At 63.3% G+C, this 57,099-nt stretch carries 49 protein-coding genes and 4 tRNA genes; 33 read left to right on the top strand and 20 right to left on the bottom strand.

Translation table 11 applies throughout. From position 1 onward, the window contains the following. Positions 1-537: 537 nt before the first annotated feature. From R2R70_RS15915 to R2R70_RS15940, 6 genes are all read left to right on the top strand, one after another. Positions 538-2,565: an NADPH-dependent 2,4-dienoyl-CoA reductase gene (locus tag R2R70_RS15915; RefSeq protein ID WP_131431204.1), complete on the top strand. Its 2,028-nt coding sequence runs from the start codon at positions 538-540 to the stop codon at positions 2,563-2,565. A gap of 203 nt (positions 2,566-2,768) precedes the next feature. Further along, positions 2,769-3,842, top strand: a complete 1,074-nt coding sequence (locus tag R2R70_RS15920; RefSeq protein WP_131431205.1) for a 1-aminocyclopropane-1-carboxylate deaminase/D-cysteine desulfhydrase — start codon at positions 2,769-2,771, stop codon at positions 3,840-3,842. Positions 3,843-4,041: 199 nt separating this feature from the next. Next, entirely contained in the window at positions 4,042-5,127 is a 1,086-nt protein-coding gene (locus tag R2R70_RS15925; RefSeq protein ID WP_131431206.1) for a threonine aldolase family protein, read from the top strand. 703 nt (positions 5,128-5,830) lie between these two features. Beyond that, entirely contained in the window at positions 5,831-7,753 is a 1,923-nt protein-coding gene (locus R2R70_RS15930) for a PrkA family serine protein kinase (RefSeq protein ID WP_107335620.1), read from the top strand. 97 nt (positions 7,754-7,850) lie between these two features. Further along, a complete protein-coding gene (locus tag R2R70_RS15935) occupies positions 7,851-9,134 on the top strand; it encodes a YeaH/YhbH family protein (protein ID WP_107335619.1) in 1,284 nt (427 codons plus the stop codon). A gap of 83 nt (positions 9,135-9,217) precedes the next feature. Further along, positions 9,218-10,783 carry a SpoVR family protein gene (locus tag R2R70_RS15940; RefSeq protein ID WP_410978514.1) on the top strand — a complete coding sequence of 522 codons (1,566 nt, stop codon included), beginning with the start codon at positions 9,218-9,220 and terminating at the stop codon, positions 10,781-10,783. Positions 10,784-10,967: 184 nt separating this feature from the next. Here R2R70_RS15940 and R2R70_RS15945 read toward each other — a convergent pair whose 3' ends face one another. Then, positions 10,968-11,285, bottom strand: a complete 318-nt coding sequence (locus R2R70_RS15945; RefSeq protein ID WP_107335618.1) for a high-potential iron-sulfur protein — start codon at positions 11,283-11,285, stop codon at positions 10,968-10,970. Positions 11,286-11,733: 448 nt separating this feature from the next. Here R2R70_RS15945 and R2R70_RS15950 point away from each other — a divergent pair, with 448 nt between their 5' ends. Next, entirely contained in the window at positions 11,734-12,600 is an 867-nt protein-coding gene (locus tag R2R70_RS15950) for a DNA/RNA non-specific endonuclease (RefSeq protein ID WP_234368053.1), read from the top strand. 284 nt (positions 12,601-12,884) lie between these two features. Here the strand turns inward: R2R70_RS15950 and R2R70_RS15955 are convergent. From R2R70_RS15955 to R2R70_RS15970, 4 genes are all read right to left on the bottom strand, one after another. Continuing rightward, positions 12,885-12,971: transfer RNA gene (locus tag R2R70_RS15955), tRNA-Leu, on the bottom strand. Between the two features lie 100 nt (positions 12,972-13,071). Then, positions 13,072-13,158: transfer RNA gene (locus R2R70_RS15960), tRNA-Leu, on the bottom strand. Between the two features lie 42 nt (positions 13,159-13,200). Then, positions 13,201-13,287, bottom strand: a tRNA-Leu gene (locus tag R2R70_RS15965). 123 nt (positions 13,288-13,410) lie between these two features. Continuing rightward, a tRNA-Leu gene (locus R2R70_RS15970) sits at positions 13,411-13,497 on the bottom strand. A gap of 351 nt (positions 13,498-13,848) precedes the next feature. Between R2R70_RS15970 and rnr the strand changes: the two genes are divergently transcribed. From rnr to R2R70_RS16020, 10 genes are all read left to right on the top strand, one after another. Further along, on the top strand, positions 13,849-16,563 hold the full coding sequence (gene rnr, locus R2R70_RS15975) for a ribonuclease R (RefSeq protein WP_410978480.1): 2,715 nt from the start codon (positions 13,849-13,851) through the stop codon (positions 16,561-16,563). 164 nt (positions 16,564-16,727) lie between these two features. Continuing rightward, positions 16,728-17,639, top strand: coding sequence for a 23S rRNA (guanosine(2251)-2'-O)-methyltransferase RlmB (gene rlmB, locus R2R70_RS15980; protein ID WP_107335616.1), 912 nt, complete (start codon positions 16,728-16,730; stop codon positions 17,637-17,639). A gap of 334 nt (positions 17,640-17,973) precedes the next feature. Then, positions 17,974-18,354 carry a 30S ribosomal protein S6 gene (gene rpsF, locus R2R70_RS15985; RefSeq protein ID WP_043334756.1) on the top strand — a complete coding sequence of 127 codons (381 nt, stop codon included), beginning with the start codon at positions 17,974-17,976 and terminating at the stop codon, positions 18,352-18,354. A 26-nt stretch (positions 18,355-18,380) separates the two neighbouring features. Beyond that, positions 18,381-18,608 (top strand): 30S ribosomal protein S18, encoded by a 228-nt coding sequence (rpsR, locus tag R2R70_RS15990; protein WP_024952281.1) that lies wholly within the window; start codon positions 18,381-18,383, stop codon positions 18,606-18,608. Positions 18,609-18,620: 12 nt separating this feature from the next. Further along, entirely contained in the window at positions 18,621-19,475 is an 855-nt protein-coding gene (locus tag R2R70_RS15995; protein WP_043334783.1) for a hypothetical protein, read from the top strand. A 12-nt stretch (positions 19,476-19,487) separates the two neighbouring features. Beyond that, on the top strand, positions 19,488-19,934 hold the full coding sequence (rplI, locus tag R2R70_RS16000) for a 50S ribosomal protein L9 (protein ID WP_043334754.1): 447 nt from the start codon (positions 19,488-19,490) through the stop codon (positions 19,932-19,934). 286 nt (positions 19,935-20,220) lie between these two features. Next, the gene (dnaB, locus tag R2R70_RS16005; protein ID WP_165873876.1) at positions 20,221-21,609 is read left to right on the top strand and encodes a replicative DNA helicase; all 1,389 of its coding nucleotides are present in this window, start codon (positions 20,221-20,223) and stop codon (positions 21,607-21,609) included. Between the two features lie 86 nt (positions 21,610-21,695). Next, positions 21,696-21,983: a hypothetical protein gene (locus R2R70_RS16010; protein WP_043334752.1), complete on the top strand. Its 288-nt coding sequence runs from the start codon at positions 21,696-21,698 to the stop codon at positions 21,981-21,983. A 196-nt stretch (positions 21,984-22,179) separates the two neighbouring features. Next, positions 22,180-24,048 carry a bifunctional diguanylate cyclase/phosphodiesterase gene (locus R2R70_RS16015; RefSeq protein ID WP_410978481.1) on the top strand — a complete coding sequence of 623 codons (1,869 nt, stop codon included), beginning with the start codon at positions 22,180-22,182 and terminating at the stop codon, positions 24,046-24,048. Positions 24,049-24,262: 214 nt separating this feature from the next. After that, complete coding sequence (locus R2R70_RS16020) at positions 24,263-24,619, top strand: DUF6482 family protein (protein WP_225347494.1); 357 nt, start codon at positions 24,263-24,265, stop codon at positions 24,617-24,619. Positions 24,620-24,635: 16 nt separating this feature from the next. Here the strand turns inward: R2R70_RS16020 and R2R70_RS16025 are convergent, their stop codons facing one another. Further along, positions 24,636-25,022, bottom strand: a complete 387-nt coding sequence (locus tag R2R70_RS16025; RefSeq protein WP_410978482.1) for a thiol-disulfide oxidoreductase DCC family protein — start codon at positions 25,020-25,022, stop codon at positions 24,636-24,638. Beyond that, the gene (locus tag R2R70_RS16030) at positions 25,019-26,701 is read right to left on the bottom strand and encodes a cryptochrome/photolyase family protein (RefSeq protein ID WP_410978483.1); all 1,683 of its coding nucleotides are present in this window, start codon (positions 26,699-26,701) and stop codon (positions 25,019-25,021) included. The genes R2R70_RS16025 and R2R70_RS16030 overlap by 4 nt, the downstream gene beginning before the upstream one ends. 193 nt (positions 26,702-26,894) lie before the next feature. Between R2R70_RS16030 and hemH the strand changes: the two genes are divergently transcribed. Then, entirely contained in the window at positions 26,895-27,884 is a 990-nt protein-coding gene (gene hemH, locus R2R70_RS16035) for a ferrochelatase (protein ID WP_054555275.1), read from the top strand. Positions 27,885-28,071: 187 nt separating this feature from the next. On the opposite strand, the gene R2R70_RS16040 is transcribed toward hemH, so the two are convergent. From R2R70_RS16040 to R2R70_RS16065, 6 genes are read right to left on the bottom strand one after another with little or no spacing between them, the layout of a single operon-like run. Then, complete coding sequence (locus R2R70_RS16040; protein ID WP_054555276.1) at positions 28,072-28,473, bottom strand: Na+/H+ antiporter subunit G; 402 nt, start codon at positions 28,471-28,473, stop codon at positions 28,072-28,074. An 18-nt stretch (positions 28,474-28,491) separates the two neighbouring features. Then, on the bottom strand, positions 28,492-28,761 hold the full coding sequence (locus tag R2R70_RS16045) for a K+/H+ antiporter subunit F (RefSeq protein WP_043334744.1): 270 nt from the start codon (positions 28,759-28,761) through the stop codon (positions 28,492-28,494). Continuing rightward, positions 28,755-29,255, bottom strand: coding sequence for a Na+/H+ antiporter subunit E (locus tag R2R70_RS16050; RefSeq protein WP_043334742.1), 501 nt, complete (start codon positions 29,253-29,255; stop codon positions 28,755-28,757). Before R2R70_RS16050 ends, R2R70_RS16045 begins: the two co-directional genes overlap by 7 nt. Next, positions 29,252-30,793, bottom strand: a complete 1,542-nt coding sequence (locus R2R70_RS16055) for a monovalent cation/H+ antiporter subunit D (protein ID WP_052384719.1) — start codon at positions 30,791-30,793, stop codon at positions 29,252-29,254. The genes R2R70_RS16050 and R2R70_RS16055 overlap by 4 nt, the downstream gene beginning before the upstream one ends. Further along, positions 30,793-31,149 carry a Na+/H+ antiporter subunit C gene (locus R2R70_RS16060; RefSeq protein WP_043334740.1) on the bottom strand — a complete coding sequence of 119 codons (357 nt, stop codon included), beginning with the start codon at positions 31,147-31,149 and terminating at the stop codon, positions 30,793-30,795. The genes R2R70_RS16055 and R2R70_RS16060 overlap by 1 nt, the downstream gene beginning before the upstream one ends. After that, positions 31,149-33,941 carry a monovalent cation/H+ antiporter subunit A gene (locus R2R70_RS16065; RefSeq protein WP_410978484.1) on the bottom strand — a complete coding sequence of 931 codons (2,793 nt, stop codon included), beginning with the start codon at positions 33,939-33,941 and terminating at the stop codon, positions 31,149-31,151. Before R2R70_RS16065 ends, R2R70_RS16060 begins: the two co-directional genes overlap by 1 nt. A 715-nt stretch (positions 33,942-34,656) precedes the next feature. On the opposite strand from R2R70_RS16065, the gene R2R70_RS16070 reads away from it, so the two are divergent. Beyond that, positions 34,657-36,363, top strand: a complete 1,707-nt coding sequence (locus tag R2R70_RS16070; RefSeq protein WP_410978485.1) for a deoxyribodipyrimidine photo-lyase — start codon at positions 34,657-34,659, stop codon at positions 36,361-36,363. 123 nt (positions 36,364-36,486) lie between these two features. Here the strand turns inward: R2R70_RS16070 and R2R70_RS16075 are convergent, their stop codons facing one another. Continuing rightward, on the bottom strand, positions 36,487-37,212 hold the full coding sequence (locus R2R70_RS16075) for a 16S rRNA (uracil(1498)-N(3))-methyltransferase (RefSeq protein WP_303595139.1): 726 nt from the start codon (positions 37,210-37,212) through the stop codon (positions 36,487-36,489). Between the two features lie 197 nt (positions 37,213-37,409). On the opposite strand from R2R70_RS16075, the gene phaR reads away from it, so the two are divergent. From phaR to R2R70_RS16105, 6 genes are all read left to right on the top strand, one after another. Further along, positions 37,410-37,916, top strand: coding sequence for a polyhydroxyalkanoate synthesis repressor PhaR (gene phaR / locus R2R70_RS16080; protein WP_410978486.1), 507 nt, complete (start codon positions 37,410-37,412; stop codon positions 37,914-37,916). Positions 37,917-38,081: 165 nt separating this feature from the next. Continuing rightward, positions 38,082-39,374, top strand: coding sequence for a phosphoribosylamine--glycine ligase (gene purD / locus R2R70_RS16085; protein WP_410978487.1), 1,293 nt, complete (start codon positions 38,082-38,084; stop codon positions 39,372-39,374). A 259-nt stretch (positions 39,375-39,633) separates the two neighbouring features. Next, on the top strand, positions 39,634-40,089 hold the full coding sequence (locus R2R70_RS16090) for an acyl-CoA thioesterase (RefSeq protein WP_192838638.1): 456 nt from the start codon (positions 39,634-39,636) through the stop codon (positions 40,087-40,089). Then, on the top strand, positions 40,089-40,961 hold the full coding sequence (locus R2R70_RS16095; RefSeq protein ID WP_043334728.1) for a phosphoribulokinase: 873 nt from the start codon (positions 40,089-40,091) through the stop codon (positions 40,959-40,961). Before R2R70_RS16090 ends, R2R70_RS16095 begins: the two co-directional genes overlap by 1 nt. 87 nt (positions 40,962-41,048) lie before the next feature. After that, complete coding sequence (locus tag R2R70_RS16100; protein WP_410978488.1) at positions 41,049-42,065, top strand: alpha/beta fold hydrolase; 1,017 nt, start codon at positions 41,049-41,051, stop codon at positions 42,063-42,065. 6 nt (positions 42,066-42,071) lie between these two features. Next, complete coding sequence (locus R2R70_RS16105) at positions 42,072-42,212, top strand: hypothetical protein (protein WP_410978489.1); 141 nt, start codon at positions 42,072-42,074, stop codon at positions 42,210-42,212. A gap of 34 nt (positions 42,213-42,246) precedes the next feature. Here R2R70_RS16105 and R2R70_RS16110 read toward each other — a convergent pair whose 3' ends face one another. Further along, positions 42,247-43,077 carry an RIO1 family regulatory kinase/ATPase gene (locus R2R70_RS16110; RefSeq protein WP_410978490.1) on the bottom strand — a complete coding sequence of 277 codons (831 nt, stop codon included), beginning with the start codon at positions 43,075-43,077 and terminating at the stop codon, positions 42,247-42,249. A gap of 221 nt (positions 43,078-43,298) precedes the next feature. Between R2R70_RS16110 and R2R70_RS16115 the strand changes: the two genes are divergently transcribed. Further along, complete coding sequence (locus R2R70_RS16115) at positions 43,299-43,640, top strand: histidine triad nucleotide-binding protein (protein WP_043334727.1); 342 nt, start codon at positions 43,299-43,301, stop codon at positions 43,638-43,640. Positions 43,641-43,900: 260 nt separating this feature from the next. Further along, the gene (gene coq7 / locus R2R70_RS16120) at positions 43,901-44,548 is read left to right on the top strand and encodes a 2-polyprenyl-3-methyl-6-methoxy-1,4-benzoquinone monooxygenase (RefSeq protein ID WP_107336680.1); all 648 of its coding nucleotides are present in this window, start codon (positions 43,901-43,903) and stop codon (positions 44,546-44,548) included. Positions 44,549-44,740: 192 nt separating this feature from the next. Here the strand turns inward: coq7 and R2R70_RS16125 are convergent, their stop codons facing one another. Next, entirely contained in the window at positions 44,741-45,094 is a 354-nt protein-coding gene (locus R2R70_RS16125; protein ID WP_410978491.1) for a hypothetical protein, read from the bottom strand. Positions 45,095-45,430: 336 nt separating this feature from the next. Beyond that, positions 45,431-46,261, bottom strand: a complete 831-nt coding sequence (locus R2R70_RS16130) for a hypothetical protein (protein ID WP_410978492.1) — start codon at positions 46,259-46,261, stop codon at positions 45,431-45,433. A 258-nt stretch (positions 46,262-46,519) separates the two neighbouring features. Here R2R70_RS16130 and R2R70_RS16135 point away from each other — a divergent pair, with 258 nt between their 5' ends. From R2R70_RS16135 to R2R70_RS16160, 6 genes are all read left to right on the top strand, one after another. After that, entirely contained in the window at positions 46,520-47,017 is a 498-nt protein-coding gene (locus R2R70_RS16135) for a PepSY domain-containing protein (protein ID WP_410978493.1), read from the top strand. 152 nt (positions 47,018-47,169) lie between these two features. Next, complete coding sequence (locus tag R2R70_RS16140) at positions 47,170-47,868, top strand: response regulator transcription factor (protein ID WP_043334723.1); 699 nt, start codon at positions 47,170-47,172, stop codon at positions 47,866-47,868. After that, complete coding sequence (locus R2R70_RS16145; protein WP_410978494.1) at positions 47,865-49,229, top strand: sensor histidine kinase; 1,365 nt, start codon at positions 47,865-47,867, stop codon at positions 49,227-49,229. Before R2R70_RS16140 ends, R2R70_RS16145 begins: the two co-directional genes overlap by 4 nt. Positions 49,230-49,570: 341 nt before the next feature. Continuing rightward, positions 49,571-50,236 (top strand): ankyrin repeat domain-containing protein, encoded by a 666-nt coding sequence (locus tag R2R70_RS16150; RefSeq protein WP_410978495.1) that lies wholly within the window; start codon positions 49,571-49,573, stop codon positions 50,234-50,236. Positions 50,237-50,262: 26 nt separating this feature from the next. Continuing rightward, positions 50,263-50,760, top strand: a complete 498-nt coding sequence (locus R2R70_RS16155; protein WP_248379892.1) for a hypothetical protein — start codon at positions 50,263-50,265, stop codon at positions 50,758-50,760. Further along, positions 50,757-51,299 carry a TIGR02281 family clan AA aspartic protease gene (locus tag R2R70_RS16160; protein WP_213113718.1) on the top strand — a complete coding sequence of 181 codons (543 nt, stop codon included), beginning with the start codon at positions 50,757-50,759 and terminating at the stop codon, positions 51,297-51,299. Before R2R70_RS16155 ends, R2R70_RS16160 begins: the two co-directional genes overlap by 4 nt. 149 nt (positions 51,300-51,448) lie before the next feature. Here R2R70_RS16160 and gnd read toward each other — a convergent pair whose 3' ends face one another. From gnd to R2R70_RS16175, 3 genes are all read right to left on the bottom strand, one after another. Beyond that, positions 51,449-52,432, bottom strand: a complete 984-nt coding sequence (gene gnd, locus R2R70_RS16165) for a phosphogluconate dehydrogenase (NAD(+)-dependent, decarboxylating) (RefSeq protein ID WP_410978496.1) — start codon at positions 52,430-52,432, stop codon at positions 51,449-51,451. Positions 52,433-52,600: 168 nt separating this feature from the next. Beyond that, positions 52,601-53,854 (bottom strand): ribonucleotide-diphosphate reductase subunit beta, encoded by a 1,254-nt coding sequence (locus tag R2R70_RS16170; protein WP_054555289.1) that lies wholly within the window; start codon positions 53,852-53,854, stop codon positions 52,601-52,603. A gap of 224 nt (positions 53,855-54,078) precedes the next feature. Beyond that, on the bottom strand, positions 54,079-56,979 hold the full coding sequence (locus R2R70_RS16175; RefSeq protein WP_410978497.1) for a ribonucleoside-diphosphate reductase subunit alpha: 2,901 nt from the start codon (positions 56,977-56,979) through the stop codon (positions 54,079-54,081). Positions 56,980-57,099 lie beyond the last annotated feature (120 nt).

The raw sequence follows: 57,099 nt of genomic DNA on the forward strand, positions 1-57,099 counted from the left end.
CCGGTAGTTCAGTTGGTTAGAATGCCGGCCTGTCACGCCGGAGGTCGCGGGTTCGAGTCCCGTCCGGTCCGCCATTCGATCTCATAGAATTCGTGAAACCCGAGCTTTCGAGCTCGGGTTTTTGCGTTTCTGGCTGTCGGAAAGTCTTCAGTACTGGCCCGGCCCGCTTGCCCCCTGTCCTTGCCTCTCTCCTTTTCTTTGACCTGATCATGTTCCGATCTCGTCGGCCTTCCTTGGGCACATCACGACACTTCGCTCTTTCCCCGTTGATGGGTGTCCTGCGCGGTTTTCTCCTCACTGGTGCCATCACTGGCGTCATTCGCAATGTGGCCTTTGGGAGTATTGAGCCCATGGCGCGATGCTCTACACTGGGATCACTCGTTTCATACGACCGTTTGCCATCTGTCATCAGTCATTGATGTCCTGACAACCTGTTACTGATGACCATGACTGAGTGAGTGTTGCTGATGAGAGTGGCGGCGGCGCGATATAACAATGATTGTCCGAGGTGCTCGAGACAGCCAAGGAGAGACCGCAATGACTGCCTATCCGAATATCTTCCGTCCGCTGACGTTGGGCCACATCACGCTCAAGAACCGTGTATTGATGGGCTCTATGCACACGGGGCTTGAGGAGACTCCCGATGGCTTCGCGCGCCTGGCGGCGTTCTATCGTGAGCGTGCGCGCCACGGGGTGGCGCTGATCGTCACGGGCGGTATCGCGCCGAATGCGGAAGGGGCTGTCATGCAGGGGGCCGCGAAGCTGACCACCCCGGAAGAGGCGGAGCACCATCGCGAGGTCACCGAGGCGGTGCACGCCGAGGATGGGCGCATCTGTCTGCAGATTCTGCATGCGGGGCGCTATGCCTACTCGCCGGATCAGGTCGCGCCCTCGGCGATTCAGGCGCCGATCAACCCCTTCACGCCACGCGCGCTGAGCACGTCAGAGGTCAAGGAGCAGATCGCCGACTACGTGCGCTGCGCCAGCCTGGCCCGCGAGGCCGGCTATGACGGCGTCGAGGTGATGGGCTCGGAAGGCTATTTCATCAACCAGTTCATCTGTCGGCGCACCAATCAGCGCGAGGATGAGTATGGTGGCAGCTTCGAGAATCGCATCCGCCTGGCGGTGGAGATCGTCGCCGGTATCCGTGCCGCGCTGGGCGAGGACTTCCTGATCATCTACCGCCTCTCGATGCTGGATCTGGTCGATGAGGGCAGCACCTGGGAGGAAGTGGTCGCGCTCGGCAAGGCCATCGAGGCGGCAGGGGCAAGCCTGATCAATACCGGCATCGGCTGGCATGAGGCGCGTGTGCCGACCATCGTCACCAGCGTGCCGCGCGCTGTCTTCACCGGGCTGACCCAGCGCATGAAGCAGGAACTCAGCCTGCCGCTGATCACCACCAATCGCATCAACATGCCCGAGGTTGCCGAGTCGGTGCTGGCCGAGGGCCATGCCGACATGGTGTCGATGGCGCGACCGTTCCTGGCGGACCCGCAATGGGTCAGCAAGGCCAGAGCGGACGATGCTGCCATCATCAATACCTGCATCGCCTGCAATCAGGCGTGTCTCGATCACACCTTCCAGATGAAGCTGACCTCGTGCCTGGTCAATCCGCGCGCCTGTCATGAAACCGAGATGGTGATCGAGCCCGCGCGACATGAGCGCCGCGTGGCAGTGGTGGGCGCAGGGCCGGCGGGACTGTCTGCCGCCGTGACGGCGGCCGAGCGTGGTCACGAGGTGGTGCTGTTCGAGGCGCAGTCCGAGGTGGGTGGCCAGTTCAATTTCGCGCGCCGCATTCCCGGCAAGGAAGAGTTCGACGAGACACTGCGCTACTTCAACGAGAAGCTGGTGCGTTGTGGGGTCGAGGTGCGCCTCAATACCCGTGCCACCGCCGAGATGCTGGCGGTATTCGATGCCGTGATTCTGGCCTCGGGCGTGAAGGCGCGGACGCCGGATATCGAGGGTGTCGAAGCCGGTATCGAGCGGGGGCAGGTGCTCAGCTATGCCGAGGCGATCAGTGCGCCGGAGCGGGTCGGGCGTCGCGTGGCGTTGATCGGGGCTGGCGGGATCGGCTTCGATGTCGCGGAGCTGATGACTCACGTCGAGCCGTCGCCCTCGCTGGATGGTGAGCTGTGGTGCGAGGAATGGGGGGTGGATCTCTCGGTCAGCACGCCTGGCGGCCTCAAGGCACCCGTGGTGCCGCAGGCGCCTCGTGAGGTGTGGCTGCTGCAGCGCAAGACTTCCAAGCCCGGCAAGGGGCTGGGCAAGACCACTGGCTGGGTGCATCGCGCGACCCTCAAGCAGCGTGGCGTCAAGATGGTCGCCGGCTGTGAGTATCGCTCGATCGACAGCGAAGGCCTGACCGTCAGCCTCAATGGCGAAGAGCAGCATCTGGCGCTGGACAGCATCGTGCTGTGCGCCGGGCAGGATTCGGTGCTGGAACTCAAGGCGCCTCTGGAGGCGGCGGGGGTGGAGCTGCATATCATCGGTGGCGCCGACAAGGCGGCAGAGCTGGATGCCAAGCGCGCGATCGCGCAGGGCACCATGGCGGCCGCTGCCCTTTGAGTTGACCGCGATCACGCATGGGGATATTCAGCGTTGAGCTGAGCCTGACCACTGCCTAGACTGATGGAAGCCACCGCGGACGCCGTGCCTTTGCTGCATGTGCCTTCGTGGTGGCTTTGTCGTCTTCAGAGTTTGCCTCGGGCGCCGCGCCAGCGGCTCGATGCGCTCTGATCTCTGCCTTGCCGCCACGATGGGATCTGCTCATGTCACCGCACGCTGCCGCCTCACGCCAAGCCACCGCTGAGGCTCTGATGCCGGACACCGAGGACAGTCCTTTGCCGCCACACAGGGAGGATGCTCGGGCTTCATCATCGCTGGCCGCCTCCCCGCCGGTAGCCGAGACACTGGACAGCCTGCTGGATCTGTTCACGCCGCCAGCGGTCGAGCGCCTGGCGTGGCCGCTGGCCGATGAGGCCGGTGTGATCGTCGAGTGCCTGCGCGCCGACACGCTGGACAGCGAGATTTCCGGCAACAAGGCCTGGAAGTTGCGCCTGCCGCTGGCCAGGGCGTTGAGCGAGAAGCGGGGCATCATCAGCTGTGGGGGTGGTTGGTCGAACCATCTGCATGCGCTGGCGGCGGCGGGTGCCAGATTGGGCATCAAGACACATGGCCTGGTGCGCGGGCATCCTGAAGCGCCGCTGACGCCCACGCTCGCCGATGCGCGCGACAATGGCATGCGCTTGAGTTTCGTCTCGCGAGCCGAGTACCGGCAGCGCGACCAGCCTGATTTTGCCAGGCGCCATGGTGAGGGAGTATGGATTCCCGAGGGTGGCGGTTGCGTGGAAGGCGTCGCCGGGCTGGCACCGTTGGCTCAGGCGCTGGCCGAGCCGGTGCCGGGCGAATCTGCGCCGCAGCTGGTGCTGCTGGCCTGTGGCAGCGGCACGACGCTTGCCGGAGTGCTGAGTGCGCTGGGCGAGCGCGATGGGCTGCGGGTCATCGGGGTGCCGACCATGAATCATGGCGATCAGCTCTATCATCGTGTGCGTCGCCTGCTGGCGGAGAGTGGCGGCAGCCAGCAGAAGACGCCGGAGTGGGGCCTGTGGCTGGGGGCGCAGGCCGGCGGCTTTGCCAAGGCGCCTGACTGGTTGATCCAGTTCATTCAGCGCTTCGAGGCCGAGACCGGCGTTGCGGTGGAGCCGGTCTACACCGCCAAGCTGTTCGCGGCGCTGGCGCATCATCTGGCCAATGGCCTGATCGCACGCGGTACGCGCATTCGCGTGCTGCACAGCGGTGGCTTGCAGGGGCGGCGAGGTTATCCGGCGTTGCAGGCCATCTGAGGGTGCTGGCGAGGCGAGTGTCATCTGGCTCGTCCCCTTCCGCGAGGCGCCATCCGGTGGCTTGCGTGCAGCCTTCACCTGCCACTGGCGGCGGCGTGCAGCGCTGTTATGATGGAGTTTCTGCAGCGGCTCCTGCCATCCGGGAGCCGTGTCTGTTTCACCGGACAGGGTGACCCCCTGTCCCGCTCTGGAAATTCCCATGACGACTGACGCCATTGCCCCGACCCCCGCTGCGACCTCTGCTGCCGATGAAGCGTGCACTTCACGCTTTCTGGCCAGTGACAACACGTCCGGTATCTGTCCCGAGGCGATGGCGTACATGATGCAGGCCAATCGTGATGACGATCTCGCCTACGGCAATGACCGCTGGACACAGCAGGTCACCGACAGCTTCCGTCAGTTGTTCGAGACCGAGTGCGAGGTGTTCTTCGTCTTCAATGGCACCGCCGCCAACTCCCTGTCGTTGGCCCACCTGTGCCAGTCCTACCACAGTGTCATCTGCCACGAACTGGCCCATATCGAGACCGATGAATGCGGTGGGCCGGAGTTCTTCTCCAACGGGTCCAAGTTGCTCAACGCGCCGGGCCCCGACGGCAAGCTGACGCCGGAAGGCATCGAGCAGCTGGTCACTAAGCGCAGTGATATCCACTATCCGCGTCCGCGCGTGATCTCCCTGACCCAGTGCACCGAGGTCGGCACCGTCTACAGCTTGGAAGAGCTGCAGGCGATTCGTGAAGTGGCGGACCGTCATGATCTGCAGATCCATATGGATGGCGCCCGTTTCGCCAATGCCTGCGCCGCGCTGAATGTCTCACCGGCTGAGCTGACCTGGAAGGCGGGCGTGGACGTGCTGTGCTTCTCCGGCACCAAGAATGGCCTGGCCATGGGGGAGGCGGTGATCTTCTTCGATCGCAAGCTGGCACGCGATTTCGATTACCGCTGCAAGCAGGCCGGTCAGCTGGCCTCCAAGATGCGCTTCATCGCGGCGCCCTGGATGGGGCTGCTGGAAAATGATGTCTGGCTGAACAACGCCCGCCATGCGAACGGCATGGCACAGTATCTGGCCGAGCGTCTCGAGGCGCTGGAGGGCATCGAGCTGCTGTTCCCCAGCGAGGCCAACAGCGTGTTCGCCAGCTTCCCCGAGCATGTGCTGGCGGCACTGCGTGAGCGTGGCTGGACCTTCTATACCTTCATCGGTGCGGGTGGCGCGCGGTTCGTCTGCTCCTGGAATACCACCACCGAGTTGCTCGACGCCTTGCTCAAGGATATTCGCGACGTGCTGTGAGTCTCTTGATTCAGGCAGTCCCGAAGGCGTGAGCGCCTCCCTCGAGATCCCCATCGCCCCGGCGGTGGGGATTTTTTTGTGGCCTGTTGCCCGGTCTTGTCAACGTCATGCGTGATTGAGGCAAGAGTCTGATCAGGTTGGTAGCCACTTCGTCGCCAGTCGTTGTTTTCATGGTCTTTGTGGTGAGCCAGGAGGCTGCGTGAAGCATGGCGGAGGTGGTCGGGTGTGGAGTGTGGGCGCGGCCATTCTTGCTTGGTGGGCTGGTGTGCAGCGTCGCCTGGGCGTGGGAGTGACTGGCGTCAACCGTCAGTCTGTTCCTATGCTCAAGGTGTGCTGCGGTGCAACATGGCATGAGTGAATCATCCGCGACAGCAGAAGCATTGGTCGAGTTTTCGCGTCTTTCGAAGCTTTCTTCAACGCGTTGTCAGGGGTGTTCAGGCGCCATCGTAGTGTCTGCTGACCCACTGGCTGCCGTAGATCCTGCGGTGCTTGGCAGAACTGGCTCCGCCGGCGGAAAGTTCGTTGAATGCATTCATTCACTGTATTGGACACCAGCACCCTATATCGACCTATGCTGATAAACACGCCGAGGCAGTCGTCCTGCGTACGCTATCCAGGCTGAGCGGACGAACGAATTTTGCGGTCTTACCTGAGTGGGCCCGGCGATGGTCCCAGCGACTGATGTCGCGACAAGGAGGCTTCCATGAGCATCTTCGATCACGTGCAGAGCCGCTACGAGCGGATTCAGCGAGAAGAGATGAGTCTCCAGGAGTACCTGGAGTTGTGCCGGCAGGACACTACTGCCTACGCCAGCGCTGCCGAGCGCATGCTGGCGGCCATCGGTGAACCGGAGGTCATCGATACCGCCAAGGACCCCAGTCTTTCCCGTATCTTTTCCAACAAGCTGATCCGCCGTTATCCAAGCTTTGCCGAGTTCTATGGCATGGAAGAGGCTATCGAGCAGATCGTTTCCTACTTCCGGCATGCGGCGCAGGGGCTGGAGGAGCGCAAGCAGATCCTGTATCTGCTCGGCCCGGTGGGCGGCGGCAAGTCGTCTCTGGCGGAGCGTCTCAAGCTGCTGATGGAGCAGATTCCCTTCTATGCCATCAAGGGCTCGCCGGTCTTCGAGTCTCCGCTGGGGCTATTTTCGCCGGAGGAAGATGGCGAGCTGATCGAGAAGGAGTACGGCATTCCACAGCGCTGCATGCGCAGTGCCATGTCACCGTGGGCCGCCAAGCGCCTCAAGGAATATGGCGGTGATATCAGCAAGTTCCGCGTGGTCAAGCTCTATCCCTCGCGCCTCAATCAGATCGGTATCTCCAAGACCGAGCCGGGCGATGACAACAACCAGGACATTTCCGCGCTGGTCGGCAAGGTCGATATCCGTCAGCTGGAGCTCTATGCCCAGGACGACCCGGATGCCTACAGCTTCTCCGGCGGGCTGTGCAAGGCCAACCAGGGGCTGATGGAATTCGTCGAGATGTTCAAGGCGCCGATCAAGGTGCTGCACCCGCTGCTGACCGCGACCCAGGAGGGCAATTACAACCCGACGGAAGGCATGGGTGCGATTCCCTTCGATGGTGTGGTGCTGGCGCACTCCAACGAAAGTGAGTGGCAGGCATTTCGCAACAACCGCAACAACGAGGCCTTCCTCGATCGCGTCTATATCGTCAAGGTGCCTTACTGCCTGCGCGCCTCCGAGGAGGTCAAGATCTACGCCAAGCTGCTGGAGCATTCGTCACTGAATCAGGCGCCCTGTGCCCCGGATACGCTGCGTATGCTGTCCCAGTTCATCGTGCTGTCGCGTCTGCGTGAGCCGGAGAATTCCAGCGTCTACTCGAAGATGCGCATCTATGATGGCGAGAACCTCAAGGATACCGATCCGCGCGCCAAGTCGATCCAGGAATACCGCGACAGCGCCGGTGTCGACGAGGGGATGGATGGGCTCTCGACGCGCTTTGCCTTCAAGATTCTCTCCAAGGTCTTCAACTTCGATGCCAGTGAGGTCGCGGCCAATCCGGTCCATCTGCTCTACGTGCTGGAGCAGCGCCTCGATCAGGAGCAGTTGCCCAAGGAAACCCACGAGCGCTACCTGCGCTATATCAAGGAATACCTGGCGCCCCGCTATGTCGATTTCATCGGCAAGGAGATCCAGACCGCCTACCTCGAGTCCTATTCCGAGTATGGGCAGAACATCTTCGATCGCTATGTGACCTATGCCGACTTCTGGATCCAGGAGCAGGAGTATCGCGATCCCGAGACCGGCGAACTGCTGGACCGTCAGTCACTCAACGAGGAACTGGAGAAGATCGAGAAGCCCGCGGGCATCTCCAACCCGAAGGATTTCCGTCATGAGGTGGTCAACTTCGTGCTGCGCGCACGGGCGCAGAACAACGGTACCAACCCGAGCTGGCAGTCCTACGAGAAGCTGCGTGCGGTGATCGAGAAGAAGATGTTCGCCAATACCGAAGAGCTGCTGCCGGTCATCTCCTTCAATGCCAAGGCCTCGGCATCCGACCAGCGCAAGCACGAGGACTTCGTGGCGCGCATGGTGGATCGCGGCTACACCGAGAAGCAGGTGCGCCTGTTGTCCGAATGGTATCTGCGCGTACGCAAGTCGCAGTAAGCCCTGCCGACTGACGACAGGCCTGCCGGCGGGCACGATTGCCGCCGGCACTTGCCATCCGGCCATCCGCTGAGGGCGGGGCCGGCAAGGAGGGCGAATGAGTTATTTCATTGATCGACGCAGCAATGCACGCAACAAGAGTGCAGTGAATCGACAGCGCTTCATTCGGCGCTATCGCAGTCATATCAAGCGGGCGGTGGAGGATGCCGTCAATCGGCGCTCCATCACCGACATGGAGCGCGGTGAGGAAGTCTCCATCCCGACGCGTGATATTTCCGAGCCGGTCTTCCAGCACGGACAGGGCGGCAAGCGGCGTGTGATCAATCCCGGCAACAAGGAGTTTGTCGAAGGGGACCGCATGCGCCGTCCCGGCGGCGGTGGTGGGGGAGGCGGCAGTGGCGAGGGCCAGGCCTCCAACCAGGGCGAGGGGGAAGATGACTTTGCCTTCACCCTGTCGCGTGAGGAATTTCTCGAGTTCGTCTTCGACGGGCTGGAATTGCCGCATCTGGAGCGCAAGCAGATCGCGGACATGGAAGAGGTGCGTCCGGTGCGCGCGGGGATCGCGCGTGACGGTACACCGGCACGTATCAACATCGTGCGCTCGATGCGCTCGGCGCAGGCGCGGCGCATTGCGATGCGTTCCCCGATCAAGCGGGCGCTGAAGGAGGCTGTCGAAGCGCTGGAGCAGGAGGAGCGCAAGGACCCGGTGCTGCGCAACAAGGTGCGCATCAGTGAGCTCAAGGCGGAAATCGAGCGGCTCGAGGCGCGCCTCAAGGCGGTGCCGTTCCTCGATACCTATGATCTGCGCTACAACCACCTCATCAATCAGCCGATGCCGTCCAACAAGGCGGTGATGTTCTGCGTGATGGATGTCTCGGGATCGATGACCCAGGCGCACAAGGACATCGGCAAGCGTTTCTTCCTGTTGCTGTATCTGTTTCTGGAGCGCAACTACGAGAAGGTCGAGCTGGTCTTCATCCGTCACCACACCGCTGCCAAGGAAGTCGACGAGGAGGAGTTCTTCTACTCCCGCGAGACCGGCGGCACCATCGTGTCCAGTGCCCTCACACTGCTCGATGAGGTGATCGAATCGCGCTATCCGGCCGGTGAGTGGAATCTCTACGTGGCGCAGGCCTCGGATGGCGACAACTGGGACGACGATTCCACCAACTGTCGCGAACTGATGATCAAGAAGCTGATGCCGCGCCTGCAGTACTACGCCTATGTGGAGATCACGCCGCATGCCCATCAGGCGCTATGGGAGGAGTACGAGCGGGTCGAAGCGGAATTTCCGGAGCGCTTTGCCATGCAGCAGATCGTCGAGGCAGGCGATATCTACCCGGTGTTCCGCGAGCTGTTCAAGCGCCGCATCAGCGCCTGATCACATCATGCGACGTGCCCGGCAGTCGCGCCGGGCCAGGAGGCCTCATGAGTCATGGTCTTGATGGCGGTCTTGATGACCGAATGAGCAAGCGCATCGATAGCCGGCTGGAAGACACCCAGCCGGCCAGCGGGTCGGATTGGACCTTCGAATTGCTCGAGCACTTCGAAAGCGAGATCGCGCGCATCGCCGCGCAGTACAAGCTGGATATCTACCCCAACCAGATCGAGGTGATCACGTCCGAGCAGATGATGGATGCCTACGCCAGCATCGGCATGCCGGTCGGATACCATCACTGGTCGTTCGGCAAGCAGTTCCTGTCGGTGGAGCAGGCGTATCGGCGAGGGCAGATGGGGCTGGCCTACGAGCTGGTGATCAACTCCGACCCGTGCATCGCCTATCTGATGGAAGAAAACACCCTAATGATGCAGATTCTGGTCATGGCGCATGCCTGCTATGGCCACAACAGCTTCTTCAAGAGCAATTATCTGTTCCGTACCTGGACGGATGCCTCGGCGATCATCGACTACCTCGTCTTCGCGCGGAAATACGTGTCCGAGTGCGAGGAGCGTCATGGCGTGGACGCCGTCGAGCAGCTGCTCGACGCCTGCCATGCGCTGCAGAACTATGGCGTGGATCGCTATAAGCGTCCTTCGGCCATCTCGCCGGAAGAGGAGGTCCAGCGTCAGCAGGAGCGTGAGGCCTATTTGCAGGCCCAGGTGAATGCGCTGTGGACCACGATTCCCCAGGCGGGCGAAGAGGATGAGGTGGTCGATGAGGTCAATGATCCTCTCGGTCTGCATCGTCGCGGCCGCTATCCGCCGGAACCGCAGGAGAACCTGCTCTATTTCATCGAGAAGAATGCCCCGTTGCTGGAGCCCTGGCAGCGCGAGCTGGTGCGTATCGTGCGCAAGCTGGCGCAGTACTTCTATCCGCAGCGCCAGACGCAGGTGATGAATGAGGGTTGGGCGTGTTTCTGGCACTACACCATCATGAATCAGCTCTACGATGAGGGGTTGATCGGCGAGGGCGTGATCCTCGAGTTCCTGCAGTCGCATACCTCGGTGGTGCAGCAGCCCGGCTTCGATCACCCGCATTACAACGGCATCAATCCCTATGCGCTTGGCTTCGCGATGTTCACCGATATCAAGCGTATCTGTGAGCACCCCGATGATGAGGATCGTGAGTGGTTCCCGGATATCGCCGGCAGCGACTGGCTGGAAACGGTGCACTTCGCGATGCGCAACTTCAAGGATGAGTCCTTCATCCAGCAATTCCTGTCGCCCAAGGTGATCCGGGATCTCAAGCTGTTCTCGCTGGTCGATGACGACAGCGATGAGCATCTCGTCATCGACGCCATTCACGACAGTCGTGGTTACAAGCGCATTCGTGAGGCGCTGTGCGTGCAGTACGCACTGAGCCACCGTGAGCCGAATATCCAGGTGTGGGCCGCCAACATTCGCGGTGATCGCTCGCTGACCCTGCGCCATGTGCAGGATGATCGGCGCCCGCTGGCGCGCAGCGTCTACCCCGTGATGCGCTATCTGCATCAGCTGTGGGGCTTCCCTGTCCACCTGGAGTCGATGGAGAACGATGAGGTGGCAAGGCGCTACCAGTGGCCACTGCCGGAGGACGCCAATCCCAGCTGACAGGGCTTCAGGTGACGCTCATGGCGGATCGAGGAGGTGTCGAGAGGATGCCAGCCCTGATCGGCGCGCAATCGCCAAAAGGCAGGCATGAAAAAACCGCCGTGAGGACACCCTCGCGGCGGTTTTCTTGTCTCAATCGGCTCTCGTGCTCGTGCTCTCAGCCAGAGGGTTCCGGTTGCGCACCTCAGGCCGGGCGCTTGGTCCAGGACTGACACCAGCCCTTCGGCTCGACGCTATGGCTTGGGAAAAGCTGGCAGCCTTCGTTCTCGGGCTTGTAGAACATGCAGTTGGCGCAGTCCGAGCCCGGCTTGAAGGCAGGGTGGTCCTTGGCTTCACCGGCGACTTCCACGTAGTTGAGCGCCTTGGCTTGCGGATTGGAGGTATCCAGCCGCGGCAGGTCGGCGGCAAGGGCGCGGGGTGAGAGTATGGCGGCGCCCAGCGGCAGGGCAGCGAGCCCCAGCAGGCTGTTGCGCATGAAGTTACGGCGGCTCTGATTGGCCATGGTCGGATTCCTTCTCATCAATGGAGCACAACCGTCGGGATGTGCTGCGGTCACGGCTCGCCTGTCAGGAGGCGCTTGCATGTCAGTCGTTGCAATGTCGCGGCTGCCACCGGCGCCTTGATGGGCACTCTGTGTGGCATTGCTGACCGCTTGCTGGCATTCATGGATGCAGGTGGCATGCCAGATGCTGAACATGTGGTCAGGTTCTGCGCCATCGGTGTTCGGACAGATTTGTCAGGAGGTCTCTGCTCGCCGATGGTGCATCATGCGGGTGCTGCCTGCTTATTGTGGCTTGAGTTGGGGCAACCGTCAGCCTCGCTGGCAGAACTCTGGCATGATGGAATCGACACAGGAACGTGAGTGACGTCGCTGTGGCCCGCGAGCCATGGCGAAATGATGGATGCATGCCTTGCCGAGGTAACTGCAACGACAAGAAGGAAATGGCGGGATGCTGGATGTGATGGACGATATTCGCTCGGCCGGCCGCAAGTTGTGGCGGGGCTTCGGGGTCAGCGTGGTGTTTGCACTGGTAGGGGGTGGGCTCTGGTGGTGGCAGGAGCGCGACTACCAGCAGTTCTACGTCTGGCAGGGTGTGCCGCAGGCGCGTGCGCTGGACTGGAAGACGCTGGCGCGCGGCTTGCGCAGCGATGCCTATCTGGTGGGCTGGTCTGATCTGCGCGCCAACCCGTTGTGGGTGACATGGCGGCTCGAGAATACTCAAGGGTCGCGGCTGGGGGAGCGTCCTGACGAGTTCGAGCGCGACTGGCGCTCGCTATGGCCCGTCACGCCGGATAGCTATCGCAACAGTGGCTACGACCGCGGACACCTGGCGCCCAACTACGCCATTGGCAAGATCTACGGCGTCAAGGCGCAGCATCAGACCTTCCGCATGACGAATATCTCGCCGCAGACGCCGGCGCTCAATCGCAAGCTCTGGCAACGTCTGGAGGCTGCCATCATGGACAGCATCCTGCCGCGCGAAGGCGCACTTTGGATCACGGCAGGGCCGGTCTTCAGCGGCAGTATCGAGCGGCTGCCCAATCTGATCGAGATTCCCGATGCCTTCTACAAGATCATCATCTCGCCCGGTTCGGGCCGGCAGGCACCGCGCGCGCTGGCCTTTCTCTTTCCGCAGCAGGTGAGGGGAGATGAACCGCTGGACCGTTTTCTGGTCAGCATCGATCGCATCGAGTCACTGACAGGGCTGGATTTCTTCCATGAGCTCCCCGATGACGTCGAGCAGCGCCTCGAAGCGCAAGTCGTGCGCGATGGCTGGCAGGTCCACAGTTTCAGTCGTACGCCATCACGTTATTGAGCGTATAGCCAAGGTCCGACTGACAGGAACGTACTGAAGGAGTTCGGCGGACGGGTGCCGACTGAAGGGGTGCAGCTGAAAAGAGTTATCCACAATGCCAGGCGTAGTAATGGGTGTGGACAAGTTGTGCATGAGGCGGGCGGTATTTTCTTCGAGACATGCGAAAGACAACGCAGGGCGCTGTGTGTCTGAGCAAAACAAGAGGGTGAGTCAGTCAGGATATTGCGAGGAGTATCGCGATGTGAGCAGCAGGCGCTGCGAGGATGCATCGGATATCAACTTGATGGTGCCCAGAAGAGGACTTGAACCTCCACGTCCATACGGACACTAGCACCTGAAGCTAGCGCGTCTACCAATTCCGCCATCTGGGCATCAAATTGTGTGCTGAAGTCTCAAGAGCTGAGTCTTGCAGCTGAACGAGCATGAAATCCTTGGTAGTGGATGCCATGTTCCCTGTTCGAGTGCGCATCGTGGTGCCCAGAAGAGGACTTGAACCTCCACATCCTTACGGATACTAGCACCTGAAGCTAGCGCGTCTACCAATTCCGCCATCTGGGCGAAGCGCGATACAGGGGTCGTTCGTTGTGAGTCTGACGTCCGTGGTGCCCAGGAGAGGACTTGAACCTCCACATCCTTACGGATACTAGCACCTGAAGCTAGCGCGTCTACCAATTCCGCCACCTGGGCAGACATCAGAACTCGTTTCGGTCCACAGACCCGGATCAGCAGTCAAGTTGTTGAAACTTAAATGCTTTACCCGTTTTCTGGTATCCATCTTAACGTGTGTCACGCCAACATGAAACCTGAAATTGGTGCCCAGAAGAGGACTTGAACCTCCACGTCCATACGGACACTAGCACCTGAAGCTAGCGCGTCTACCAATTCCGCCATCTGGGCAAGTGGTGCCGAATAATACGGATGTACTGCGGGAATGCAAGCTTTTTCTTTCATGCCCTGTTGAGCGAGCCGCAGAAAGCCTCTCTCGCTTCATGAGGACAGACAGGGGGCAGACAGAGGACAGAGAGAGAACAGACAGATGAAGCTCATCAATTGGCGAGCTTTCAGACTTGAGAGTCAGGCCTCGGGCCGCCATTGAGAGCACTGAATGGCCCCTCCGCCGTGATGAGTGGCGGGGAATGGTTGGGTCGGCCCAAGGGTAGAGGCTATAATGCGCGGATGAGAGACAACCTGTCATTCCGTGCCGCGATCGCTGCCCGTCTCGAATTCATCGTCAAGGAATCCTGATTAATGACCCAATGGACGCTCAGCGACGACCCGCACGCGGAACGCGAAGCCCATAAGTACGACAAGCCCATCCCCAGCCGAGAGTTCTTGCTCGACAAGCTGGAAGAGTATGGCAAGCCCATTACCCACGAGAACATGAGCCGCATGCTCGGTTTCGAGGACGAGGAGCAGCAGGAAGCTGTGCGCCGTCGCCTCAATGCCATGGAGCGTGATGGTCAGGTGCTGCGCAATCGTCGCGGTGCCTATGCCCTGATCGACAAGCTGGACCTGATCCGTGGCCGCGTCGTCGGTCACCGCGACGGCTTCGGCTTCCTGGCGCGCGAAGATGGCGTCAAGCCGGACCTCGCCGTGCCGCCGCGCCAGATGCGTCGCGTCTTCCATGGCGATCAGGTGCTGGCTCGCGTCAGCGGCCGTGATCGTCGTGGCCGCGACGAGATCACCATCGTCGAGGTACTGGCGCGCAATACCCAGACCCTGGTCGGCATCTATCGTCAGTCCGAGCCGGACTTCGGTGTGCTGATTCCCGAGAACTCGCGCATCGCGCAGGAAGTCATCATCCCCAACCGCGTGGCCAATGGTGCCAAGGACGGTCAGGTGGTGTCCGTGCGCATCACTCAGCAGCCCGCCACACGCGTGCAGCCGGTGGGTGAAGTGGTCGAGGTGCTCGGTGAGCGCATGGACCCGGGCATGGAAATCGATATCGCGATCCGTTCCCACGATATCCCCAGTGAATTCCCGCCGGAAGTCGAAGACCAGATCTCGACCATCTCCGCCGAGGTGCTGGAAGAAGACAAGAAGGGCCGCATCGACCTGCGCGAGACGCCGCTGGTCACCATCGATGGCGAAGACGCGAAGGACTTCGATGACGCCGTCTGTGCCTGGCAGGACGACAACGGCAACTGGAAGCTGCTGGTCGCCATCGCCGATGTCTCCCACTACGTGCGTGGCGGCAGCCCGCTGGATCAGGAAGGCTATGTGCGCGGCAACTCGGTGTATTTCCCGGGTCAGGTCGTGCCGATGCTGCCGGAGCTGCTCTCCAACGGTCTGTGCTCGCTCAACCCGCATGTCGATCGTCTGACGCTGGTCTGTGAGCTGACCATCTCTGCCAGCAGTGGCGAGATGCTCGACTATCGCTTCTTCGAAGCCGTGATTCGTTCACATGCTCGCCTGACCTACGAGAAGGTCGGCACCATGCTGACCGACCCGGAAAGTGAGGAAGGTCAGGCGCTGTGCCAGCAGTACAACGAACTGCTGCCGTCGCTGCACAACCTGCACGCGCTGTACGGCGTGCTGCGCAAGGCGCGTGACAAGCGCGGTGCCATCGACTTCGAGACCACCGAAACGCAGATCCTGTTCAACGATGAGCGCAAGATCGAGCAGATCGTGCCGCGTACCCGCAACGACGCGCACAAACTGATCGAGGAATGCATGCTGGCGGCCAACGTCGCGACGGCACGCTTCCTGGATGAGCACGATCTCCCGGCCCTCTATCGTGTCCACAAGCAGCCGGCACCGGAGCGTCTGAACAACCTGCGCGCCTTCCTGGGTGAGCTGGGTCTGACGCTGGAAGGTGGCGACGAGCCGGCACCCAAGGACTTCCAGGCACTGCGTGCCTCGATCGCCGAGCGCCCGGACCTCGACATCATCCAGACCGTGATGCTGCGCAGCATGACCCAGGCGGTCTACTCGCCGCAGAACGAAGGTCACTTCGGTCTGGCCTACGATGCCTACGCGCACTTCACCTCGCCGATCCGTCGCTATCCGGATCTGCTGGTGCATCGTGCGATTCGTTCCGTCATCCGTGGCCCGCGCAAGACCGACACCGTGCTGCGCGCCGAAGATGCCGTGACCGAGCGCCCGACCAAGTGGTGCCCGTACACCTTCGAGCAGATGCTCGAGCTGGGTGAGCACTGCTCGATGACCGAGCGCCGCGCCGATGAGGCGACGCGTGACGTCAACGACTGGCTCAAGTGCGAGTTCATGAAGGACAAGGTCGGGGAAGTGCTGGAAGGCACCGTCGCGGCAGTCACCCAGTTCGGCCTGTTCGTGCGTCTGGATGCCTACTACGTCGAAGGCCTGCTGCACATCTCCTCGCTGCCGTCCGACTACTATCACTACGAGGCCGAGAAGCATCGCCTCAAGGGTGAGCGTGCCGGCGTCAGCTATGGTCTCGGCGATGGCGTCACCGTCCAGGTGGCCCGTGTCGACATGGATGAGCGCAAGATCGACTTCATGCTCAGCGACCCGACGCCGCGTCCCAAGCGCAAGCCGCGCAAGGCGCGCAGCAGCGAGGGCGACAAGCCGGCAGCCGGCAAGAGCGGTACCGCTGCCAGCAAGGAAGCCGCCGCCAAGGGGCGTCCCGGCAAGCGTGAGCGCGAACGCCTCAAGTCCCTGACCGAGGAAGTCAGTCAGGAAGGCAATGGCAACGCGGCTGCGGCCGAAAAGCCGGCAGGTGAGCGTCCGCCGCGCAAGCCGCGCGGTGAGCGTGGCGAGCGCAGTGATCGCTCGGGCCGTGGAGAGCGCAAGGCCGCCGCTGGCAATGAGCAGCCGCCCGCCGCCGAGGCGCCGGCTGCGGCGCGTCCGGCCGTGCCGAGTGGCCCGGAAGCCGCCGACAGCCCGTTCGCGCCGGTCGCGCCGATGGGTGCCGCAGGCAAGGACGACCCGTCGCGCAAGCGGGGTTCGCGCTCGCGCGGGCGTCGCGGTAACGGCCGCAGCTGATTTCGGCTCGGCTCCTCGCGCGTCACTGCATCAGCCCCGGCTCCGGTCGGGGCTGATGCGTTGGGCAGTCGTCAGGCTGCACGATTTCAAGGCTGTCGCGTCGGCGGCAGTCCAGTTTCCGTCAATGTGACAGGGCCCGCCGGGTCATCAGTCAGGAAGGCACAATGAGTCAGGACAAGGGGCGCAAGCCCGGCCGCGGCAAGCCCGCCGGCGAGCGTGCTAGCCACGCCAGAAGTGAGCATTCCCGAGGCGAGCGCAGCGGCGCTCAGCGTCATGAGCGTGGCGGGGCGCGCAAGGGTGGTGCTCGCGCCGCCGCACCGAAGATTCCCGGTGGCCTGGAAGCCGTCTATGGCGTGCACGCCGTGGAAGCCTTGCTGGCACGTGACCGCGCACCCAGCGAGCTGTGGGTGCAGGCGGGCGAGGCCGAGCTGCGCCTGAGCGAGATCATCGAGCAGGCGCGTGCCGCCGGTTCGCGCGTCACCCTCAAGGGGCGCGAGGAGCTGGATGCACTGGCCGTCGGCGGTGGCGCCCATCAGGGGCTGGTCGCGCTGTGCGCGCCGCTGGCCACCGAGAACGAGACTGGCCTCAAGCTGCGTCTCGATGGCTGGTCCCACGAAGAAGCTCCGCTGTTTCTGGTACTGGATTCCGTCACGGATCCGCACAACCTCGGTGCCTGCCTGCGCAGTGCCGATGCCGCGGGCGCCCATGGCGTCATCGTGCCCAAGGACAAGTCGGCCTCACTGAACGCGACCGTGCGCAAGGTGGCCTGTGGGGCAGCGGAAGTGGTGCCGGTCTATCAGGTCACCAACCTGGTCCGCACGCTGGACGCCATGAAGGAAGCCGGTGTCTGGGTGCTGGGCACGGCGGGCGAAGCCGAATCCATGGCCTTCGAAGCCGACTTCACCGGCCCGGTCGCCATCGTGATGGGCGCCGAGGGCAAGGGCATGCGCCGCCTGACCCGCGAACACTGTGACAGCCTGATCAAGCTGCCGATGGCGGGCAGCGTCTCCAGCCTCAATGTCTCGGTTGCCGCGGGCATCTGCCTGTTCGAGGCCGTGCGTCAGCGCCGCGGCTGAGGCAATTGTCGGCAGGGGATAGTCAGGGGAGGGGCAGGGTAGAGGCAAGAAGAGGCAAGAAGAGGCAAGATAGAGGCAAAAGAGAAGCGGCCGGCGGAACGGGGCTGGCTGTCTTTCACGGGCCGCTTGCCAAGCCCTTGACTCCTCTCTACAATACTGCGGTTCTGTGAAGTGCAGTCTGCAGTGAATGCGCGGCATGGGGGCACCTGTCCTCGCCCGCGCGCGTCTTTCGTGGCCTTCGGGTCTGAATGGCACAACCGTAGTAATCACTCCACTCCTTGCTTCCCGGCCCGAGACGCGCCGTGGGGGCTGTCAAACCGAAAGGAGCCAAGCCATGCGTCACTACGAGATCGTGTTCATGGTCCACCCGGACCAGAGCGAACAGGTTCCGGCCATGATCGAGCGTTACACCTCCATCGTGACCGAAGCCGGCGGTACTGTGCATCGTCTGGAAGATTGGGGTCGCCGTCACCTGGCCTACCCGATCAACAAGATCCACAAGGCCCACTACGTGCTGATGAACGTCGAAACTACCGGTGAGGTGGTCGAAGAACTCGAAACCATCTTCCGTTTCAACGACGCCGTCATCCGTAACCTGGTTGTGCGTTCAAAGGAAGCGGCCATCGAGCCGTCTCCGATGATGAAGCCGGCTGAAGAGAAGCGTCCGCGTCGCGAAGACAAGCGTGACGAATCCGAAGCTCAAGACGCTAACTGATACCGCACCCCCAGGAGGTCATTGCAATGGCACGTTTTTTCCGTCGTCGCAAGTTCTGCCGCTTCACCGCTGAAGGCGTGAAGCAGATCGACTACAAGGACATCGAAGTCCTGAAGTCTTACATCACCGAGACCGGCAAGATCGTCCCGAGCCGTATCACTGGCACCAAGGCACGCTACCAGCGTCAGCTGGCGACTGCCATCAAGCGTGCTCGCTACCTGGCTCTGCTGCCGTACAGCGACAGCCACCAGTAAGGCGACACCATGATGCTGGCACTGGCACGCTGGGCCATGCGCGGCCCCCTGCAATGCATCGCGATTGCATTGCTGACGGGAATCGTGCCCTGGTTCTTCTGGTTCAGTGCCGCCATCAGTGCGCTGGTCACGCTTCGGCGTGGCCTTGCGCCTGCCGCACCCGTAGTCATCGCCGCCGCCGTTCCGGCCGGTTGGTGGTGGGTACAAGGCGATCCGGTGCCTCTGGCAACCGTATTGCTGGTCACCCTGATGGCAACCCTGTTGCGCGCTCGCGTGCGATGGGGTGAGGCGCTGATAGGCGCCAGCCTGACGGCGGCACTGATGGTGCAGTCCGGGATATTCCTGCCACCAGGCGGAGCCGGTCCACTGCTTGAGAGCATTCGCAAGAATGCCCCTGAGCTTGACGCACGCTTGAACGACTTTGCCGCTCAAGGTGTGCCGACTGAACAGCTCGCAGGGCTGGTCATCGGTGGTATTACCGGGTTGGTGGTCCTGCTGGCCGCTACGGGCTGTCTGGCCCTGGCGCGCAGTTGGCAGTCCGGGCTCTACAATCCGGGTGGGTTTCGCAGCGAATTCCATGCCTTTCGGCTGAGTTTGCCCGAAATCCTGATACTGGCAGCCTGCGGGATCATTGGCGTACTGCTCAATGTGCCTGCAGTGCTCCTGCTGATCTGGATACCGCTGCTGGTGGCGGGCATTGCCCTGGTACATGGTTACATCGGGTTAAAGGGGATGAGCGGGTTATGGCTCGTCGGCGTCTATTTCATGATGCTGACCACCTGGCCCACGATTCTGATTTTGCTGCTGTTGGCGCTTGTGGACGTCTTTGCGGATTTTCGCGCACGTCTCGCCGGCAGTCATCGATAAGAGGTTTACGAGATGCAAGTCATTCTGCTCGACAAGATTGGCAAGCTGGGCAACCTGGGTGACCAGGTTTCCGTCAAGGCTGGCTTCGGTCGCAACTACCTGCTGCCGTACGGCCTGGCAGTTCCGGCCACTGCTGAAAACCAGGCCGCTTTCGAAGCTCAGCGCGCTGAGCTGGAAGCACAGGTTGCAGAGCGCAAGACCGAAGCTGAAGCGCGTGCCGCTCAGCTGAACGAAATCGAACTGTCCCTGGTCGCCAAAGCTGGCGAAGAAGGCAAGCTGTTCGGTTCCATCGGTCCGCGTGATCTGGCCGAAGCTATCGCCCAGTCTGGCATCGACATCGCCAAGAGCGAAGTCCGCATGCCGGAAGGCCCGCTGCGCAACACTGGCGAATACGACATCGTGCTGCAGCTGCACGCTGAAGTGACTGCCACTGTCCGTGTGGTCGTGGTCGGCGAGTAATCGCTGATTTGCAGTGGCTGGCCGGTGATCCGGTGTAGCGACTGCTGCGGTACCCAAGCCGCCTTTGCATCCTCGATGCGAAGGCGGTTTTTTCATGGGCGCGATTTGCCATCGGCGTGGCATTTGCCTGGTCGCCGGCGAGGCGATGACGCACAAAATCCGGTAGAATGCCTGCCCCCGTCAGGAAGAGGCTTCGGCGTGGGCGCGGCGGTTGGCAGGCTTGCGTCAATGCGTGAAACTAGAAGCCCCCGCGGGCATGTCAGTCATCAGCAGGAGTCAGCCAGGCATGAGCGAGATTCAGGATCAGGATCGCGAGACGGCAGCGCTCAAGGTGCCGCCCAATTCGCTGGAGGCCGAGCAGTCGGTGCTTGGCGGCTTGATGCTGGACAACAGCGCCTGGGATACCGTCTCCGAGCGGCTGGTGGCCGACGACTTCTATCGCTATGAGCATCGCCTCATCTACAACGCCATGTCTCAGCTGGTCGGCGGCAGCCGCCCGCTGGATGTGGTGACGCTGTCCGAGCTGCTGGAAAGTCGTGACCAGCTCGAGTCTGTCGGCGGGCTGGCGACCCTCGCTGAACTGGCGCGCAATACGCCCTCGGCCAGCAACATCAAGGCCTATGCCGACATCGTTCGCGAGCGCGCCACGCTGCGCAAGCTCATCCAGGCGGCCAACCAGATCGCCGAGAGCTCCTTCAGTCCGCAGGGCCGTGATGCCGATGAGCTGGTCAACGAGGCCGAGCGCCTGGTGTTCCAGATCAGCGAGTCGCGGCCCAAGAGCGGCGGCCCCAAGGGCATGAGTCAGCTGCTGACCGGCGCGGTGGACCGCATCGATGAGCTGTTCAACCTCAAGGGCCAGATGACGGGCCTGTCGACCGGCTTCCGTGATCTCGATGACATGACCTCCGGCCTGCAGCCGTCGGATCTGGTGATCATCGCCGGGCGTCCCTCGATGGGCAAGACCACCTTCGCCATGAACCTGGTCGAGCATGCCGTGGTCTCCGGCGACAAGCCGGTCGCCGTGTTCTCGATGGAGATGCCCGCCGAATCGCTGATGTTGCGCATGATCTCCTCGCTGGGTCGCATCGACCAGACCAAGGTGCGTACCGGCCAGCTGGAAGACGAGGACTGGCCGCGTCTGACTTCGGCGGTCAACCTGCTCAAGGACAAGCAGCTGTTCGTCGATGACACCGCGGCGCTGTCGCCCAACGAGATGCGCTCGCGCTGTCGACGCATGGCGCGTGAGCACGGCGGCATCGGCCTGATCATGATCGATTACCTTCAGCTGATGCAGGTGCCGGGGCTTTCCGAGAACCGTACCGCCGAGATCTCCGAGATCTCGCGCTCGCTGAAGGGCCTGGCCAAGGAATTCGCCTGCCCGGTCGTGGCGCTCTCGCAGCTGAATCGCTCGCTTGAGCAGCGCCCCAACAAGCGCCCGGTAATGTCGGATCTGCGTGAATCCGGCGCCATCGAGCAGGATGCCGATGTCATCGCCTTCGTCTACCGTGATGAGGTCTACAACAAGGACAATCCCGACAACAAGGGACTGGCCGAGCTGATCATCGGCAAGCAGCGTAACGGCCCCATCGGTACCGTTCACATGGCCTTCATCGGCAAGTACACCCGTTTCGAGGACCTGGCACCCGACAGTTATGGCCAGGCCTTCGCTGAATAACGTGATGCGTACGCGCGTCAATCATGTACCCGGGCGGCGGCATCGCCGTTGCCTCGCAAGACCCGCACTGACGGGGAGGAGATAGCATGGCAGGTGGATTTGGGCGCGGACGCGCACGTACCCCCAAGCTGCAGGGCCGCGGCACGCTGGAGAGCCTGGAGCGTGAAGGGCCCTTCAAGGAATGGCTGGGCATGCCGGACCTCTACCGCTTCACGCTGGTCGTGGAAGGTGAGAGCTACAGCTACCAGACCGAAGACAGCGAAGTGCCGGTGGTGGCCGGCGATATGGTTGTCTTCCGCTACAAGGAGACCAAGGCGGGCAAGTGGATCGACCGCAACTCTCTCGGCAAGGCCATCGACCCCAACTCGCTGTAAGCGTCACCCTGGCGCTTGAGGATCACGCCATGCCAGCTGCCAGGCCGGCATGGCGTGATCCTGTTTTGATCGAGATAGTCGACACATCGAGTTAGTCGATCTGGCGTCTGGCATCCCCTCTGTCGGATGAGGCGCCTCATGTGCCGCGTGGCACCTTTGTCATCCCTCTGTCATATCAGCATGTTCAGATTCTGACATGCTCCCATCCCCGTCCCTGCAAGCCTCTCATGGCCAGCCTGTCGTCGAATCCTGTCATGCACTGGAGGCGTTGCTGCGCCTGCGCCAGGTGAGCATGCATTTCCAGCCCATCGTGTCGTCCAACGGCCGTGAGGTCTTCGCCTATGAGGCGCTGGCGCGCGGGAATGCCGCGGGGCCACTGGCCTCACCGCTGACGATGTTCTCGGCGGCGCGCGAACACGGCCGGCTGGTGGAGCTCGACAGCCTGTGTCGCGAGCGTGCGCTCGAGCAATGGTCGACGCTGGGCCTGACGGAGCGGCTGTTCATCAACGTATCTCCCGATGTGCTGCTGGATGGCGCCCACTCGCCCGGCCTGACGCGACGCCTGCTGCGGCGCTTCGGCCTGCGTCCGCATCAGGTGGTGATCGAGCTGACCGAGCAGACGCCGGGGCTGGATTCGGCGCTGATGAGGGAAGCCGTCAGCCATTATCAATCGATGGGCTTCGCCATCGCACTGGATGATCTCGGGGAGGGCTATGCCAGCCTCAAGCTGTGGTCGTCGGTGCAGCCGGACTTCGTCAAGATCGACCGTCACTTCATCAGTGGCATCCATGCCGACCCGCTCAAGCGGCGCTTCGTGCGCTCGATCATCGATATCGCCCACGGCAGTGGCAGTCAGGTGATCGCCGAGGGCATCGAGCATGAGGCGGAAATGGAATGCGTGCGCCAGCTGGGGGCCGACTACCTGCAAGGCTGGTTGTTCGCGCCGGCCGAGGCCGACCCGCTTGGCCAGCGCGCTGCGCTCGACCGGCATCTGCGCCATCTGAATCGCAGGCTGCAGCAGCGCCCGCCGCCTGGCCGCAGCATCGGCAGCCTGGCGCGCGCCGTGACGCCAGTGCAGCAGGATGTCACCGTCAATGAGGTCGCCCAGCGTCTGCATGCCGAGCAGGAGGTGATGTCGCTGGCCGTGGTGGACGAGCAGCAGCGACCGGTGGGCCTGATCATCCGCCATCGCCTGCTGGGGCTACTGAGCCAGCGCTTCGGGCCGGAGCTGCATGCGCGTCGTATGATCCATGAGGTCATGCAGAGCAGTCCGCTGCGCGTCGAGGCGGATGAGACGCTGGAGCGCGTCTCGGCCAAGGTGACCGGCCGCGAAGGCAGCGATCGCGACGAGGACTTCATCATCACGCGGGGCGGGCGCTATCAGGGGCTGGGGCGCACCCTGGATCTGCTGCGCATCATCACGGAGCTGCAGGTGGCGAGCGCCGAGGAGGCCAACCCATTGACGCGCCTGCCGGGCAACGGGCCGATCGAGCGTCAGTTGCTCGAGTGCGTGGCTGGCGCGGGCTTGGGCGAGGACTTGCGAGAGGACTTGCGAGAGAACAGCAACGCGCGCTGTGCCGAATGGGCCGCGATCTATCTGGATCTCGACAACTTCAAGCCCTTCAATGACCGCTTCGGCCACGCGCAGGGCGACCGCATGCTGCTGGCGCTGGCGACGGTATTGCGCGATGCGCTGCAGGAGGGGGACTTTCTCGGCCATGTCGGCGGCGATGATTTCGTGATGACGCTGTGCATGACCGAATCTCGCCGGGCACTGCGCCTGACAGCGCTCGAGCAACGTCTGGCCGGCCTGCAGTCGGCATTCCAGCATGCGGTCGCCAGCCTGTATCCGGCCGATGTGCTGGCAGCGGGAGGCTTTCAGGGCCACGACCGCTTCGGCACCACGCGCTTCTTCCCGCTGACGCGACTGTCACTGGTGGCGCTGCATGGCCTTGCCGGGTGCGAGACGACCCGGATCGCCGCGCGCTGGAGCGAGCTCAAGAGCGAGGCCAAGGCGCGGGACTCCGGGCGAGTCATCGAGGCGTGTGCCTCACCAGTGCAGTGATCTCCGCCTGCGAGTCACTCAATCGTCATCCGCCTGCCCCATGAATGTCATCGCTGGCCATCAGTCTGGCGTGAAGCCTTGAAGTTCATCCTGAAGTGTCGGGCTGCTGGGAGTCTGAGTCGCCCAGCCCCTGTTTTCACGGGCTATCCTTGTACCACGTCGTCGTCTTACGGCCTTACCATGCGCAGTCCCCTGGATGCGCAGGAGTCATTACATGTCCAGAACCGCCAGCATCTTCACGCCGTCCGCCATCTTTACCAGCAATCTGCAGTCACTGATGGCCGAATATCCTGCACTGGAGGCGCGCGTGATCAGTCATGCCGCCAGCCGTTTCTATCAGGTCCAGCTGGTGCTGGAAGCCGCCGGCGAGGAAGAGGAGGAGCGCAGTGAGCTGCTGATGAAGCGCGGCAAGCCGATGCTGTTCCGCTCGCTGGAGGATGTCTACAGCGAGCTCAAGCGGGGCGGGATGTCACGGGCGTGGCTGGTCTCGCAGGTCGCCAATGACGAGATGATCGGCCGCCCGCCGCAGTACCATCAGCCCTTGAGCTCGCGTATCCCGTTGAGCTTCTGAGTCCGCACCTTCTTGCTCAGGTGTGCTTTTGAGGCACCCAGCGGCCAATGCGCTCGCGATGGCGGGCGAAGAAGCGGTAACTCCAGTCCATCAGCGGGCGCAGGCCCGGCAGCAGCGACAGGCGCACCAGGCGCCGGTAGCCGAGTACCGCATAGAGTGCTCGGCTGGCATCCATGCCGACATACCACTCCCCGCGTGCGTCCTGCACATGCAGACGTCCCATCATCGTCTCGAAGCTCAAGCCCAGCGCCTGAGGCGAGAAATCTGGTGCACGGATATCCACCGTTCTGACCCACTCCCGCCCGGGATGCCTGGCCAGCCAGGCGACCTCGCGCTGGCACAGGGGGCACTTGCCATCGTGGTAGAGCGTGACCGGTGCGCTGGCTTGCCAGATGCGACTCATGAGGATTCCTTGTCGGTCGTGAGACTGGAGGGTGCGGCGTAGTAACCGGCGCGATGGGCATCACTGCCATAGTCCGCGGCGCCGTCGAGGCGAGCCAGGAAGGCGTCGGCCTGTTGCAGCAGGGCTTCGCGCTTGTCGTCCTTCATGCGTCGCCAGCTGCCGTAGACCAGTGACATGCGCGGATTGCGTGACAACGCCTCGCGATGACGCTCGATGAAGTGCCAGTAGAGGCTGTTGAACGGGCAGGCATGCGGGCCGGTGACCTTCTTCGGCGAGTACTGACACCTGTCGCAGTGATTGGACATGCGGTCGATGTACTTGCCCGAGGCACAGTAGGGCTTGGAGCCCATCAGGCCGCCATCGGCATGCAGCACCATGCCCAGCGTATTGGGCAGCTCGACCCATTCACAGGCGTCCACATAGACCGCCAGATACCAGTCGCATAGCGCCTCGGGCTTCACGCCGCACAGCAGCGCGAAGTTGCCCGTGACCATCAGGCGGCGAATATGGTGGGCGTAGGCATGCTCGCGGGTGCTGGCGATGGCCTGATCCAGACAGCGCATGCCGCTGTCCCCCGTCCAGAAGAATTCCGGCAGGTTGCGGCTGGCTTCCAGCCGGTTCTCGCGCTTGTAGCCGGGCATGCGCGTCCAGTAGATGCCGCGCACATATTCGCGCCAGCCGAGTATCTGGCGAATGAACCCCTCCGCCGAGTTGATCGGCACCTCACCGCGCCGCCAGGCGGCGTCCACGGCGTTGCAGACCTCCTGCGGGCTCAAGAGGCCGATATTGAGCGCGGCAGACAGGCGTGAATGGAACAGGAACGGGTCGCTGTCCTCGATGGCATCCTGATAGCGGCCGAAGTCCGCCAGGCAATGATCGAGAAAATGCGCGAGGTCAGAGCGGGCCTGGGCGCGCGTGACGGCCCAGTTGAAGTTCTCGAGGCTGCCGAAGTGGCGTTCCTTGTCACTGGCCTGCTCCCCGAAGCGCGCCGCGACCAGCGCCAGTACCTCGCGGGTCGTCGCATCTTCGTGATGGGCATGCACCGGCGGCGGTGGGGCGTGGAAGTCGTCTGGAATCGGTTCGCGGTTGTCGTGGTCGTGGTTGAACTTGCCGCCGGCGGGTTCGCTGCCTTCCATCAGCAGGTCCGTGTCACGGCGTCGCTCGCGATAGAAGTACTCCATGCGCAGTTGCTTGCGGCCCTCGGCCCAGCCGGCGAAGGCTGCCGGCGTGGTGAAGAAGCGTGTGTCCTCGAGGACTTCCCAACGCACGCTGCCGGCCTCGCGCCGCGCCAGAAAGTCGTCCAGCAGACGCCACTCGCCGGGGCGGGTCACCAGCACGCCATCACACTGATACAGGGCGGCCAGACGCTCTGACTCGCTGGCCAGACGCTGGAGATTGTCCGGGTCCTCCAGTCGGCTTTCATGTACCTGCCAGCCACACTCCCTGAGTTCCTGGGCGTGGTGGCGCATCGCGGCCAGCATCATCGCGATCTTGTGCGGGTGGTGCGGCACGTAGCGGCCTTCCTCCTCGACCTCGCAGAAGGCGATCACGCTGTCGGCGGGTGCCTGCTTGAGGCTTGCCAGGTCATGGCTAAGCTGGTCGCCGAGGATCAGCACCAGTGGCCGCGCGAAGTCATGACGCGTCGCCAGGCGCAGAGTAGCGGGGGTGGGATCGGGCACGAGGACTCCGGAGGGTTGTGACAATAATTGTCTTAAAGCTATACAAATCGTGATGATAGTATAACTTCATCCCTCACGCACAGGGCGAGCTGGTAATATGACTGCGCTGCCGTGAAGTTGGCTGCGCTGCGGTGAAAGTGGATACGCTGCCGCTTTACCTCTCTTCTTGCCCCTAGTCAGGAGTCCATCATCCATGAGTACCCCGCGTTTTGGCGTCATGCTGGTCAATCTCGGCACCCCCGATGCCCCGACCCCCAAGGCGGTGCGCCGTTACCTCGCGGAGTTTCTTGGTGATGTGCGCGTGATCGACCTGCCGCGTCTGCTCTGGCTGCCGATTCTGCATGGCCTGGTGTTGACGACGCGTCCCAAGAAGGTGGCCGAGGCCTACGCCTCGGTGTGGACGGAAGACGGCTCGCCGCTGATGGCGATCGGCAAGCGTCAGCGCGCCGCGCTGGAAGCACGCCTGGCCGAGTCACTGGGCGAGGACATCCCCGTCGAACTGGCGATGACCTACGGCAAGCCGACCATGGAAGAGGTGGGGCGCAAGCTCGCCAGCCGCGGTGCCGACCGCATGCTGATCCTGCCGCTCTATCCGCAGTTCTCGCGCACGACTACTGCCGCGGTCTTCGATCGCCTGGCGCGTGCGCTCAAGCCGTGCCCGCATCTGCCGGAGCTGCGTTTCGTGCGCGACTATCACGACCACCCGGATTACATCGCGGCGCTGGCCACCAGCGTGCGTGAGCACTGGGAGAAGGAAGGTCGGCGTGGCAAGCGCCTGCTGATGAGCTATCACGGCATTCCCAAGCGCTATGCCACCGCAGGCGACCCCTACCCGACGCAATGCGAGCGCACCAGCCAGTTGCTGGCCGAGGCACTGGGGCTTGGTGACGATGAGTGGGCGATGACCTATCAGTCGCGCTTCGGCAAGGCCGAGTGGCTCAAGCCGTACACCGATGAAACGCTGAAGGCGTGGGGCGGTGAAGGGCTGGAAAGCGTCGATGTCATCTCGCCGGCCTTCGCGGCTGACTGTCTCGAGACGCTGGAAGAGCTGGAGGAAGAGAACCGCGGCTACTTCACCGAATCCGGTGGTGGCGACTTCCGCTACATCCCGGCGCTCAATGATCGCAGTGACCATATCGATCTGCTCGAGGCGCTGTGTCGCCAGCATACTCAGGGCTGGTAACGAGCAGGCCCGTCATACTGCCATTGCCCGAGAAATGAAAACGCCCCACCAGTCATCACTGGTGGGGCGTTTTCATTTCTCGGGCCTGCTGTTCGTGAATCCGCTCCTGCGAATCAGCGCTCGTGAATCCGCTCTCGTGGCTTGGCCCCGCTTGATGAGGACCTGCCTGGTGAGAGCCGAGTGACGATCACGGCAGGCGGGATTCGCTGGCCTCGGCGTTGACCTCGTCCGGCTCCTCGGCGACTTCGAGTCGCTCCGGCACGTTGCGTGTGCGGCTGTCCGCCACCAGCTTCTGGTGCAGCGCCGCCTTGGACAGCAGGTGAGCGGTCACCGGGGCGGTGATGAACAGGAAGATGGACACCAGCATTTCCTGAAAGCTGAAGTGGCCGGTGGTGGCGCGGAAGTAGATCATCGACGCCATCAGCACGCAGCCGACCCCCAGCGTGGTGGTCTTGCTGGGGCCGTGCAGGCGCATGTAGAAGTCCTTGAGGTGCGTCAGTCCCAGAGAGCCGATGAAGGCAAACAGGCCGCCGGCAACCAGGAAGAAGGCGATCACGCCTTCGAGGACAGGATAGAACCAGGTGGGCATGGGGAGTCTCCGCTCAGGTCATTCGATGATGTCGCCGCGCAGCAGGTACTTGCAGACTGCCACGGTGCTGACGAAACCGAGCATGGCGATCAACAGCGCCGCCTCGAAGTAGGACTTGCTGTTGAGCTGGATGCCGAACAGCACGATCAGGGCGATGGAGTTCACGTACATGGTGTCCACCGCCAGAATGCGGTCCGGCAGGTCCGGCCCGATGGCGAGCCGGAAGACGTTGAGCACCAGCGAGGCGGCGAACAGCGCGATGCTGATCCACAGGGCGATGTCTAGCATTCGAAGATCTCCTTGAGCGGACGCTCGTAGCGCTGGCGGATCTCGTCGATCAACTCCTGCTCATCCTCGACATCCAGCGCGTGGATGATCAGATGGCGGCCATCCAGCGTCAGATAGGCCGAGACCGTGCCCGGCGTCAGCGTGATGGTGCTCGACAGCAGGGTGATCGGGAACTTCTCCTCAAGCTCCAGCGGATAGCGCACGAAGGCCGGACGGAACTTGGCGCGCGGATTGAGGATCAGGTAGGACACCTGCAGGTTGGCGATGATGATGTCCATGATCACGCGCAGGAAGTAGCTGATCAGCCGCCAGGGCTTCTGGAGGTCGGGCTGCGGCTCCCAGAAGCGGTAGGTCAGGATGGGAATCGCGATGGCCAGCACTGCTCCGAGCAGGATCTGACCGGGCGCGACGCTGTTCTGCAGCATCAGCCAGACGATCAGCAGCAGCACCGACAACATCGGCGTGGGCAAGAGACGGGAACGAGGCTTGATCATGAGACATCTCCCTTCAGCGGCGGCGCGGTTTCGGGTGCCGCGTCCTTGCCGAGCAAGGATTCAAGATAGGGGGCCGGGTTGGACAGCTGCTCGGCGGTGGCCTTGGTCCAGTTCGCCAGCGGCCCCGCGAAGATGACCAGCATCAGCGCGGCCGAGATCAGCCCGCCAGTGGCGATGCCACGGGCTACGCCGATGCGCTCGCCGCTGGGCTCGGCCTTGCTGGTGCGCCAGAACACGCTGGAACCGGCGCGCGAGCAGGCGACCAGCGAGCACAGACCGGCCAGCAGCAGCAGCGGCCACAGCCAGATCTGCTGCTCCGGCGTCGCCGAGGCGAGAATCAGCGCCTTGCCGATGGCGCCCGAGAACGGCGGCAGCCCGGCGGCAGCGGCAGTGCCGATCAGGAAGAGGCCGCCCAGCAGGCCTGCCTGCAGCAGCGGGCGCGAGCGCACGATGCGTGCGCCGGCCTTGCCGCGCTGACCGGCGACCACGTCGACCAGCAGGAAGAGTCCACCGGTGACCAGCGTCGAGTGGATCAGGTAGAACAGCAGCGCGCTGTCTGCCTCGATCGTGTTCATGCCCAGCGCCGTCAGCAGCGTGCCCACCGACACCATCACCAGATAGGCCACCAGAGTGCGCAGATCACGCGCCGAGAGCACGCCCAGCATCGCCACCACCAGGGTGGCGAGTCCCGCCCACCACAGCCAGTCACGACCGAGGTCCGCCAGTGCGCCAGCGTTGTCGGTGAAGATCAGCGAGTAGACGCGCAGGATGGAGTAGATGCCGACCTTGGTCATGATCGCGAACAGCGCCGCCACCGGTGCCGAGGCCGCGGCATAGGCGCGTGGCAGCCAGAAGTACAGCGGCAGCATCGCCGCCTTGAGGCCGAACACCACCAGCAACAGCAGGCCGCCGGCTTCCATCAGGCCGGCACGGCCCGGGTCCAGCGTGGTGACGATGACTGCCATGTCGGCCATGTTCAGGGTGCCGGTCACGCCGTACAGGATACCCAGCGCGATCAGGAAGAATGCCGAGCCCATCAGGTTCAGCACCACATAGTGCAGCGCCGACAGCGTGCGTGCCTTGCTGCCACCATGCAGCAGCAGGGCATAGGAGGCGATCAACAGCACCTCGAAGAACACGAACAGGTTGAACAGGTCGCCGGTCAGGAAGGCGCCGTTGATGCCCATCAGTTGCAGCAGGAACAGACCATGGAAGTTGGAGCCGGTCTCATCGATGCCCGCCGTGGCGTACAGACAGGCCAGCAGTCCCAGCAGCGAGCTGAGCAGCACCATGGTCGCCGACAGGCGGTCCAGCACCAGCACGATCCCGAACGGCGGCTGCCAGTCGCCCAGCGCGTAGTAGCGGATGGTGCCATCACCGGCCTGCACCACCAGCGCGATGGCGATGGCCACCATCAATGCCTGGGCCACCAGGCTGACCGTGCGGCGCAGGGTCGGTGAGGTGGCACGACTCAGCAGCAGGCCCGCCCCCACCAGCAGCGGCAGGACAATCGGAAGGACAATCAGGTGTTGCAGCATCACTTGGTGTCCTCTTTCTCTTTCGAATCATCCAGGCGATTGCCGTTGACGTGGTCACTGCCCAGGTCGCCGCGCGCGCGCATCGCCAGGATGACCACGAAGGCCGTCATGGCGAAGCCGATCACGATGGCGGTCAGCACCAGCGCCTGGGGCAGCGGGTCAGCTGCTGGTGAGCCGGCACCGACCACGGCTGGATTGCCGTGCATCGCAAGGCCACCCATGGAGAACAGGAACAGGTTGACGGCGTAGGACAGCAGCGTCAGGCCGACCACGACGGGGAAGGTGCGGCCGCGCAGGGTGAGGTAGACACCGCAGGCGGCCAGCAGGCCGGTGGTAGTGGCGTAGAGGGCTTCCATCACATCTTCTCCTTGGTCGGGCGATGCGGAGTCGTCAGCTTGCCCAGATTGGCGAGAATCATCAGGGTCGCGCCGACCACGGTCAGGTAGACGCCGAGGTCGAACAGCAGCGCGGTGGCCAGCTCGATTTCCCCGATGACGGGCAGGGTGAAGTGGCCGAAGGAGGATGTCAGGAACGGATAACCGAACACCCAGCTGCCGGCGCCGGTCAGGCCGGCGATCAACACCCCGGCCGCCGCGACGGGCTGATAGGGGAAGCGCAGCCAGCGCTGCGTCCAGTCCACGCCACGCGCGATGTAGAGCAGGATGATGGCCACTGCCGTCACCAGACCGGCGATGAAGCCGCCGCCCGGCGCGTTGTGGCCCCGCAGGAAGATGTAGACCGAGACCAGCAGTGCCAGCGGCAGCAGCGTCTGGGAGACGGTGGCCAGGATCATCGGATGGCGGTCCGGCGACCAGCCGCGGCCATCCAGGTCACTGGACGGCATGAACAGGCGCAGGCGGTTGAGCAGCTTGAAGATCGCCAGACCCGCGATGCCCAGTACGGTGATCTCTCCCAGCGTATCGAAGCCACGGAAGTCGACCAGAATCACGTTGACCACGTTTTGGCCACCGCCACCGGAGACCGCATTGGCCATGAAGAAGTCGGAGATCGACTCCACCGGGCGGGTCAGGATGGCGAAGTTGAGGCTCGCCACCACCACGCCGAAGGCACTGGCCAGCAGCACGTCGCGCATGATGCGGCGTGCGCTGGATTCCTTGGGCGTGCGCTGGGGCAGGAAGAACAGCGCCAGCATCAGCAGGATCATCGTCACCACCTCGACCGCCAGCTGGGTTAGTGCCAGGTCCGGTGCGGCGAAGCGCGCGAAGGCCAGCGAGGTCATCAGGCCGACCACGGACAGCATCAGCAGCGAGATCAGGCGCTTGCGGTGGGTGATCGCGGTGCCGAGGCCGGCCAGACCGGTGATCACGGCGCCGGTCAGCAGCATACCATCGAAGGGCTGTTGCTCAAGCTCCCCGCCCAGTTGCGGCACGGCCAGCAGCCCGATGCCGACGAACAGCAGCGCGGTCAGCAGCAGCCACAGCATGTAGCGCTGCAGCGAGCCATTCTCGAAGCTGTCCATGCTGCGCTCGGAAAGCTTGACGAGGCGTTGCACGTTGGCCTCGAACACCAGCAGGGCGTTGCGCGCGCGGAACTGGCGCTGGAAGGAATAGAGATGGTGGCGCAGGGCATAGACGGCGACGCCGCCCGCCAGCGCGATACCGCTCATCAGCAGCGGCAGATTGAAGCCGTGCCAGATGGCGAGGCTGAAGTCCGGTACCGGTCCGGCCAGCACGCTGGCGGAGGCACTGACCAGCAGGTCCTTGATCACCAGCGACGGCAGGATACCGACCAGCAGACAGATCAGCACCAGCACCTCGATGGGCAGCTTCATGTAGCGCGGCGGCTCATGCGGAGTCTTGGGCAGATCCTTCGGCTCGCCATTGAAGAAGACGTCGTGGATGAAGCGCAGCGAGTAGGCCACCGACAGGATGCCACCGAGAGTCGCCAATGCCGGAATCAGCCACGACAGGCCGCCCAGCAGCTGGGCATCGAGGCTCTCGGCGAAGAACATCTCCTTGGACAGGAAGCCGTTGAGCAGCGGCACACCGGCCATCGAGGCCGAGGCGACCATCGCCAGCACCGTGGTATGCGGCATGTAGCGATACAGGCCGTTGAGCTTGCGGATGTCACGCGTGCCGCACTCGTGATCGACGATGCCGGCGGCCATGAACAGCGAGGCCTTGAAGGTGGCGTGGTTGATGATGTGCAGCAGACCCGCGACGGCGGCCATCTGGCTGTTGAAGCCGAACAGCAGCGTGATCAGGCCCAGGTGACTGATGGTCGAGAAGGCCAGCACGCCCTTGAGGTCCTGCTTCATCAAGGCGAACCAGGCGCCGTAGAGCAGGGTGGCAAGACCGGTCAGACTGACGATGTAGAACCACAGGTCTGTCCCCGCGAGCACCGGGTGCATGCGCGCCAGCAGGAAGACACCGGCCTTGACCATGGTGGCGGAGTGCAGGAAGGCGGATACCGGCGTCGGCGCCGACATCGCGTGGGGCAGCCAGAACTGGAACGGGAACTGGGCCGACTTGGTGAAGGCGCCCAGCAGCACCAGCACCAGCGCGACCGGATAGAGCTCGTGGGAGCGGATCTGGTCCGCCGCGGCCAGCACGTCATCGAACTGGTAGCTGCCGACGATATGCCCGATGACCAGGATACCGGCCAGCAGTGCCAGGCCCCCGGCGCCGGTGACGGTCAGGGCCATGCGGGCGCCCTTGCGCGCCTCGCTCAGCTGGTACCAGTAACCGATCAGCAGGAAGGAGCTCAGGCTGGTCAGCTCCCAGAACACCCACATCAGCAGCAGGTTGTCTGCCATCACGATGCCGAGCATCGCGGTCATGAACAGCATCAGGAAGCTGTAGAGGCGTGCCAGCGAATCCTCGCCCGACAGGTAATAGCGGGAATAGAGGATGATCAGCAGGCCAATGCCGAGAATCAGCAGCACGAACAGCCCCGACAGACCATCGAAGCGCAGCGACAGGTTGAGTCCCAGCTCCGCGATCCAGGGCAGATGGAACTGGGGCACCATGCCCGAGAAGACGTCCCCGAGGTGGAAGACGGCGATACCGAGTGCTAGGGCAGGTGCCACCGCGGTCAGCCAGGCAAGGCGTGCACGGGGCAGATTTCTGGCCATCAAGGGCACCAGGGCACCGAGTAACGGCAATAGCACGATCAACAGCAGGGTCATGGAAGACTCGCTCCAGTCGTTGTTGTAGTACGTAGTCCGTCATTCGTGGGCAGCGCAGACACAGGCTCAGGGCCGGACTGCCAGCTTCGAGATCGGGAGGCGGAGTTTCGGCCACTGGGTGCCGACAGAATAGGCGAGCGCACTGCAGGTTGCCGCGATGAAGTGCCGGACACACGAGACTCTGTCAGGAAGACGTTCTCATGGGGCCATGCGAGACACGTCATGCGTCACGCGGCAGCAAGGGTTGGCAGTGGCTGGCTCAGGCTGCACGGAGGATCTGGCGCGGGTTCAGCGCGTCAATCGCTCCGGGCATGACGTTACCGTCGCAAGGGGCGGATCCGTCAGGAAGGGGAGTCGCACGGCACGGGGTGCCAGCATCCAGGATGGGATGAGGTCCGCAGCGCGTCCCCGGCTGCCCGCAACGGGCAGACGGCGAATATGCCGGGTTGGTGCGGTCATGTCATGTCTTGCGAGCATGGCCGTATTCCTCCTGAAGCCCCTGGATGACAAGTGTGTGTTCGAGTGGAGACACTTGCGCGATCTTGTTGAAAACATTGATGGAACGTGACCTAACCTCTCGAATGTATCACGCACTTGCACCCCTCGCCAGCGCATGCCCGACCCGCAGGAACGCGACATGTACCGTGTGAGGTGTTGTACAAGATGTCGATTTTCTTGTACAAATATTGCACGCCATACGTTCCACGGAGTCATCATGCACGAGGTCGCCAGCATGAATTCGGGCAACGCACCGGAAACCTCTCTGGTGTGGTTGCGCCACGACCTGCGGCTGGAAGACAACCCGCTGTTCGCGCTGCCCCTGTCACGTCGCCCGCATCAGATGCTGGTGATGTACGTCTTCGACCGTCGCTGGCTGACACCGAGCGACGGCTTGCCACGCCTGGGGCCCGCGCGTCTGCGCCTGCTGTGGCAGAGCCTGATGAACCTGCGTGGCATGCTGCTGCGCCGCGGCAGTGACCTGCTGGTGCGCGTCGGGGACCCCGTCGAGGAAGTGCTGACGCAGGTCGCCCAGCATGATGTCCAGTGTCTGGAGGTCAGCCTCGCCGCCGCGCCGGAAGACAGCCGCGCCCTGCAGCAGCTCTCACGGCGCCTGCCGGCCTCGACCCGGCTCCACTGTCATCCCCCTGACCAGATCGCCTTCGACAGCCAGCTGCTGGATGGCCCGATGCCGGGCAGACTCCCCCGCGAAGAGACGCCGCGCCTGCGCGTGGCGCATGCAGCGTCCCGCGTCGCAGACGAGCGTGCGGCTCCCTCCAGTGATCTCACTCTGCGTGATACGGCCTCTGCTGACACAGGTTTTGCTGACACAGGTTTTGCTGGCACAGCCTCTGCTGACACAGGCGCATCAGGCGATCATGACGCCCTGGCGACCTGCGCCGCGCTTGCCTCGCAGGTGCTGCGGGCCAGTGGTGGCGATGACGCTGGCGTGGCCGACCTGATGCTGCCGCCTTGTGCTGTGCTGACGCCGACGCCCGGCACCTTGCAGGCCCGCCCCCAACGCGAGGCTCTGTCTCAACACGAGGCTTTGCCGACAGGGCTGAACGATGAGCAGTGGCGCGCGCTGTGCGAAGCGCAGTCGCCCTTGCAGGGGCTGCCCTATTCCCTGCCGCCGTGGCCCGATTCTGCCTCGCGTGGCTTTCCGCCGCTGGATGCCATCTGTGGCTCGGCGCAAGCCTGGCAGCCGGCGACTGCCAGGCTTGCGGAGCTGCAGGGCGGCGAGGAGCCAGCCCGCGCATACCTGTCGACCTTGCTGTGGGGCAAGGCCTGGGCGAAGGGAGATGCCGGCAAGGGCGATGACGACTCGATAGAAGGGGCGTCCTATCAGCGATCTCACTCTGTCGATGGCGAAGGCGCTGGTGTACCGGCGGGGCTGGCACCCCAGCGAGGGGCGGGGAAGACGCTTGACGCTATGCAATTGATGGCGCGCCCGGCGGATGCATGGCCACTGGCAGCATGGCTGGCGCTGGGTTGCATCAGTCCGCGCCGCATCCTGCAGGTGCTGGATGCCCGCCGCCGCGAGGCGGGTGATGAGGCGATCAATCAGCAGCTGCTGGCCATCGTGCTGCAGCGCGAGTGCTGGCAGCGCATGCTGCGCGACAAGGATGAGGAGGCTCGCGCGGCCTGGTATGGCGCAGCGTTGCGGGAAGACGCCGCAAATGACGCCGCCTTTGCGCGCTGGAGCGAAGGGCGAACCGGCGATGCCCGGGCCGACAAGGCCATGCAGGTGCTGGTACGTGAAGGCTGGTTGCCGTGGTCCGAGCGCGAGTATCTGGCCGGAGCCTGGCTGGAGGGCGGCGGCGACTGGCGGTTGGGCGCGCGCTGGTTCGAGCGTTGCCTGCTCGATTACGACGCCGCCATCCATTGGGGCGAATGGCGGCATCTGGCGGGCTTCGATGTGTGATCAGACGGTGTCGATATCACGCCAGTCGTCCGGGAAGATCCAGGCCCTGGTGGCACCTCATCTATGACCTGCTGCTTCTATGACCTGCTTTTATGAACTGCTGCTTGTATGACCTGCCGCTCTTCAGCCCAGACGTGCCAATAGCGCCGTGACGGCCGTCTCGACGCGCAGGATGCGCTCACCCAGATGTACCCCTTCAAAGCCTGCCGCCATGAATTTCTCGACCTCATAGTCCACGAAGCCGCCTTCCGGGCCGATGGCCAGAATCACCGGCTCGCGGACGGCGCGTGGGCATTCATCCGGCATGCCCGGATGGGCGATGATGCCACGCGGAGGCGTGCCTGATGCTGGCGTCATTAGTGCCGGCAGGCGGTCTTCCACGAAGGGTTTGAACAGTTTCTCGTGGGTCACCGTCGGCATGATGGTGTCACGCGCCTGCTCCAGTCCCAGCACCAGATGTTGGCGAATCTTGTCTTCCTTGAGCTCCGGCGACTGCCAATAACTCTTCTCGACACGCCGCGTATGCAGCAGGGTGATGTGCTTCACGCCCAATGCCGTGACGTGTTCCAGCGAGCGTGCCAGCATGCGCGGGCGTGGCAGCGCCAGCAGCAGATGCACGTCGAGTGGCGCCGGCGGCTGACGGTCCAGCGTCAGGCTGAATTCGGCGCTGTCCGCGTCCAGTCGCTCCAGGCGGCCACGGCCGATCAGGCCTCCCTCCACTCCCAGCGTCATCTCGTCGCCGACGCCGGCACGATGCACCTCACGCAGATGGCGCAGGCGGCGTGGGTCCGTGACACGTGCGTGGTCCTGAGCGGTCAGGTCGTCAGCGCCGAGCAAAATCAGATTCATGGCAATACCGGGGCAGTGGAGGGCGGGATGCATTGCTTACAGACAGCGGCAAGCGGGCGTTATTCTAGCATGTCGTGCATGCTGACCCGACGGGGACAGCGTTGGCATGGCGTCAATGGCTGACGCGTGGAGACGCCTTTTCTTGCAGTCCCCCCCCTTGAGTGCACAATGAAGAAAAATCGACAGGAGCCTGACACGTGCGAGTGATCCGTAAATATGCCAATCGGCGCCTATACGACACCGAGCAGAGCCGCTACGTGACCCTGGAAGACCTGCGCAGCCTGGTGCTGGCGGAAGAGGTCTTCAAGGTCGAGGACGCCAAGAGCGGTGAGGACCTCACGCGCACCATCCTGCTGACCATCATCATCGAGCAGGAGCAGGGCGAGGGCGAGGCCGAGGTCTTCTCCAACGAGCTGCTGGAGCAGTTCATCCGCATCTACGCGATGGCCAAGCCGCTGCCGCTGGCCGGTTATCTGGAGCAGGGCACGCGTCTGATGATGGAGCAGCAGCAGCGCATGCAGGAGCAGTGGTCCCAGGCCATGCGTCACTCGCCGATGGAAATGATGCGCGAGGTCGCCGAAGAGAACCTGCGCTTCTGGCAGCAGGCCATGGGCGCTGGCAAGAATGCCTCACGCTCACAGCCGAGCGATGCGGATACGGCGCCTGATGAGTCGGACACGCCGCCGGACGATGAGCGGCGCTGAGTGTGACACCGTGTCAGATCCAGCTTTCACATAAATTCATCGTGATGTGAAAAGGGGCGCCCCGAGCAGGGCGCCTTTCTGCCATAATGCGCAGCCTGATATTTCCTCGGTAGCTCGCGCCATGCGGGTAGCCCTGATCCTCACTGGCTCATGAAGGTTGAAAAGATGAAGGTCCTGATCATCGGCGGCGGTGGCCGCGAACATGCGCTGGCCTGGAAGGCCGCCCAGTCATCCCGTGTCGAGGAGGTCTTCGTGGCGCCCGGCAATGCGGGTACGGCGCGCGAGTCCAAGCTGACCAATCTGGCGATTGCCGCTGACGATCTCGATGCGCTGGTCGCCTTCGTGCGTGACAACGCCATCGAGCTGACCATCGTCGGCCCGGAAGCGCCGCTGGTGATCGGCGTGGTCGATCGCTTCCGCGAAGCGGGGCTCAAGTGCTTCGGCCCGACGGCCGGCGCCGCCCAGCTGGAAGGCTCCAAGGCCTTCACCAAGGACTTCCTGGCGCGTCATGCCATCCCGACCGGCGACTACGCGACCTTCGCGGAGGTCGATGCGGCGCTTGAGTACCTGGCGGCCCATCCGGCACCGATCGTCATCAAGGCCGATGGCCTGGCGGCGGGCAAGGGTGTCGTGGTCGCGATGAGCGACGAGGAGGCCCGCGCCGCGGTGCGTGACATGCTCGAGGACAACGCCTTCGGCGATGCCGGCGCACGTGTGGTGATCGAGGAATTCCTCGACGGCGAGGAAGCCAGCTTCATCGTGATGGTCGACGGCGAGAACGTACTGCCGATGGCCACCAGTCAGGATCACAAGCGCGTCGGCGAAGGCGATACCGGCCCCAACACCGGCGGCATGGGGGCCTACTCTCCGGCGCCGGTGGTGACGGCTGACGTTCACCAGCGCGTGATGGACGAGATCATCCTGCCCACCGTGCGTGGCATGGCGGCCGAAGGCCATCCTTACACCGGTTTCCTGTATGCCGGTCTGATGATCGATGCCCAGGGCGCGCCGAAGATCATCGAGTACAACTGCCGCTTCGGTGACCCGGAAACCCAGCCGATCATGGTGCGTCTGAAGTCCGATCTGGTCGCGCTGTGTCTGGCCGCCGAAGACGGGCGTCTCGACACCCAGACCTGCGAGTGGGATTCCCGCGCGGCGGTCGGCGTGGTGCTGGCAGCTGGCGGCTACCCGGCCAGCTACCGCAAGGGCGATGTCATCAGCGGCTTCGACGCTGCCGAAGCGACCGGCTGCAAGGTCTTCCATGCCGGCACCGCCGAGCAGGACGGCCAGGTCGTCACCAGCGGTGGTCGCGTGCTGTGCGTCACCGCACTGGGCGATAGCGTCGCGGCGGCCACCGAGCGTGCCTATGAAGGCGTCGATGCCATCAGCTGGCAGGACATGCTGGTGCGTCGCGACATCGCCTGGCGCGCCATCGCTCGCGAGCGCGGCGATAGCTGAAAGCGCTGAGTCGCACGGGCCATCGCCCCGCGACATGCCTGCTTCACGACAAGACCCGGCCTCAGGCCGGGTCTTGTCGTTGGGGTGCCTCTCGACGCCCTGAGCGCCTACGACCATCGTGTCGGGGTCTGGTCATGTCGGTGTCGGGCATGCGATAACCCTAGTCATCCTATATTCCTTCTTGAGGCTTACCGGCGTCGAAAGATGGCGTCGCCGTCCGCCCTGAACCCTTTTCCTGTCTCGCCGACAAGGAGTCTGCATGGACCGTATCCGGCTTGAATTTCCGGTTTCCCGCCTGGTACATCGCCACCCGATGACGATTCGGGTCAGCGACATCAACTATGGCCAACACCTGGGCCACGACAGCGTAGTCAGCCTGGCGCACGAGGCGCGGGGCCAGGCCTGGCAGGCGCTGGGCTTCCCCGAATGGAACATCGATGGGCTGATGAGCATCGTCGCGGATCTCGCCGTGCAGTATCAGGGTGAGGGCCGGCTGGGCGACGCCCTCATGGTGGAAACGGCCATCGACAGCGTGTCCGGCAAGGGACTTGGTGTCCATCACCGCCTGCTGCGTGTCAGCGATGACGCGGTACTGGCGACGCTGCGCGTCGGGCTGGTGTTCGCTGGCGAGCAGGGGCTGGCGGAACCGAGCGCGCGCGCCAGTGCCGCCATCGAGCAGGCCGTCTCAGCCATGTCTTCCCGGGTAGCCAACTGATGTCGCGGGAATATCCGATCATCGCCGTGACGGGGTCTTCCGGCGCGGGCACCACCACGGTCATGCGCACCTTCGAGCGCATGTTCTCGCGTGAGGCGATTCATGCCGCCTACGTGGATGGGGATGCCTTTCACCGTTATACCCGTGACGAGCTGGTGCGCATGTTTCAGGAGGCGCCGGAGCGCAAGCGCGAGCTGTCTCACTTCGCCGTCGAGGCCAACCAGCTGGATCGTCTGGAAGCGCTGTTCGTCGAATATGGCGAGCAGGGCTCCGGCACGCATCGTCATTACATCCATGCCGAAGACAAGCGCATGATCGAGGCCGGCTACAAGGTCGGCACCTTCACCGAATGGCAGTCGCTGCCGGACTGTACGGACCTGCTGTTCTACGAGGGGCTGCATGGCGGGCTGGTGACGCCAGAGCATGACATCGCGCGTCATGTCGATCTGCTGATCGGGGTGGCACCGACCATGAATCTGGAGTGGATCCAGAAGATCGATCGCGACACCAAGCTGCGCGGGCACTCCCAGGAAGCGGTGGTGGACACCATCCTGAGCCGCATGGATGACTACGTGCGCTATATCCAGCCGCAGTTCTCACGCACGCACATCAACTTCCAGCGCGTGCCGACGGTGGATACCTCCAACCCCTTCGAGCCGCAGGATATCCCGACGGATGCCGAGTCGATGGTCGTGATCCACTTCCGCGATCCCGGCAGTGTCGACTTCCCGTTCCTGCTCGCGATGATCCAGGGCTCGTTCATGTCGCGCCCGCATACGCTGGTGGTGCCCGGCGCGCTGATGGCACTGGCCATCGAGCTGATCATCACGCCGCTGGTCAAGAGCCTGCTGGCGCAGCGGCGGTTTCGCTGAGCGGGAGACGAGGCCGATATTCTCCCGTGATGGAACATGCGAAACACCACTGAAGGCTTCATCTTTTCTCGATACAGGAATCATTGAATGTCCCCGATAAAGGCCTTGTGTCTCTCCGGTTTCCTGCTGATGGCAGGCAATGCCTTTGCCGACAATCCCGTCGATACGTCGTCTCTTTCGTATGATGCTCTGTTGAGCGGCTATGAGTACGATTTCAGCGTGAATCATTTTGCGTTCGACTCGCAGCGCCAGTCATTGAAAATGGCCTATATCTATCTGAAGCCATCCGCTGGCATGCCTGTCGTCACGCTCATGCATGGCAAGAACTTCAATGCTGACTACTGGACGCCAACGGCCAGGTATCTGCAGTCACTGGGTTATGGCGTGCTGATTCCGGATCAGATCGGGTTCGGGAAATCCTCCAAGCCGGCAGATTATCAATACTCGTTCGCTGCCTTGGCGAAGCACACGCATGACTTGATGGACTCTCTCGAGATCAAGGATTCGATAGTGCTGGGGCATTCCATGGGCGGCATGCTGGCGAGTCGTTTCGCGTTGATGTACCCGGATACGACGCAGGAATTGATACTGGTAAATCCGATCGGGCTCGAGAACTACCTCGAGTATGAGGTCTACAAGGACACCAACTTCTTCTACAGAAACGAGTTGGCCAAGACCCCGGAAAGCGTCAAACGCTATCAGCAGAAGAACTATTATGCGGGCGAATGGAACGCGGAATATTCCTCGCTCACTGACTTCATCACCGGCCAGATACAGGGGCCGGACAAGGACACCATGGCATGGGTCAATGCCAAGACCTACGACATGATCTTCACTCAGCCAGTGATCACTGAATTTGGTGACTTTACTGTCCCGGTCAAATTGATCATTGGTACACGTGACAGAACCGCACCCGGGCGCAACTGGAAAAAGGAAGGCGTGGAGCGGGAGCTGGGGCGCTATGACAAGTTGGGCAAGCACGCCGCAGCCTTGATCCCGGATTCCGAGTTGTTCGAGCTGGAGGGCCTGGGGCACTTGCCACAAGTGGAGGATTTCGAGCGCTTCAAGGTAGCCCTGAACAAAGCACTCAAGATGGACTCATGAGTACTGATGTCGCCATGTGAATGCCTGCCCCAGTCCTGGGCCTGGCCCTGGACGGCCCATGCTGGCGGCGCGTTGATGGCACTGGCCATCGAGCTGAACATCACGCCGCTGGTCAAGAGCCTGCTGGCGCAGCGACGGTTCCGCTAGTCACAGACACGAAGGGGGCTGGGCTCGGGCTGGCTCAGTGCTTGCGGCCCTTGAGGCGTGGCAGGATGCCTTTCTTCCAGATACGCAGGGTGCGATTCAGGCGGCCACTGCGAATCAGCAGGCGTGCCTCGCGGGTGCTCAGCGGCAGGCCGAGGGTGCGTTGCTTGAGCTTCAGCGAGTGACGCAGATCGAAGCGACGCATCATGCGCGCGAGAGTGGCCGTGCCCGGTAAGCGCGGCAGGCGGACGGCAGAGGTGAAGTCGATCAGGACCGGCACGCCATCGCGCAGCACGACGTTGGAGCCACGGATGTCGTTGTGGGCCATCTGACGCTGATGGAGTTGCTGCACGACGAGAATCAGCTGCTGACTGAGGCGGGCATCCGTCACGTCATCCAGGGCGGCGTCACTCAGCAACGGCCCTGGGATGTATTCCATCGCCAGCGACAGCGGTGACAGGCGCGCCACGGCGCGGGGGGCGTGTGTCCAGTCGCCCAGACGCTCGAGCATCTTCAGCTCATGGCGTACCAGCCAACGTGCCACCAATGCCGCCGGCGTGCCGGCATAGCGGCGGTAATCCTTGCAGACCACCGGCTGGCCATTGAGGTGCGTGATATAGACCTCTGCCTTGAGAAAGCCCTTGGCACGCTGCAGGAACTCGCCCGGGGCCTGCTCGCCGTCAACACGCGTGACCCTGGGCGCGGCACGCAGTGCCTCCCGCGCCTTCTCGGCGCGCGTAGGCTCAGCGCGATCGACGGCGGGGGCGCCGACAGTGGCCGGTCGTGTCTCGCCGTGAGAACCAAGGCCGGCCTCCAGTTCGTGGTTGGCCTTGCGCAGGGAGGAATCTTGGCGAGTGAACACGGGCATGACGGGCGGCTTCTCGTTAGCGGGATAACAATGATTATCCTACTGTTTTCCTCATTCGCCCACTGGCAGCGGTGAATCAGTCTGTTTCCCTAAAGGCGACATTGCCCTGTTCACAAGCCGGCCCGCGTTTTCCTGCGTCTGCCCTTGGCCTGTTGCCCGGCTGGCGCTACGCTGGCAGGCCACGCTGCCGTGGGCAGCCCCACTTCAAGGGAGAAGATGTCATGGACTGTCTGTTCTGCAAGATCATCAACCGCGAGATTCCCGCCGATATCGTCTATGAGGATGATGAGGTGCTGGCCTTCAATGACATCAATCCGCAGGCGCCGACCCATGTGTTGATCATCCCCAAGCAGCACATCGCCACGCTCAACGATATCGAGGAGCATCAGCTGGCCACGGTAGGGCGCCTGCAGTACACCGCCGCCAGACTGGCGAAGGACTACGGTTTTGCCGAAGGCGGTTATCGCGTCGTGATGAACTGCAATGAAGATGGCGGCCAGACGGTCTATCATATTCATATGCACCTGATGGGTGGTCGCCGCTTCACATGGCCGGCTGGCTGAGCCGGCATAGAGCAGGCGCCTGTACCGGCGGTTCGCGGGCAGGTAGCGGCTAGCGATAACAAGCGCGCGGCACACAGGCGCATACCGGCAATGTCGTGAAAACGGCATTGCCGGTTTTTCATTTGGGAAGCCACGGCGCAAGGGAGCCGGTCAGGCCTCGCCCGGCGACACTCTGCCCCTTACCGTCGCGGGCTGGCTTGCGTAAGATGGCCTCATTGCTCACGCCGTGCAGGAGTCTTCCCATGCCGCATTCCGATGCCATTTCGGCGCAACGTCATCACAGCCGCGCCGATCAGTTGATCCATCAGTTCGACACCGTACTGCGTACCCTGGTGCCACATGCCGCCCAGCCGTCGCGTCCCTCTCCGGCGGGCAACATCCATGATGAAGCGATCAGCGATCAAGAGCGCCAGCACGCCGCTGGCCTGATGCGCATCAATCACACCGGCGAGGTGTGTGCCCAGGCGCTCTATCAGGGCCAGGGGTTCACGGCGCGTCTGCCCGAAACGCGCACGCAGATGGAGCTGGCCGCCCAGGAAGAGATCGACCACCTGGCCTGGTGCGATGCACGACTCGTCGAGCTGGATGCCAATACCAGCCTGCTCAATCCGCTGTTCTACATGACGAGCTTCGCCCTCGGGGCAGCGGCCGGTGCCATCAACGACAAGGTCAGCCTCGGGTTCGTGGCCGCGACCGAAGAGCTGGTCGGCGAGCACCTGTCGAAGCACCAGCAGACGCTGCCCGAGGGTGATCAGCGTTCACGTGCCGTGTTGCGCCAGATGGAAATCGACGAAGCCCATCATGAGCAGTGGGCACTGGAAGCCGGTGGTCATCGCTTCCCGGGGCCGCTGAAGAGCGCCATGCGCCTGATGTCCAAGGTGATGACGGCCAGCGTCTACCGGGTGTGATGGTCAGACGGCTGAGCTTGCCTTGGCAGCTTCAGGACGCAGCAACACAAAGGCCGCCCCATGGGGCGGCCTTTGTGTTTTGGGCGAACGTCGTGATGATCAATGCGAGACGATCATTGCGAGTCGGCCAGTGAGAGACGGCGAGTGCGAGACGGCCAGTGTGAGACGCTCAGCGGTCTCTGGCGTCAGGGCTTATTCCTTGACCTGATACTCACCGTCCAGCGTCTCGGTGCTGCTGCCGTCTTCACGCGTGGCATCACGCGAGTAGTTCTGGCTGCCACTGGCCTTGTCCTGGGCCTCCTGCATGCGCTGCTGCATCTCGCTCATGCGCTTTTTCATGCGACGGCGGATGAAGGGCAGCATGATGATGCCGAGTACCATCATCACCAGCGCTGCGAACAGGCTGAAGATCATGACCACGCCACCGATCAGCCAGGCGGCGACCAGCTTGAGGCCGGACAGGCCATTGGAGGGGCGTTGGTTGCCTGCATTGGCCTGCCATTGGCGAGCCTGGTTCCACAGAGTGTTGTGCTGTTGGCCTTGCATGTGTCTTCTCCACGATAGAGCCGGGCCGTCAGGCCGGGCGAGGATGACCCGATAGGTGAAAGTGGGTGGTCGGGGATATCGGGTCAGGAAACAGGGGTATTGCCCTCCCGGCGCAACTGGCATTCGTGCTCTGGGCCGAGGGATGGGTAAGTGGGGCTCGATGCGACGCACTTTTGCATGAGGCGCTTGATGGCATCGGGCGGCCGGTTGACTCGTTCAGCATCGAAGTTGGCATCGTTGCCGTCAAGCGGCTTCGGCGTTGATCCAGCGCTGGATGTCGGGTTCAGTCCCTGAACCACTTCAAGGCACGGCGGCTGGACAAGCGGGTCGATCAGTTCACGGCCGGTAATCCGGATTCATGGATACGCTGGCGGCGAGGTTGAAAGCGTTGCCCGGCAGCGGCATGTTCAATGTCATCCGCTGCGGCCTGCCTTGCGCATCGCGCCCGTGAATCCGGATGGCGTGCGCAGCGACTTCGACGCTCTGTACACTCTTGATGCCGTCGACAGCGGCAAAATTCAAGGTCTGGCGCATGCTGTCGCCATCGATGGCCTTGTCGCCGGGCGCGGAATCACTCTGGCGCAGCGCTTCGCTGATGAATTCTCCATCGGCGAGATTGATGGCCAGTTCCATCTGCCACCCATTATGCCCCCAGCCCGTGAACTGAACATGATCGTCGCGGATATCCATCGTGCTGAATTCCATCATGCCCTTGCGACTGGCGTGGATCATCATCTGCGTGAGCAGCTCTGGCGCGAGCCCTTGAGTAGTCGCGGCGTCAGAGATATCCGTCGCAGGCTTTCCGGCTGTGCGGGTGGCGGCCGTGTCCAGCGCGCTATCCTCCGCATCATTTCCGAGCGTGGCGTGCGCCTTGCCATCATCTGAGTGCTCGGTAGTCGAGGGCCCATTTGCAGAGAGCCCTGCGGTCGAGAGTTCTGCCGCCGACAGCTGATGGCGCACCGGCAGGTCCTCGATGCCGTTGGCATAGGCGGGAGCCGAGCCCAGCATCAGGCCGAGTGCGCTGACGCCCAGGCCGTGTCGCCAGTGCTGGACTGCGCGGCTGGCGAGCCAGAAGCGCGACGGGGCGACACCTGCGGCCGGCGGCTGCCGGGATGCGGAGTCTGATTCACGAGCGGGAGCAATACGGGACGCGGCTGATGGGGACATGACACCCTCCTCAAGGATGGCTGGGCATGGCACTCACTGTGGGCCAGGCGACCTTGCGCGACGCTGAGACGTGAATTCATCTGAGGTTCATTGCCTCCTGTCAGTCTCTGCATCACAGGGTCAGTGGTTGCTCTCGGGTTGGCCCGCGTTGTTCCAACGCAGGTTTGATTGCACATTCCGTTGCTAGATTGAGCTCCACGCGCGAGCGCCCGCCTTGGGCGCACACCAGCCCCGCCGTCATTCACGAGGTTCCTCTTCATGCAGACTCCCCACAAGGCTCAGCCAGACGCCCGTGCAGCGCGTGGCAGTCAATGGCGGCAACGCTATGCCTGGCTGTGCCTCGGGCTCGGGAGCCTGCTGGTCGGTGCGCTGGCACTGCCGCCGCATGCGCTGTGTGACAGCGAGCGCTGGCGCAGCCTGCACGATGAAGTCGCCGCCGGACGTGTCATTTCGTTGTCCGAGTTGCTCGATAGCCTCGAGCGCGACTGGCTGGGTCAGGTAGTCGAGGTGGAACTCGAAGAAACGCATGGCGAGCTGATCTATGAGGTCGAGATGCTCGGGCCGCAGGGCCAGATGGCCAGATTCACCGTGCGTGCCTCGGATGGCAGTCTGCGTGAGGTGCGCGGCGTCAATCTGGATGCCATGCGTCGCGCAGGCAGCGGTTCCTTGTCCGAGCCTCTGACCAGGCCCCTGCCCGAGACGGCCGACGCGCCGCTCGTGACTGACGGCGCCAATGCCGAGGTCGAGAGTCAGTAAGGCGAGGCAGGTAGTGGCCAGGCCAAGCAGTGTCAGCGCAGGCTGTGACAAGGGCGCTGAGGGTGCCTGGCGGCCCTGAGGAACGGTATGCTAGTGCCATTGTCCATTGCGCCACCGGTAGAACGCCGCTTGCGTCAGGAGCCCGAGAATCGATGAAGATATTGCTGGTTGAAGATGACATGCCGTTGGCCGAAGCGCTGATGGCGCGCCTGGGGGAAGCCGATGTACTGGTCGAGCATGCCACCACCGGGGGAGACGCCGACTTTTTGATCCAGACCGAGAGCTACGATGCCGTAGTGCTGGATCTCGGCCTGCCGGACGGTGATGGCACGCGCTGGCTGGCCCAGTGGCGAGAGGCCGGCATCGAGGTGCCGGTGCTGGTGCTGACCGCGCGCGAGCGCTGGTCTGACAAGGCCGCCGGCTTCTCTGCCGGCGCCGATGATTACGTCACCAAGCCCTTCGAGACCGCCGAGGTCATCTTCCGTCTGCGCGCCCTGGTACGGCGCTCACGCGGCCATGCCCACCCCGTGCTCAAGCTGGGTGATCTGGCCTGCGACACCCACGGCGGTACCGTCAGCCTGGCGGGGCGCCCCGTGTCGCTGACCGCCCAGGAAACGCGCCTGCTGATGCACCTGATGCACGCCGTGCCCGGTGTGGTCAGCCGTTCTGAACTGGTCGAGCATGTCTATGACCGCGACCACGAACCCGATTCCAACGTCATCGATGTGCAGATCAGCCGTCTGCGCCGCAAGCTGGGGGCCGAGCGCATCGAGACGCTGCGCGGGCGTGGCTATCGCCTGCGTGATCCGGACGCCGAGACACAGACGCCGGCGGATGGCAGCGACGCATGAAGCCATTGTCCGTCGGCCGCCGCTTGCTGGGCGGCTCGCTGGTCATTGCCTTGATCGTCATGCCGCTGACCGGGCTCGGTCTGGCCTGGAGTTTCCGTGACGCCGTGACTACCGCCTTCGACCAGCGCCTGCTGTCGCTGTCGAAGGTGCTGATCGCCGCCATCCAGTTCGACCGCGAGAAGGGCCGCCCCGGCCTGACACGCTCGCTGGGCGACCCGCGCTTCGATCAGGCCTATTCGGGCTGGTACTGGCAGATTTCCGATCGCAACGGCAATGTGCTGACGTCGCGCTCGCTGTGGGACCAACGCCTGCCGCCGCTGGAAGACATGGACAAGGGCGTCATCATCAGCCGTGACCTCAAGGGCCCGCGCCATCAGGTGCTGCGCTCCCTCGAGCGCGATATCCGCCTGCCCGGTCGCAACCAGCCACTGCACGTGATGGTGGCGGCCAGCCGTAGCGAGGTCGACACCGAGGTCGCGCGCTTCGAGTGGCTGCTGGCGGGTGCGCTGGTGGCCTTGGCATCGCTGTTGGTGTGCGGCTCTGCCGCGCAGATCAGCTGGGGGTTGGCGCCTCTGCGGCGCCTGCGGGCTCGCCTCAAGAAGGTCGCCGACGGCGAGGCGGAGCGGCTGGAAGAGACCCGTCTGCCGCCGGAGCTGACCGAGCTGACCCGCGCCATCAATGCCGTGCTCGAGCGTGATCAGCGCTTGATCGAGCGTGGGCGTGCGGCGGCCGGCAATCTGGCGCATGCGCTCAAGACGCCGGTCAGCGTGCTCAAGGCGCAGTCCGAGCGCTTCGATGGCGAGGACCGTGCGCGGATCGACGCCGAGCTCAAACGTATCGATGAAGCCGTGCGCCACCACCTGGCGCGTGCCAGTGCCGCCGGTGGCGCGCATCTCAGCGGGCGCATCAGCCTGCGTGAGGCGGCGGGGCCGGTCTTCGAGGGGCTCGGGCGCTTGGCGAGTCGGCGTGGCATCACGCTCAGTCTGGCGCTGGAGGACGACGCCAGCGTGCGGGTCGACCCGCAGGATCTGCAGGAAATGGTCGGCAACCTGCTCGAGAACGCCTTGCAGTGGGCTCGCCAGCAGGTGCGCGTCAGCAGCGAGACCCGCGATGGCGGCGTGCTGTTGATCATCGAGGACGACGGCCCCGGCATGAATGAAGAAGAGGGCGCCGCCGCGCTGGGGCGTGGGGCGCGTCTTGATGAGGGGCGCTCCGGTTCCGGTCTGGGGCTGGCGATCGTCGATGATCTGATGGCGCTCTATGGGGGCGAGCTGGCACTTGAGCGCTCCAGCCTGGGCGGCCTGGCGGCACGCGTCTGGCTACCGAGCTCCCCGCTGGTCGGGGCACAGCCGACGGAGTGACAGGGCGCCGCCTCGTTTATCGGCGCTCTTGTCTTGATAGCTCAGCGCTATCACAGCCATCCCGAGAGATGATTGGGCGCGGGCAGGGCGACACCGTATTCTAACGGTGTCCGGCTGGCAGCCGGACGGGCTTCGTTTCTGAGTCTCGTCTGCCGCGCCCTGCGGTGATGACGAACTGGCGCTCCTTCGGGAGCGCTTTTTTTTGCCTGTCATTCGTCACGCCATGCCTGATCGGCGATGCTCAAGGCGCCGATTGAACGCTGGCGGGGCTAACGGTCACGCTCAGGATCGCATAGGCTGTCAGAGAGTAAGCATCCGTTGCCGGGCGTCAGGAGGTGGTGATGAAGGACATGACAATGTGTGCTCAGCATGGCGATCTGGAGGGCCTGGCACAGGCATTGGCCGCTCCCGATGCGCACGAGCGAGTCAATGACGTGGATTATCGCGGGCGCTCGCCATTGCTGGTCGCGGTGCAGGTCAATCAGCCGGAGGCGGTGGAGGCCCTGCTGGCCGCCGGCGCCGATTGCGAGCAGACCGATGCCCTGCACGACACGCCCCTGCTGGCCGCGGCCGCACTCGGCTATGGCCGCTGCCTGAGCCGGCTGCTGGCGCATGGTGCCTCGGCGACGGTGCTCAATCGCTTCTCTTCCACTGCGCTGATGTCGGCCAGTGAGCGTGGTCATGCCGATATCTGTCGTCAGCTACTCGAGGAGACCGATGTCGACGTCAACCACCAGAATACGCTCGGCTGGACGGCACTGATCGAGGCCGTGTTGCTGGGGGATGGCGGCGTTGACTATCAACGGGTCGTCGAGCAGCTGCTGGCCCACGGTGCCGACGTCAATCTGGCGGACGCCGAAGGTGTCACGCCGCTGGCGCATGCGCGCTGGCGCCAGTTCGATGCGCTGAGCGAGAGGCTGGAAGCGGCCGGCGGACACGAGCAGGGCGTGGCCCATGACGTGAGCGACGACGTCCAGGCCCGTACCTCGACACCGCGTCGTGCATGATGGCACCGACCACAAGGAGGCATCGCATGGCGTTGACCTGGGGACTGATCATCATCGGTATCGCCTTGCTGCTGCTCGGCGGCTATCGCTGGCAGCAGGCGCAGTCCTTCGCCCGCAACAGCGCGCAGGTGATGGGCGAGGTCATCAACCACGACCGCACGCTGCACGTCGAAGGGCGTGGCCCTATCCATCTGCCCAAGGGCGGCAAGCTCAGCGAGGATGAGGCCCTGGCGATGGCGGGCCTGCCGCCGGGTGGGCGCTTCAATATCGAGTCGATCCAGTATGCGCCCGTGGTGCGCTATCAGGATCAGCGTGATGGCTGGCACGAGATCATCTCGCCGCTGGCGGTGCCCTCGCCGACGCCCGCCGTGGGGGAGAGCGTGGCGCTGGTCTATCGCCTCGATGCCCCGCATGAGGCCAGCCTGCCGGGGACGCGCGGCTGGCTGATCGGGGTGCCGTTGATTCTCGGCTTCGCACTGTGCGCCGTCGGCCTGCGTCTGCTGTTGCGGGGTGGTGGTGGATGAGTGATTCAGGGGGCGGCGCGACCCGCCGTTATGGTGTCGGCATGCTGGTGCTGTGCTGGGCGCTGATTCTCGCCATGCTGGTGTGGTGGTTTCAGGGCCAGCTTGATGAGCGCACCCGGCCCAATGCCTCGCTGGCTGGCCAGTCGCTGTCGTCCGGAGAGCCACTGACGCTGTCGCGCAATCGCTCAGGGCACTTCGTGGCCCCCGGTACGATCAATGATCAGCCGGTCACCTTCCTGCTCGATACCGGCGCCACCTATGTCTCGGTGTCCGAAGCGCTGGCCGAGCGCCTGCAGCTGCCACGCGGGCGGGATGCGCGCTTCACCACCGCCAATGGCGTCAGTCACGGCGCCCTGACCACACTGGATACCGTCAGTCTGGCGGGACTCAGCCAGCGCGAGGTGCGCGGGGCCATCGTGCCGGGCATGCATGATGAGGTGGTGCTGCTGGGAATGAGTTTCCTGGGGGAGTTCGATATCAACATGCGCGGTCAGCAGATGACGCTGACGCCGGTGGATGGCGCTGGCGGCGGCCGATAACGCCATTGGCTGACACAGATGGCTGACAGGGCTGGCAAGAAGGTCAGCTGACACTCCACCGCTCTGTCAGCAGGCCCCGCAAACGACAACGCCCCGCTCAAGATCTCCATGAGCGGGGCGTTTCACGTCTGGCGTGTCAGAGCAGGTGCTCAGTCTTTCTTGGGCGGCTCGACATGGCCACCGAAGCCGAAGCGCATTGCCGACAGCAGGCGGTTGGCGTAGGTGTTTTCCTTGCGCGAGCTGAAGCGCGAGAACAGCGCATTGGCCAGCACCGGCACGGCGACACCCTGCTCGACCGCGGCATCGACGGTCCAGCGGCCTTCGCCACTGTCGGAGACGGCACCGCTGTAGTGGTCCAGACGCTCGTCACCGGCCAGTGCCTGGGCGGTCAGATCGAGCAGCCAGGAAGACACCACGCTGCCACGACGCCACACTTCGGCGATATCGGCCAGATTGAGGTCGAAGCGCTGATCTTCCGGCAGGGCGTCGGAGCCCTTGCTCTGCATCAGCTCGAAGCCCTCGGCATAAGCCTGCATCAGGCCGTACTCGATGCCGTTGTGGACCATCTTCACGTAGTGACCGGCACCGACCGGACCGGCGTGGATGTAGCCACGCTCGGCGCGCTCATCCGGGGCGTTGCGGCCCTTGGTGCGCTCGAGATCGCCATAGCCCGGGGCGAGGGTATCGAACAGCGGCTCGAGATGCTCGAACACGGCCTTCTCGGCACCGATCATCATGCAGTAGCCGCGCTCCAGGCCCCACACGCCGCCGGAAGTGCCCACATCGACGTAGTTCAGGCCCTTCAGCTTGAGGGCCGTGGCACGGCGGATGTCGTCCTTGTAGAAGGTGTTGCCGCCATCGATGATGGTGTCGCCGGCTTCCATCAGCTCGGCAAGCGTGGCGATGGTCTGCTCGGTGATCTCGCCAGCCGGCAGCATGACCCAGACGGCGCGCGGCGCCTCGAGCTGCTGAACCAGTTCCACGAGGCTATCGACGTGCGTCGCACCGTCGGCGACCAGTGACTGGGCGATTGCCGCGTCACGATCATGGGCGACCACTTCGTGGCCATTGCGCATCAAGCGACGAGCGATATTGCCGCCCATGCGGCCGAGTCCGATGATACCGAGTTGCATGTTCGTTCCTTTCACGTGAAGCCGGGGAGAGTCGGGACGGCGCGAAGCCTACCCTGTGCGGGCGCTGGACGCAAAAACGGGCCATATCAATGACATGGCCCGTTGGGGTGCTCAGCAGAGGCAGGCGTCAGTCGCGTGCCTGTCTCTGGGAGGGGGAGTGATCAGCGATCAATCCCAGCTCAGGGCACCGCCGACCTGATATTCGGTGACGCGCGTCTCGAAGAAGTTCTTCTCCTTGCGCAGGTCGATGATCTCGGACATCCACGGGAACGGGTTCTTGGCGCCCGGGAACTGTTCCTTGAGGCCCAGCTGCGCGAGGCGACGGTTGCAGATGAAGTGGAGGTATTCCTCCATGATGGCCGCGTTCATGCCCAGTACGCCGCGCGGCATGGTGTCACGCGCGTATTCGATCTCGAGCTGGGTGCCTTCCAGAATCATCTGGGTGACTTCGTCCTGGAATTCGGCGGTCCACAGGTGCGGGTTCTCGACCTTGATCTGGTTGATCACGTCGATGCCGAAGTTCAGGTGCATGGACTCGTCACGCAGGATGTACTGGAACTGCTCGGCGACGCCGGTCATCTTGTTGCGACGACCCATGGACAGGATCTGGGAGAAGCCGCAATAGAAGAAGATGCCTTCGGTGACGGCGTAGAAGCCGATCAGGTTGCGCAGGAATTCCTGGTCCGCTTCCGGTGTACCGGTGTGGAAGTCGGCACGTGCCAGCGCCTGGGTGTGCTTGAGGCTCCAGGCGGACTTGCGCGCCACGGAGTCCACTTCACGGTACATGTTGAAGACTTCGCCTTCGTCCATGCCCAGTGACTCGATGCAGTACTGGTAGGCGTGGGTGTGGATCGCCTCTTCGAAGGCCTGACGCAGCAGGTACTGGCGGCACTCCGGGTTGGTGATGTTCTTGTAGACGGCCAGCACCAGATTGTTGGCGACCAGCGAGTCTGCAGTGGAGAAGTAGCCCAGCGAGCGCATCACGATCAGGCGCTCGTCTTCGGTCAGGCCGTCCTGGCTCTTCCACAACGCGATGTCCGCGTTCATGTTCACTTCCTGCGGCATCCAGTGGTTCGCGGAGCCGTCGAGGTACTTCTGCCATGCCCAGTCGTACTTGAAGGGCACCAGCTGGTTGACGTCGGCGCGCGCATTGATCATGCGCTTCTCGTCGACCTGAATGCGCTGGGCACCCATTTCCAGTTCTTCCAGACCCTTGGCCACGTCGAGATCGTCCAGCGCCTGCTGGGCGCGGGCGATGCGCTCGGCATCGCTGATCGCGTAGCCTTCGCTGTTCTCGTTCGCGACGACAGCGTCAGCCGCCGGGGCAGCGGCGGGAGCTTCGGCCTGCGGCGCCGGTTTGGCCGTCGCCGGCTTCTCGGCAGCGGGGGCTTCGTCTTCGTGGAAATCGTCCCAGTTCAACATTCTCTATATTTCTCCGAAACGGCAAATAGGGGCCCCTTATGGGACCCCTAAAAGGGTTATGAAATTGCAGCGGCAATTATCAAGCTAAGTATCGGCCGCATTTCGATTAATAGACGTCTTGCAGCAACCATGAAATCTGGGGTCACTGTCAACGAGGAAAATACGTTCAGGCCATCTTGTCCAAAATTACATCGAAAAGTCAGGTCCATTCGCGCATTCCTCAATTATTGACAGGCCTCACAGCCCAGCTCATCGATGTTGCTGGCGGAGGGGGCACGCTGGCCGCTCTTGCCCTGCAGGAAGTCTTCGATGCCGCGCGGTTCCGGCTTGGCTTCCGGTGCCGGGGTCGGCGCGGGAGTCGGTGCCGGAGTCGGTGCATTGCCGACGGCGTTGTGCTTGCTGCGATCGACGGTGGATTTCTCCACGGCGGTCGCACCCAGAGCACGGAGGTAATAGGTGGTCTTGAGGCCACGGAACCATGCCATGCGGTAGGTCACGTCCAGCTTCTTGCCGGACACGCCCTGGATGTACAGGTTCAGGGACTGGGCCTGATCGATCCACTTCTGACGACGCGAGGCGGCTTCGACGATCCACTTCGGCTCGACTTCGAAGGCGTTGGCGTACAGCGCCTTGAGGTCTTCCGGGATGCGCTCGATCGGCTGCACGCTGCCGTCGTAGTACTTGAGGTCGTTGATCATGACCTCGTCCCACAGGCCGCGCGCCTTGAGGTCGTTGACCATGTAGGCGTTGACCACGGTGAACTCGCCAGACAGGTTCGATTTGACGAACAGGTTCTGGTAGGTCGGTTCGATGGACTGCGAGACACCACAGATGTTGGAGATCGTCGCGGTCGGCGCGATCGCCATCACGTTGGAGTTGCGCATGCCCTGGGTGCGGACCTTCTCGCGGATGTAGTCCCAGTCCTGAGTCTGGCTTTCGTCCATCTCGATGTAGTCGGCGCCACGCTCGGTCTTGAGCTTCTCGATGGAATCGATCGGCAGGATGCCCTGACTCCACAGAGAGCCGTCGAAGCTTTCGTAACGACCACGTTCGGCGGCCAGATCACTGGAAGCTTCGATGGCGTGATAGCTGACGAGTTCCATGGATTCGTCGGCGAAGGTCACGGCTTCTTCGGAGGCATAGGCGATGGACTGCGCGTAGAGCGCATCCTGGAAGCCCATGATACCGAGGCCGACCGGGCGGTGACGCATGTTGGAGCGACGCGCCTGCGGTACGGCGTAGTAGTTGATGTCGATGACGTTATCGAGCATGCGCACGGCGGTACGCACTGACTTCTTGAGCTTGTCGCCATCCAGCTTGCCGTCGATGACGTGCTGAGCCAGGTTGATCGAGCCCAGGTTGCAGACCGCGATCTCGTCCTCGGAGGTGTTGAGGGTGATCTCGGTGCACAGGTTGGACGAGTGCACGACACCGGCGTGCTGCTGCGGGCTGCGCAGGTTGCACGGGTCCTTGAAGGTGATCCACGGGTGGCCGGTCTCGAACAGCATGGAGAGCATCTTGCGCCACAGATCACGCGCCTTGACGCGCTTGAACAGCTTCAGCTGTCCCTGACGGGTCATCTCCTCGTACTGCTCGTAACGCGCCTGGAAGGCCGCGCCGTACAGGTCGTGGAGGTCCGGGCAGTCGGACGGCGAGAACAGGGTCCACTCGGTGTCATCGAAGACACGCTTCATGAAGAGATCCGGCACCCAGTTGGCGGTGTTCATGTCGTGGGTACGACGACGGTCATCACCGGTGTTCTTGCGCAGGTCGAGGAATTCCTCGACGTCCATGTGCCAGGTTTCCAGATAGGCACAGACGGCGCCCTTGCGCTTGCCACCCTGATTGACGGCAACGGCGGTGTCGTTGACGACCTTCAGGAAGGGCACGACGCCCTGGGACTTGCCGTTGGTGCCCTTGATGTAGGAGCCCAGCGCACGCACTGGCGTCCAGTCATTGCCGAGACCACCCGCCCACTTGGAGAGCATGGCGTTGTCGCGGATGGCGCCGTAGATGCCGTCGAGGGCGTCCGGCACGGTGGTCAGGTAGCAGCTGGACAGCTGGCTGCGACGAGTACCGGCGTTGAACAGCGTCGGCGTGGAAGCCATGTAGTCGAAGCTGGACAGCAGCTCGTAGAACTCGATGGCACGACCTTCGCGGTCTTCCTCGTTCAGGGACAGGCCCATGGCGACACGCATGAACATGACCTGCGGCAGCTCATAGCGCACGTCGTTCTGGTGCAGGAAGTAGCGGTCGTACAGGGTCTGCAGGCCGAGATAGGTGAACTGGTTGTCACGCGTGTGATCGATGGCCGCGCCGAGACGCTCCAGATCGAAGGTGGCCAGTTGCTCGTCCAGCTGTTCGAAGGCGATGCCGCTCTCGATGTAGGCCTTGAAGGCGACCGGGTAGTGGTCCTTCATCTCGCCGAAGGTGGCCTCGTCAGCGACCTTGAGGAAGCTCAGGGCTTCGCGGCGCAGGTTGTCCTGCAGCAGGCGAGCGGTGACGTAGGTGTAGTTCGGGTCCTTCTCGACCAGCGTACGCGCGGTCATCATCAGCGCGGTGGACACGCCATCGACCGGCACGCCGTCGTACAGATTCTTCAGGGAGTCATCGACGATCTTCTGGGCATCGACGTTGGAAAGCTCGGCGCAGGCATCGAAGACGAGGGTCTCGATACGGCCCAGATCCAGCGGACGCACGCTGCCGTCGAGGTGCGTGACGTTGATGGTCGGGTGCGGCTTGGCGATCCCTTCGCTTTGGGCGCTGCGGGCACGAGCATGCTCATCGCGGTACAGCACATAGGCACGGGCGACCTTGTGCTCGCCGGAACGCATCAGCGCCAGCTCGACCTGATCCTGGATGTCTTCGATGTGCAGGGTGCCACCGTCAGGCATACGACGCTGGAAGGCGTCGGTGATCTGGCTGGTCAGCTGCTGAACCAGGTCGCGGATGCGCGAGCTGGACTCGACCTGATCGCCTTCCACGGCGATGAACGCCTTGGAGAGAGCGACGGAGATCTTGCTGGCGTCGAAGGCCGCAACATCGCCATTGCGCTTGATGACGCGCAGGCGCTGGGGGGCAGTCACGTCGACTGTCGCCTGATCGGTGCTGAAAGTGGAATCCATGACGCCTTCCTGAATCGTCTGAAGGTGAATCGTTGCCCGTTAGGGCTCGAGGGCAATTCGTATCGGGGCGCAGGCTGGAAATTCCTGCCTGCGCCCGGGGATATTCTGTCGTCGTCAGCC

Source organism: Cobetia sp. SIMBA_158, assembly GCF_046566945.1.
GTDB lineage: Bacteria > Pseudomonadota > Gammaproteobacteria > Pseudomonadales > Halomonadaceae > Cobetia > Cobetia amphilecti.

Coding starts and splice junctions, on each gene's coding strand:
- R2R70_RS15915 (WP_131431204.1), top strand. CDS start 538: ATGACTGCCTATCCGAATATCTTCCGTCCGCTGACGTTGGGCCACATC.
- R2R70_RS15920 (WP_131431205.1), top strand. CDS start 2,769: ATGTCACCGCACGCTGCCGCCTCACGCCAAGCCACCGCTGAGGCTCTG.
- R2R70_RS15925 (WP_131431206.1), top strand. CDS start 4,042: ATGACGACTGACGCCATTGCCCCGACCCCCGCTGCGACCTCTGCTGCC.
- R2R70_RS15930 (WP_107335620.1), top strand. CDS start 5,831: ATGAGCATCTTCGATCACGTGCAGAGCCGCTACGAGCGGATTCAGCGA.
- R2R70_RS15935 (WP_107335619.1), top strand. CDS start 7,851: ATGAGTTATTTCATTGATCGACGCAGCAATGCACGCAACAAGAGTGCA.
- R2R70_RS15940 (WP_410978514.1), top strand. CDS start 9,218: ATGAGCAAGCGCATCGATAGCCGGCTGGAAGACACCCAGCCGGCCAGC.
- R2R70_RS15945 (WP_107335618.1), bottom strand. CDS start 11,285: ATGGCCAATCAGAGCCGCCGTAACTTCATGCGCAACAGCCTGCTGGGG.
- R2R70_RS15950 (WP_234368053.1), top strand. CDS start 11,734: ATGCTGGATGTGATGGACGATATTCGCTCGGCCGGCCGCAAGTTGTGG.
- rnr (WP_410978480.1), top strand. CDS start 13,849: ATGACCCAATGGACGCTCAGCGACGACCCGCACGCGGAACGCGAAGCC.
- rlmB (WP_107335616.1), top strand. CDS start 16,728: ATGAGTCAGGACAAGGGGCGCAAGCCCGGCCGCGGCAAGCCCGCCGGC.
- rpsF (WP_043334756.1), top strand. CDS start 17,974: ATGCGTCACTACGAGATCGTGTTCATGGTCCACCCGGACCAGAGCGAA.
- rpsR (WP_024952281.1), top strand. CDS start 18,381: ATGGCACGTTTTTTCCGTCGTCGCAAGTTCTGCCGCTTCACCGCTGAA.
- R2R70_RS15995 (WP_043334783.1), top strand. CDS start 18,621: ATGCTGGCACTGGCACGCTGGGCCATGCGCGGCCCCCTGCAATGCATC.
- rplI (WP_043334754.1), top strand. CDS start 19,488: ATGCAAGTCATTCTGCTCGACAAGATTGGCAAGCTGGGCAACCTGGGT.
- dnaB (WP_165873876.1), top strand. CDS start 20,221: ATGAGCGAGATTCAGGATCAGGATCGCGAGACGGCAGCGCTCAAGGTG.
- R2R70_RS16010 (WP_043334752.1), top strand. CDS start 21,696: ATGGCAGGTGGATTTGGGCGCGGACGCGCACGTACCCCCAAGCTGCAG.
- R2R70_RS16015 (WP_410978481.1), top strand. CDS start 22,180: ATGCTCCCATCCCCGTCCCTGCAAGCCTCTCATGGCCAGCCTGTCGTC.
- R2R70_RS16020 (WP_225347494.1), top strand. CDS start 24,263: ATGTCCAGAACCGCCAGCATCTTCACGCCGTCCGCCATCTTTACCAGC.
- R2R70_RS16025 (WP_410978482.1), bottom strand. CDS start 25,022: ATGAGTCGCATCTGGCAAGCCAGCGCACCGGTCACGCTCTACCACGAT.
- hemH (WP_054555275.1), top strand. CDS start 26,895: ATGAGTACCCCGCGTTTTGGCGTCATGCTGGTCAATCTCGGCACCCCC.
- R2R70_RS16040 (WP_054555276.1), bottom strand. CDS start 28,473: ATGCCCACCTGGTTCTATCCTGTCCTCGAAGGCGTGATCGCCTTCTTC.
- R2R70_RS16045 (WP_043334744.1), bottom strand. CDS start 28,761: ATGCTAGACATCGCCCTGTGGATCAGCATCGCGCTGTTCGCCGCCTCG.
- R2R70_RS16050 (WP_043334742.1), bottom strand. CDS start 29,255: ATGATCAAGCCTCGTTCCCGTCTCTTGCCCACGCCGATGTTGTCGGTG.
- R2R70_RS16055 (WP_052384719.1), bottom strand. CDS start 30,793: ATGCTGCAACACCTGATTGTCCTTCCGATTGTCCTGCCGCTGCTGGTG.
- R2R70_RS16060 (WP_043334740.1), bottom strand. CDS start 31,149: ATGGAAGCCCTCTACGCCACTACCACCGGCCTGCTGGCCGCCTGCGGT.
- R2R70_RS16065 (WP_410978484.1), bottom strand. CDS start 33,941: ATGACCCTGCTGTTGATCGTGCTATTGCCGTTACTCGGTGCCCTGGTG.
- R2R70_RS16070 (WP_410978485.1), top strand. CDS start 34,657: ATGCACGAGGTCGCCAGCATGAATTCGGGCAACGCACCGGAAACCTCT.
- R2R70_RS16075 (WP_303595139.1), bottom strand. CDS start 37,212: ATGAATCTGATTTTGCTCGGCGCTGACGACCTGACCGCTCAGGACCAC.
- purD (WP_410978487.1), top strand. CDS start 38,082: ATGAAGGTCCTGATCATCGGCGGCGGTGGCCGCGAACATGCGCTGGCC.
- R2R70_RS16090 (WP_192838638.1), top strand. CDS start 39,634: ATGGACCGTATCCGGCTTGAATTTCCGGTTTCCCGCCTGGTACATCGC.
- R2R70_RS16095 (WP_043334728.1), top strand. CDS start 40,089: ATGTCGCGGGAATATCCGATCATCGCCGTGACGGGGTCTTCCGGCGCG.
- R2R70_RS16100 (WP_410978488.1), top strand. CDS start 41,049: ATGTCCCCGATAAAGGCCTTGTGTCTCTCCGGTTTCCTGCTGATGGCA.
- R2R70_RS16105 (WP_410978489.1), top strand. CDS start 42,072: ATGTCGCCATGTGAATGCCTGCCCCAGTCCTGGGCCTGGCCCTGGACG.
- R2R70_RS16110 (WP_410978490.1), bottom strand. CDS start 43,077: ATGCCCGTGTTCACTCGCCAAGATTCCTCCCTGCGCAAGGCCAACCAC.
- R2R70_RS16115 (WP_043334727.1), top strand. CDS start 43,299: ATGGACTGTCTGTTCTGCAAGATCATCAACCGCGAGATTCCCGCCGAT.
- R2R70_RS16125 (WP_410978491.1), bottom strand. CDS start 45,094: ATGCAAGGCCAACAGCACAACACTCTGTGGAACCAGGCTCGCCAATGG.
- R2R70_RS16130 (WP_410978492.1), bottom strand. CDS start 46,261: ATGTCCCCATCAGCCGCGTCCCGTATTGCTCCCGCTCGTGAATCAGAC.
- R2R70_RS16135 (WP_410978493.1), top strand. CDS start 46,520: ATGCAGACTCCCCACAAGGCTCAGCCAGACGCCCGTGCAGCGCGTGGC.
- R2R70_RS16140 (WP_043334723.1), top strand. CDS start 47,170: ATGAAGATATTGCTGGTTGAAGATGACATGCCGTTGGCCGAAGCGCTG.
- R2R70_RS16145 (WP_410978494.1), top strand. CDS start 47,865: ATGAAGCCATTGTCCGTCGGCCGCCGCTTGCTGGGCGGCTCGCTGGTC.
- R2R70_RS16150 (WP_410978495.1), top strand. CDS start 49,571: ATGAAGGACATGACAATGTGTGCTCAGCATGGCGATCTGGAGGGCCTG.
- R2R70_RS16155 (WP_248379892.1), top strand. CDS start 50,263: ATGGCGTTGACCTGGGGACTGATCATCATCGGTATCGCCTTGCTGCTG.
- R2R70_RS16160 (WP_213113718.1), top strand. CDS start 50,757: ATGAGTGATTCAGGGGGCGGCGCGACCCGCCGTTATGGTGTCGGCATG.
- gnd (WP_410978496.1), bottom strand. CDS start 52,432: ATGCAACTCGGTATCATCGGACTCGGCCGCATGGGCGGCAATATCGCT.
- R2R70_RS16170 (WP_054555289.1), bottom strand. CDS start 53,854: ATGTTGAACTGGGACGATTTCCACGAAGACGAAGCCCCCGCTGCCGAG.
- R2R70_RS16175 (WP_410978497.1), bottom strand. CDS start 56,979: ATGGATTCCACTTTCAGCACCGATCAGGCGACAGTCGACGTGACTGCC.